Source organism: Corallococcus exercitus, assembly GCF_042231735.1.
Lineage (GTDB): Bacteria > Myxococcota > Myxococcia > Myxococcales > Myxococcaceae > Corallococcus > Corallococcus exercitus_B.
The window spans coordinates 3,076,709-3,134,379 of sequence record NZ_CP102577.1; the positions used below are offsets into that span (position 1 = coordinate 3,076,709).

A 57,671-nucleotide genomic window follows, 5' to 3' on the forward strand; every position below is an offset into this window, starting at 1 on the left:
GATGTCGATGCCGTGGGCGGACAGCAGCTGGAGCGCGCGCATCTTGTTGCGCGACTGCGCGATGGCCTGGGCGTGGTTCACCAGGGGCACGCGCGCCAGACCGAACTGGTTCACCACCGCGAGCCCGTACGTGCTGATGGACTGGGCGATGCGCGGGATGACGACGTCGGTGGGCGTGAGCTTCTTGCGGTCGTAGAGCAGGGTCGCCTGGCTGCCCCCGTCCAGATGCATCTGCACCCGGAGCGGGTTGAGCACGCGGACCCGGTGCCCTCTCGCGCGTCCTGCCTCGACGATCCGCCGCGTGGACGAGATGGAAGCGGAACGCGAGAGGACGGTGATTTTCATGGCGGAGGCGACCGGCGCGGCGAGGACCCTATAATCCCCGCCTCCGCCCGCGTAAAGCCGCCTCCGCCTGCCTGCCGGCTTAGAGCCGGCGGATGGCGCGCACTTCGACGCTGACGGGGTCTTCCGGACGCGACGACTCCAGCTTCGCGCAGGCGCTGCCCGTGAACGTCACGCCGGCCGCGCCCAGCGACCAGGTGTCGGGGCCCGCGAGCGTACGCTCGCCATCGATGTAGACGACGATGAGCTTGTCGTTCAGGTCCTCGCCATTCGAGGAGGGCAGCTGGCTGGGGTCGAGCTTGATGAAGCAGGGGTCAATGGCCGCGAGCTCCTCGCTGATGGCCTTCAGCGCGGACGCCAGCTCCTCCCGGTTGGCCGCCTGGTAGAAGGCGCGGTTGCAGAAGCCGGTGCTCTGGTTGCAGGTGTCGCCCGCGCCGCAGTCCAGATCCACCTTGCAGTCCCGCGCGAAGCCCCCCGCGAGCGCCATCTCGTTGAGCACCGCGGGGCCGTCACCCGAGGACGTCTCCGCGCCGAAGCCGATGACGATGGTCTTGATGCCGTTGTTCTTGAGCGCCACCACCTCCTGCACGGAGGCGTTCTTGTCGAGGCAACCCCGCTTGTAATAAGCGCCCCCCGGCGTCGACGTGCACTGCGTCGCCGACGCGAGCGTGCAGCGGCACTCCGGCATGCCGCCGTTGTACTCGTTGAACTCGTTGCAGTTGGGCAGACCGTCGGTGAGCAGGATGACGATCTGATCGCGGTCCTGGGAGTTGGGCGTCAGGAGCGTGCCCGCGAACTTCAGGCTTCCGCTTGTCGGCGTACCGCCCCTGGGCCGGTTCGCTCCTCCATTGGGGATGGCCTGCAGCTTCGCATTGACCTGGAGCGCGTACTCCTGGAGGGCGTCGTCCGTATCCAGGTCGATCGGGATGACCGCGCGGACGCTCTCACCCGTCGTGGCGGCCGCACACGACTGGGCCACGGTCGGCGACTCCGTGGTGATGGGCGCCGGATAGGTCGTCAGGCCGAAGCGGACCAGCTTGCCGCTCTCCGAGAGGAAGGGGCCCATGGCGCCCTGGAGCTCCGACCAGCGCGTGGGGCACTTCGACGTGTCGCAGGGATACTGCTCCGCGCAGGTCAAGGTACGGCCCAGTTCGTCCTTGGTGTCGCACGCACGCTGACCGTTGACGATCAGGTCCTTGTTCACCGGCTCCGTCATCGAGCCGGAGGTGTCCACCAACAGCATGACGTCCGGCTTGCTCTTGCGAGCGGTGATCACCGACTCCACGGTCGTCTGGGCGATCGCGAGCGGATCCACCGGCTCGAAGTCATAGGTCTGACAGCCGGCCATCACGGCAACACCGAGGATGCCGGCCAGCAGTGCGCTCAGGGGGGTCGACTTGGCGCGCATAGGCTTGAGGATTTCCTTCCAGGGGGGAACAACGGACTGCGAATGCCGCAGCGTAACGCGTGGACGCCCACCGAGGCTACAGCGACTCGCGGCAGGCAGGTTCCATTCAGGTAATGCTGCCAAGTTGCAACGTCAGGCGATCCCTGGGGGTGGGTTCGTTTGCCCTGTCGGACATCCCCCTCCTGCTGGAGGGTGGGGACCGGCCCGGCAGCCCGCTCACAGCGTGAGGACGCGGGCGCCGTCGGTCAGCCGCCAGATGGAGGCCAGGCCCATGACGTCGTCCAGCGTGCCGTGAAGTTCCTGGGGCGAGAAGCCACAGATGCGGACCGTGGTGTCGCAGGCCACGAGCTTCGCGCCCAGGGCGCGGGCCTCCTCCAGCATGCGGGCCGGAGTGGGGACGTTGAGCCCTTCGGCCCGGGCCGCCTCGGTGCGCTCGCGCTCGCTGTGCGCCAGGCCGAAGCCGCCCCGGACCAGCTGGCGCAGGGCCTCGAAGGCGAAGACGAAGTAGACGTCGTCCCCCATCGCGGCGGCGGTGATGCCCATGGAGGCCGCCTGATAGGCGGGCTCATACGTGGCGTGTTGGAGGAAGAAGAAGACGCGTCCGGCCATGGTGGTCCGACCTTAGCGTTATCGAGTCCGGACCGGCAGCCGTCGTATAACAGGGCTCCCCTTCCCCACCGGGAGCCCCGCATGCCGAGCCAGCCGTCCCGCCCCCGCGGTGTTCGTCCCTCGCCGGTCCCGTCCCGTCACGCCACGCCACGGTGGATGGTCCTGGCCGGTCTCGCCGTGCTCGCGGGCGCGGGGCCCGTGTCCGAAGCGGCTCCGGTCCACGCGGCCACCGCGGCGGTCCAGGCTTCCGCTCCCACGGCCCCGAGCGCCGTCGCTCCCGGGCCGCTGCGCACGGAGGCGCTGGGGTTGCTCGCGCAACCGACCGTGGCGCCGGAGGCGGCGTGGCGCAGGCTGGGGCCGGAGGTCGTGCCCGTGCTCGCGGCGCTGGCGGAGGACATGAGCGTCCCGGACGCGCAGCGGATGCGGGCCGTGACGGCGCTGGCGCGCGTGGAGTCCCCGCAGGCGGGACCGACGCTCCAGGCGATGCTGGAGGACCCGCACCGCCGTTCGGATGTCCGCTCGCAGGCCGCCGCCGCGCTGGGCCAGCGCCTGGGGTTCGAGGCCGTGAAGGCGCTGCAGGCCCGGCTGGAGGACCGCGACCTGCGGATCCGCGAGGCCGTGGCCCAGGCGCTTGGCCGGCTGGGCGGTCAGCAGGTGCGCGAGGTGCTGGAAGAGCGGCTTCCCCTGGAGGATGTCCCCCAGGTGCGTGAAGCGCTCCAGCAGGGGCTCACGCTGGCGGAGCCCTGAGCCGGGTGCCGGGCATGGCGGGGGCAGCCGCCCTGGTGGACTGCTCGGGGCTCGCGTCGGGCGGGGCCTTCCGTTAGATGGGAGGCCATGCGCCCCACCGTCCTTCTCTTCGACATCGATGGCACCCTCGTCACCACCGGCGGCGCCGGTCGCCGCGCCATGGGACTGGCCTTCGAGCAGCTCCACCGGCGGCGTGACGCGTGCGACGGCTTCAGCATGTCCGGCATGACGGACCGGGCGATCGTCCGAAAGGCCCTGGGCATCATCGGCCAGCCCGACACCGAGGACGCCATCAGCGCGGTCATCGACGCGTACGTCGCCCACCTGGGCCTGGAAGTCCCCAAGGTCGATGCGCGCGAGTACCGGCTGCACCCGGGCATGCGGGAAGCCGTGCTGGAGGCGCGCTCGCGGACGGGCTTCGCGGTGGGCCTGGGCACCGGCAACGTGCGCGCGGGCGCCAAGGTGAAGCTGGACCGCGTGAACATCCACGACCAGTTCGCCTTCGGCGGCTTCGGCTGCGACTTCGAGGACCGCGTGGCCCTCATCCGGCACGGCGCGCAGGCCGGGGCGGCGCGGCTGGGAGCGCCCCTGGAGGCGTGCCGGGTGGTGATCATCGGGGACACGCCCAAGGACGTCGCGGCCGCCAAGGGCATTGGCGCGGAGACGATTGGCGTGGGCACGGGCAACTTCACGCCCCAGGCGCTGCTCGACGCCGGCGCCGAGTGGGCCTTCGCGGACTTCTCCGCCCCTGGCGCCATGGAGGCCCTGCTCGTCGGACGGTGAAGGTGTGGTATCTCCGCCGCCCCTCCGAGGAGTCGTCCACGCATGTCGTCCACGCTCGAATCCTATGAGCTGATCCGCTTCGCCGAAGCCTTCGAGGCCCGACTCGCCACGGCGGAGGAGATGGTCGTCGGCAGGCCGGGGCTGGAGGCCGAGAAGCAGTGGCTGGCCTCCGCGCTGGAGCGCCTGCGCGAGGCCCGGGAGCCCGCGGGCGGCCTGCTGGAACAGGTGAAGGACCTGCCCGAGCTCGACGAGGCCCGCGAGGAGTTCTCGTTCGATCAGCAGGGCCGCTGGGTCGATGCGCTGGAGAAGCTGCACGCCGGCATCACCTTCACCGCCAGCAGCCGCGCGCCCGTCATCGAGGCCCTCTTCCCGCACCTCAAGTTCCCGCAGCTGCGCCGGGCGCCCGTGGAGCTGGTCAACGAGTACGCCACGTCGTACGAGCGGCGGCTCAAGAGCGCCTACGTCACCCGCATCTTCTCCCGCGATGACTTCGCCATGGTCCGCCCCGTCGTGGATCAGGTCGCCGCGACGTTCGCCGCGTGGACCGCGAGCCTGTCCCCCACCCCGCTGCCCCCGGATCAGGAGGCCGCCCTGCGCGAGGCGCTGGTGGCGCTGGGACGACGCCTGGACGTGGCGCTGCGGCAGGGGCGCCTGCTCGCGGAGGCCGCGCTGGTTCCCGTGCCCGGGGTCTTCGAGGCCGCGGGCCTCACCCTCAAGCCCCGGAAGCGCGCGGGCAAGTCGCTCGCGCTCTCCGCCGAGGAAGGCGCTTCGGACCTCTTCGGTGAGGAGGGCGACTCCGGCCAGGAGGACTCGTTCGACGGTGCCGAGGCTGCGGAGCCTTCCGGGGACGACTCGATGGAGGCGGCTCCCGACGACGTGGCGGGCCCGGAGTCCCTGGAGGAGGCCGCTGGCGTGGAGCCCTCTCCGGCTCGCAAGGGCCGGGATGATGCCGACCAGGAGGCTGGTGGCGTCGAGGCTTCGGAGCGCGGCTCCGAGGAGGTCCTCGCTGCTCCGGAACCTGTCGCCTCGGAGCCCCCTGTCGCGGCGCGTCCCCGGCGGGGCCGGCCTCCGAAGAACGCGGCCCCGGCTGCCGAGCCCGCGCAGGTGGACGCGGCACCGGACGCTTCGGCTTCCGGTGCTCCGGAGGCCGTGCGTCCCAAGCGTCGCAAGAAGACCGACCCGTCCGAGGCTGGCACGCCTTGAGACCCGACGCGCGGTGAGTCCCCCGCCGTGAAGAGGAACCCGGACATGGCGGACGTCGCCCTTCCCATCGATCCCCTCCTGCCCGACATCGTCTCCACGCTCCGGAGCTCGCGGTCGCTCGTGCTGGAGGCGCCCCCTGGCGCGGGCAAGACGACCCGCGTTCCCCGCGCGCTGCTGGAGGCGGGGCTGGGCGCGGGCAAGGAGATCGTCGTCCTCCAGCCCCGGCGGCTGCCCACCCGGCTCGCCGCGCAGCGCGTGTCCGAGGAGATTGGCGAGCGCGTGGGCGAGACCGTCGGCTACCAGGTCCGCTTCGAGGACGTCCGCGGTCCCAAGACGCGCATGTCCTTCGTCACCGAGGGCGTGCTCGGACGCCGCCTGCTCACCGACCCCACCCTGCGCGACGTGGGCATCGTCGTGCTCGACGAGTTCCATGAGCGGCACCTGTCCGCGGACATCTCGCTCGCGCTCCTGCGGCGGCTGCAGGAGACGGCCCGCCCCGACCTCAAGCTCGTGGTGATGTCCGCGACGCTGGAGGCCGAGCCCGTCCGCGCGTACCTGGGCGGCGCCCCCTCCCTGCGCTCCGAGGGCCGCCGCTTCGACGTCAGCGTCGAGTACCTGTCCACCCCGGATGAGCGGCACCTGGATCAGCAGGTGCTCTCCGCGCTCAAGCGCCTGTTCACCCAGGGCGTCGACGGCGACGTGCTCGTGTTCCTTCCCGGTGCCGGGGAGATCCGCCGCGCGCGCGACACCTGCGCGGAGTTCGCCGAGCGCCACGACGCGGACGTGCTCCCGCTCCACGGCGACCTCTCTCCCGCCGAGCAGGACCGCGCCGTGCGCCGCAGCTCGCGCCGGAAGATCATCCTGTCCACCAACGTGGCGGAGACGTCCGTCACCATCGACGGCGTCGCGGTCGTCATCGACAGCGGGCTGGCCCGCGTGGCGTCCCACTCGCCGTGGTCCGGACTGCCGCAGCTCAAGCTGGGCAAGGTGAGCCGTGCCTCCGCCGTCCAGCGCGCCGGCCGCGCGGGCCGCACCCGGGCCGGGCACTGCGTGCGCCTCTACACCCAGCACGACTTCGACGGGCGGCCTGATCAGGAAGCCCCGGAAATCCGCCGCACCGACCTGGCCGAGACGGTGCTCTCCCTGCGCGCGTCGGGCGTGAAGGACCTGACCGCGTTCCCGTTCTTCGAGCCGCCCCCCGCTCCCGCCCTGGAGGCCGCGGAGACGCTGCTGCGCCGGCTGGGCGCGGTGGACGCGAAGGGCCAGGTGACGGACGTGGGCCAGCGGCTCCTGCGCTTCCCCGTCCACCCGAGACAGGCCCGCGTCATCGTCGAGGGCGAGCGCCGGGGCGTGGGCGCGGATGCCGCCGTGCTCGCGGCCCTCATGGGCGAGCGGGACATCCGCCGCGAGGCCCGCGCCAACCTGGGCGGAGGGGGCCGTGCGTCCGCGCTCGTCAGCGGCCCGTCCGACCTGCTGGAGCTCCTGGAGCGCTTCCGCGAGGCCGGCCGTTCCGGCTTCGCGTCCGGCCGCATGCAGTCCCTGTCGCTGGACTCGGGCGCGGTGCAGTCCGTGGAGCGCGTGCAGAAGCAGCTGCGCCGCACGGTGCGCGAACAGGGCTCACGTCCCGGCCGCCCCGAGGACGTGGAGCAGGCCCTGATGCTCAGCGTGCTCGCGGGCTACCCGGACCGCGTGGCCCGCAGGCGGCGGCCCCGCTCCCCCGAGCTGCTCATGTTCGGCGGCGGTACCACCAGCCTGTCCGAGTTCAGCGTCGTCCAGGACGCGGAGCTGATGGTCGCCGTGGACGCCGAGGAGCGCCCCGGGCGCGGCGCCGTCGTGCGGCTCGCCAGCGCCGTGGAGGCCGAGTGGCTGCTGGACCTCTACCCGGACGCGCTGGAGGAGGTGGACACCCTCCAGTGGAACCCGGACTCGCGCCGCGTGGAGCGCCTCACCCGGCTGGCCTACGGCAACCTCATGCTGGAGGAGACGCGCACGCCCGCGCCACCGTCCGAGGAGGCCGCGCGCGTGCTGGCCGAGGCGGCGCTGGCCGCGGGCCCGGAGCGCTTCGCGGAGCCCGAGGCGCTGGAGCAGTGGCGCACGCGCGTGGAGCTGCTCGGCAAGGCGTTCCCGGAGGCGGGCTTCCCCACCGTGGACGCGGCCTTCATGCGCGACGCGCTGGCGTCCCTGTGCGTGGGCGCGCGCAGCTTCTCCGACCTGGAGGGCGTGTCGTTGCTGGATGCGCTCTACGCGCGCCTCACCTCCGAGCAGCAGCGCCTGCTGGCGAACCACGCCCCGGAGCGCGTCACCCTGCCCGGCGGGCGCGGCGTGAAGGTGCACTACGAGCCCAACAAGCCACCCTGGGTGGAGTCACGGCTGCAGGACTTCTTCGGGATGGCGCAGGGGCCCAGCGTGGGCGCGGGCCGCGTGCCGCTGGTGCTGCACCTGCTGGCCCCCAACATGCGCGCCGTGCAGGTGACGACCGACCTGGCGGGCTTCTGGGAGCGGCACTACCCGGCGATCCGCAAGGAGCTGTGCCGCAAGTACCCGCGGCACTCGTGGCCCGAGGATCCGCGCCACGCCGAGCCGCCCGCGCCCCGTCCTCCGAGGCGCTGAAAAGACGGCGGCGGGACTACAGCCGCTTGTGCATCTCCAGGTGGTCGATGCCGGCCTCGTCGAAGACGGCGCCGACGGGCTGGTAGCCGTGCTTCTTGTAGAAGTCGAGCGCGTAGAGCTGGGCGTGCAGCATGATGCCCGTCACGTTGCGGCGGCGCGCCTCCTCCTCCAGCGTCGTGAGGAGCAGCGAGCCCACGCGGGCCTTGCGGTGCGACTGGAGCACCGCCATGCGGCCAATCTGGCCCCACGTCCCGCTCTGCCCGGCGGGCGGCTCCGGCAGCTTCACCAGGCGGCCCGTGCCGATGGCGTGGCCCCCCTGGTAGGCGAGCACGTGGTAGGCGTGGGCGTCCTCGGCGTCGCGCTCGATGCCCTCGGGCACGTGCTGTTCCTCGATGAACACCACCTCGCGGATGGCGAGGGCCTGCATGAGCTCCGCCTCGTCCTTGATGTGGGCGATGGTGACGGGTGCAGGGGAGGTCTCGGGGGGCGTCGGCATGGCTGCGGGCAAGGTACACAAAAGGCCGCGCCGCCAACAGGCGGAAAAAACCACCCACCTTCCGGTCCGGCGCGCCTCCACGCGGCCGGTCCGTCCCCTGCCCCCTGGCCTCGGATGGGCCTGTCGCGAAAGCCCCGCCGCATCGGGTCATCTGGTTGCAATTGCCCTCCCACGTCGGGCGGTATCGGAGACCTCCACGCAGCGCGTGGGCGAGGCCGCTCGGAGGAGGATCGCCCCGGGGAGGGCATGGTAGGGTTCGGGCGATGCGTACCCGTGCCCTTTTCGCTCTGTCCGTGGGCCTGCTGTCGACGCCCGCGCTCGCCCAGAAGGAGTTCTTTTTTGGAACGGGAGAGCCGCCCGTGTTCCGCGAAGCGGACATGGACAAGCGGTTCCTCCGCTCCCGCGTCAATCAGGCCCTGGTCCAGGGGACGAGCGACGCGAACTGCGCCCAGCTCGTGGGGGCGCTGCTCACCATCGTGGGCGAGTCCGCGCCGTATCTGCACAAGCGCGACGAGAACTTCTACCTGGACCCGGTGTTGATCCAGGCGCTGGGCACGCAGCTGTCCACGCCGCGCTTCCCGGCCAACATGTTCCTGGTGTCGATGATGCGCCGGGTGCTCATCGACAAGCGGCTGCCTCCGGAGTGGATGCAGACGGCGGTGGCGCTCGCGCCGTACTACCCGCCGCTCGACCTGAGCAAGCTGCGCTTCATCGCGGATGGCGTGAAGCCCGTGGACAGCTTCTTCTTCACGCTACCCGCGATCCTGGAGCGCTACGACGTGGAGGTCCTCAAGGCCAACGCCATGGCGGCAAGCGTGGCGGACGCGAAGTTCCGCGACGACTACCTCGACAAGGAGGTGGCGTTCGCGGGGCTGGAGTTCATCGACGCGAAGCTGGAGAAGCCCAAGAAGCGCAGCAAGAAGGGGCCTCCGCCCGAGCCGCCCGCGCTGGTGGCCCGGCTCGTCTACTACCTGCCGGATCCGGGCAACGACGGCCTGCTGTCGGGGCTGACCTACGGCAAGCCCAAGGTGCGGCCCGCGGTGAACATCACGGCGCGGCTGAAGGAGGACCAGTACACGGCGCTGACGCAGCTGCCGAAGGGCTCGCGCGTGCTCCTGCGCGGCCGCTTCTGGGAGTACCGCAAGCAGCTCAAGGACCTGGAGGTGCGCGACGCGTACCTGTTCCAGGACCGGGACTGGGCGCAGAACCCCGCGCTCGCGGATCCGAACGCCGTGGCGGCCTGTCCGCTCGCGTTCAACGACCTGACGGGCACCGCGCCCGTGCAGCCGGGCGGCTTCGGCGGCAAGCGCTAGAAGCGCGCCGTCCCGCGTCCCGCACGCCCCATCCGGGGGGCGGCACCCTCGCCGTGCCGCCTCCTTCGCGCCCTCCTCCCGGGAGCGCGCCCCGCCTGACTGGCACGGCCGCTGCTCATGCCCGCGCATCCCTTTCGCGCGAGGCATGCCATGAAGGTCGAAGGTCAGGACGCTCCTTCCGGACCCGAGAAGGTCCCACCGGAGAAGGACGCGTTCCAGCAGGTCCTCCAGCGGACCTCGGGACGGTCAAACACCCCACCCCGTCCCGGTGTCCGCCGCGAGCCTGTGGCGCCGGGGCTCCCCCCCAAGCCCGGGCCCCTGCGTCCTCCCGGTGGCCCCGGGCTGGGGCTGGCGACGCGCGCCACACCAGCGCTTCCCGGTGTCCGAGCGTCGGGGGCCGTCCTCTCGACGACGCGCAGTGCGCTGGGAAGTCCGGAGACGCTCCGGCAGGCCCGGCAGGGCATGCACGTGGAGGCGCAGCGGCTGGGGACGGTGCGCCAGGAGGCGCTCACGGAGGGCGGGACGCAGGCTTCGCACCGCGCGTCGGAGTTGCTGGCCCGCGAGGTGGAGCGCTCGTTCCGCGCCGAGCCCCGTCCGGCGCCGCCTCCCCTCCCCGCTCCCACGCGTGATGACCGTTCCCCGGAGGGCCCGTCGCGAGCCTCCGCCGTCGAAGGTCCTCGCGCGGCGAGCGGATCCGCGGAAGGCGCCGGACCGGCCAGTCCCCCCGTCGCGCAGGTCGAGTCCACCCTGGCGCTCATCGAGAAGATCGAGGTCTTCGTGAAGTCACAGCGGCCGGCGCTGGGCCTGAGCCTGCGCGGGCCGCTGGAGGCCACCGTGGAGGTGGAGCGCACGGGGCCTCGTGAGGTGGCGCTGCGCATCCAGGGCCGGCACGGGCCCGTCCCCACCGAGGACGTGGCGCGGCTGCGCGATGCGCTGGAGGCCCGGGGCCTGCGGCTCAGCGTCCTCCAGGCGGGGTGAAGGTCCGGCGATGCCCCCTGCCCGTCCGCCGCCACGAACGACGAAGGCCCTCACGCCAGGGGGCGCGAGGGCCTTCACCACGACGGGCACGCCCGGACGCGGCCCGCGATTACTTCCCGGGCGCGGTGTTCAGCTCCGCGCGCTTGCCCTTCTTGTCCTTGTACTCCTCGGCCTCGGGCAGCGCGGCCTTCTTCTCCGCGATGTTGGGCCACTTGGCGGAGAAGTCCGTGTTGAGCTTCTTGTACTCCGACCACTCCGAGGGCAGCTCGGTCTCGGGGAAGATCGCCTTGGTCGGGCAGACGGGCTCGCAAGCGCCGCAGTCGATGCACTCGTCCGGGTGGATCACGAGGAAGTTCGCCCCCTCGTAGAAGCAGTTGACCGGGCACACCTCGACACAGTCGGTGTACTTGCACTTGATGCAAGGCTCGGCGACGACGTAGGCCATGTAGATCTCTCCTCTGTGCGGTATTCCGCGCGTCCGTGGCCGCGCACAGTAGATGGTTGCGGCCAGGGTTGGCACCCAGAATCTAGGGCCTGCCCCGGCCTCGTTCCCCGGTCAGCCCAGCAAGCCCTGCGCCCGCAGCAGCTCCGCGACGAGGATGGCGCCCTTGGCGGCCCCCATCTTGGTGTTGTGGGAGACGAGGACGTACTTGAAGCCGTTCTCCAGGACACCGTCCTCGCGGATGCGGCCCACCGTGGTGGCCATGCCGCCGTGGGTGTCCCGGTCCATGCGGGGCTGGGGGCGGAACGGGTCGTCCAGCACTTCAATCCACCGGGGCGGAGCGGACGGCAGGTCCTTCGCCACCTGGGCGCCCTGCCATTCACGCATCGTCTGGGTGACCTCCGCCACGCTGGCCTTCTTCCCGAGCGACACGAAGACGGACTCGGTGTGGCCCTCCAGGACGGCGACCCGGGTGCAGGTGCAGGAGACGCGCACGTCGTGCGGGGTGAGCGCCGCGCCCGCGGGGTTGAGCGCCCCGAGGATCTTCTTCGTCTCCACCTCGACCTTGTGCTCCTCCTTGGGGATGTAGGGCACGACGTTGTCGAGGATGTCCAGGCCGATGACGCCCGGGGAGCGCCCGGCGCCGGACATGGCCTGGAGGCTGGTCATCAGCACGGCCTTCACGCCGAAGCGCTCGGCCAGGGGGGCCAGCGTCACGGCCAGGCCGGTGGTGGTGCAGTTGGGGATGGGGACGATGAAGCCCTTCCACCCGCGCTGCCGGCGCTGCTCGTTGATGAGCGGGGCGTGGGCGGCGTTGACGGGGGGGATGAGCAGGGGCACGTCCGCGTCGTAGCGGAAGGCGCTCGCGGCGGAGAACACCGGGATGTCCCGGGCCAGGCGCGGCTCCAGCTCCCGCGCGACGTCCGCCTCCACGGCGGAGAAGGCGATGTCGTAGTCCTTCGCCTGGACGGCGTCGCCGCTGACCACGGTCATGCGGGCAATGGCCTCCGGCAGCGGCTCCGGGACGAACCAGGCCAGCATGCCGTTGGAGGCGCGCAGGGCGTCCGCGTACGTTTTTCCGGCGGAGCGGGGCGAGGCGGCGAGCCCGGTGAGCTCGATGAACGGGTGGTCCTTCAGGGCAGCGATGAACTGCTGACCCGCGAGTCCGGTGGCGCCAATGAGCACGGCGCGAAGCTTGGCCATCGTGGGGAGTCTCCGGTGGGGGCGACAGGGCGCTCCTTACACCGTTTCACGACGCGCTGCATCCGCCGCTCAACGGTGGGCGTGGGAGGAGGCGCGCGCGTGGCGTTCCGTGGGGTAGCCCCCCGTCACCCATGCGTGAAGTCCGCCGGCGAGGCATACGGCATTGCGCCCCCTCAGGCGCAACACGCGGCACACGCGGCGGATGTCCGCGCAGTCCTGGGTGGTGCCGCACAGGACGATGAGCTCGTCGTCCGGCAGCATCCCCAGGTCCCGGGCAATCTCCGACGCCGTCATGCGCAGCGCGCCGGGGATGTGGATCTCGAACCGCTCCCAGTCCATCGCGTCACGGCAATCCAGGACGAGGACGTCCTCGTCCCCCAGACGCATGAACAACTCATCGCAAATGATGGTGGGCTCCACCGGGACCTCCCCGAGGCGACAGGCTCCATCGAACATGAACCGGAGGGGTTTTTCCCCTCTTCCCGCTCGCCTGCCCGCCTGCTTCAGGGAGGTCCCCGGGGCTCAGAGCCCCAGCTGCTTGGCGATGATCTCGTTCATCACCTCACTGGTGCCGCCGCCGATGGGGCCCAGCCGCGCGTCGCGCCAGTGACGCTGGATGTCGTACTCCATCATGTAGCCGGCGCCGCCGTGGAGCTGGAGGCACTCGTCGGCCACGCGGCAGCACGTCTCCGTCGCGACCTTCTTGGCCATGGAGGTCTGCGCGACGGCGTACTCCCCGGCCACGTGCAGGCGCAGCGCGTGGTAGGTGAGCTGGCGCGCGCACTCGCGGGCCGTGTAGAGGTCCGCCAGCTTGTGGCGCACCACCTGGAAGCCGGCCAGCGTCTGCCCGAAGGCGCGGCGCTGCTTCACGTGCTCGAGCGCCGTCTCCAGCATGTCGTCCATGGCGCCCACCGCGCCCAGCGCGAGCGACAGGCGCTCCCACTGGAAGTTGCCCATGATCTGCGAGAAGCCCTGGTTCTCCACGCCCAGCAGGTTCTCCGCCGGGACGCGGCAGTCCTCGAAGAAGAGCTCCGCCGTGTCGGACGCGCGCCAGCCCACCTTCTGGAGCTTGCGGCCCACGCTGAAGCCGGGCGTGCCCCGCTCCACCACCAGCATGGACAGGCCCTTGTGGCCGCGCGACGGGTCGGTCTTCACCGCCAGCACCACGAAGTCCGCCCGCACCCCGTTGGTGATGTACGTCTTGGAGCCGTTGACGACGTAGTGGTCGCCGTCGCGGCGGGCGGTGGTGCGCAGCCCCGCCACGTCCGAGCCGGCGTCCGGTTCGGTGATGCCCAGGGCGCCCACCTTCTCCCCCCGGATGGCGGGGGCCAGCCAGCGCTGCTTCTGGGCCTCCGTGCCGAACAGGTGCACGGGCCCGGTGGCGATGGTGAACTGCCCTCCCAGCCCCGCGGCCACGCCGCCGGAGCCACAGCGGCCCAGCTCCTCCAGGAGCACCGCCTCGTACAGCTCCCCGGCGGCCGTCCCCCCGTAGGCCTCCGGGTACTTCAGGCCCAGGAACCCCAGCTCGCCAAAGCGGGTGAACAGCTCCCGGGGGAACTCCTCGCGGGCCTCCCACTCGGCCGCGAAGGGGCGCAGCTCCTTGTCCACCACCGCCCGGACGGTACGGCGGAAGGCTTCGTGCTCCTCCTGGAAGACCCCATGGCCCTGCAGCATCGTGTGCTCCCTCGCTCGGTGGTGTCCGACACCCGCGCCGCATGGTATCGGGACGAGAAGCGGGCCTGGATGTTGTTGCTTCCTTGACCGGCTCCCAAGGGCCTGCGTATAAACCCGGCCCCAATCGCTTCCGGCGCCATAGCCAAGTGGTAAGGCAAAGGTCTGCAAAACCTTCATTCCCCGGTTCGAATCCGGGTGGCGCCTCAAAGAAAAGGCCCGATGCGGAGCTTCCGCATCGGGCCTTCTGTTTTTCCCGGGGTGATTGCCCGGGGAGGGCCTAGCAGCCCATCTCCACCGCGCCGATGTCCGGGGCCGCGCCGCAGAAGGGCTGGCCCTGGTCCTGGCCCTTGTCCTGGGCGGAAGCGGACGGGGCGAAGGCCTCCGACACCGTCACGTCCCCGCCGTTGGAGGTGGTGTCTCCGACGGCGGCCTTGAAGGCGTCCAGGGCCACGAGCTGGCCGTTGTTCTTGAACTGCGTGCCGGCCGGGTAGAGGTTGGAGCCCATCTGGAGGCCGGGAGCTTGGCCGCCCACGTCCACGCTGATGGGGGCGTCCACGAGGTTGTTCTGCACGCGCAGCGACTCCGTGGGGCCGCCCGTGCCGTGGCCCAGGATGATGCCGGCCTTGGCGCGGGTGACGGTGTTGTTCACCACCACGGTGCCCTTGGAGTTCTCCAGGCGGATGGCGGTGCCTTCGCCGCCGCCCGCGTCGGTCATGTCGTGCACGCGGTTGCGGCGCACGACGACGGCCTGGGGCACGGGGCCCTCGTGGTTGCCGCCCACGGAGATGCCCTTCGCGGCGTCATAGACTTCGTTGTCCTCCACCAGCACGTTGTTGGCGGAGTAGTGGATGACGAGCGCCTCGCCCTTCGCCGTGTCGTTCGCCTGGAACTTGTGCATCCGGTTGTTGCGGATGACGACGTCGTGGCACGTCTTGATGTCCACGGCGTTCTCCCGGTTGCCGAACAGGTGGTTGTTCTCCACCAGCAGGCCCTTGGCGGGCGGCAGGGTGCTGAAGCCCTCGGGCCCCAGGCACTGCACGGAGTCACCGGAGTTGCTGTGGATGTCGTTGTTGCGCACCGTCACGTCGTAGGACGCGGGCTGCATCACGATGCCGTGCGAGTCCTTGTTGCCGGTGGTCCGCACGAAGTCGTGGATGTTGTTGTTCTCGATGGTGAGGCCGCGGGCGTTGTTGAACATGGTGATGCCCGCGCCGCCGGTGCCGTTGTGCAGCTCCGAGTTGGCCAGCACCGCGCCCTGCACATCGCCCTCGAAGGTGACGCCGAAGATGGGCTGCCCCTCCACGTCGATGTCGAACCCGTCGATGACCCAGTTCGCGCGGCGCACCTGCACCGCGGCGCCCGAGCCGCTGCCCGGAGTGAGCTTGGGGCGGCCCTCGCCCTGGAGGGTGATCTTCGCTTCGGCCGTGCCGGCCTTGGCGTTCTCGCCCAGCACCAGGCGCTCGGCGTAGGTGCCCGCGAGCACGCGGATGCGGTCGCCGGGGCCCGCCTTGCCCACCGCCATGGCGAGGGTGCGCAGCGGCGCGGCCTCCGTGCCCTGCGCGCCGTCATCTCCGTTCGGCGACACGACCCACTCGTTGACGGGCGTGGTGGTGGGGGCTTCCGTCATGGCCTTGGCGCTGACGGCGGGCTGGGGACCGGGCTCCGCGATGGGCGCGTGGTCCGCGTGCGCCGGCATCTGCGCGGCGGGCGTGTTCTCCACCGGCTGCACGCCGATGGGCGGCGCCTGGCCCGGGGTGGTGGGGGTCTTCTCGACCTTGGGGGTGGCGCCCGTCTTCGCCGCGGGGGGCTGGGTACCGCCGCCGCTCGAGGAACCGCCGGTGCCTCCGCCAGAGCCACCGCCGCCGCCACAAGCGGTCAGCCCAAGCGCCAGGGAACAGGCAGCCAGGGAGGCCACCAGCGTGTTTCGCGTCTTCAATCCGTTGCCTCCGAGAATTCGCATGAGCAGGGGCAACGCATGGGGTCCGGCGTTCTATTCACTGCCGGTCATCCAGGCGGGGACGCGCCGCACCGGGAGGGAGAACCGTGACGCTCGGCCCCATGGCGGCTACGGTGCCGCCGCCGTGTCCAAAGCCGTCCTGCTCCTGACCGCCCTGCTGCTCGCCTCCTGCGCCACGCCGGCGCCCTCCCCTGTCCCGAGTACCCGGGGGCTGGGCGAGCCGGAGGTCTCCGTTCCCGCCAGCACCGCCGCCGTGGACGCGGGCGTGAAGCCCCCCGCGTCCAGTGGCCTGGAGGATCCGCTCACCTCGGGCCTGCCCGGGCCGCAGGACCTGAAGCGCCTGGACTTCCGCAACGGCGAGCCGCGCCTCCCCATCAAGCTCATGGAGGGGCGCGACGGGGTGACGTTCTCGCCGCGCGGGCGGATGCGCCTTCGCTTCGGGGGCCCGGGCGACAAGATGCTGGACGCGCCCGCGGGCTCGCGCTGGACGGTGCGGGTGACGCAAGGGGAACCCGCGCAGTGGAGCGCGCGCGTGCAGCTGGGCGAGTTCCGCTTCGCGGACAAGGCGGGGCTCGCGGAGGCGCAGGAGACGTGGCGCTCGCGCGGGGTCGCGGTGCGCACGCACACGCTGGGCTCCGTGTACGGCATCGCGGGGAAGGTCATCGACAACCGGCGCTACCTCCTCTTGGGCGACGAGGCGCTGACGCCCGCCGCCGCGGCGAAGCAGCAGGCGGAGCTGCTGCGCCGCTACGGCCTGCGCACCACCCTCTTCGAGGAGGTCCGCAAGCCGGCCACCGCCATCCTGGAGCTGAAGGACGAGAACGACGCCGTGGTGGGCCTGGCGCAGGACCGGCTGGACGCGGAGACGCCGGACGGCAGCGGCTTCGACGTGCGGCAGGTGGAGTACGGCGTGGGCTACGACTTCCACGCCTTCGAGGACCGCAGCTTCCGGGGCTCGCTCCAGTTCGCGGTGGACCGGAGCGGCAAGCTCGCGGTGGTGAACGTGGTGGGCCTGGAGGACCTGCTCAAGGGACTGGTGCCATCCGAAATCTTCGCGCGCGCGCACCCGGAGGCGCTCAAGGCCCAGGCCGTCACCGCCCGGGGCGAGGTGCTGGCGAAGGTGGGCATCAAGCACCTGGCGGATCCGTACCTGCTCTGCTCGGAGCAGCACTGCGCGGTGTACCGGGGCCGTACCGGGGAGGCGGCCAGCACCACCGCCGCGGTGGAGGCCACCCGGGGCCAGGCCCTCTTCAGCCAGGACGGGCGGCTGGTGGACTCCGTCTACAGCGCCGTGTGCGGCGGCCACACCGAGGACAACGACGTGGTGTGGGGCGGCCCGCCGGACCCCAGCCTGCGCGGCCGGCCGGACCTGCTGGAGTCCGCGCCGGGCGTGCCCGGGCCGTCGAGCCTCAAGGCGTGGCTGGCGACGGCGGACGTGCCCGCCGCGTGCAAGCTGTCCAGCTTCGCGCAGCCGACGAAGTTCCGGTGGGAGAAGCGCTTCACGCAAGCCCAGGTGGACGCGCTCACGGAGAAGCTGGGCGTGGGGGCGGTCCAGGGACTCGCCCTGTCCGAGCGCGGGGTGTCCGGGCGGGCCCGGCTGCTCACCGTGTCCGGCACGCAGGGGGCCACCCAGGTCCGGGGCGAGCTGAACATCCGGCGGCTCTTCGGGATGCTCAACAGCAGCATGGCCACGGTGGAGGCCGAGCGGGACGCCGAGGGCCGGCTCACCGGATGGCTGTTCCGGGGCGGCGGCTGGGGCCACGGCGTGGGCATGTGTCAGACAGGCGCCATCGGCCGGGCGGAGGCGGGACAGAGCTATCCGGAGATCCTGCGCTACTACTTCAACGGGGCGGAGGTGGCCCCCATCTACTGAAGTCCAGGGAACAATTCGCGCGCACCGGCTGCCTGGCTCGTGAATCTCTTGGATGTCCCGCGTGTTACGGGGCGCACGTTCGGGACTGAAGAAGCGGTCCGGAGGTTTATCATCAGGCCGTGGGCACGGGTTCCTCGACAGACTGGCGTCAGCGGCGCGCCCGGAAAGAGCGCGCCCCCCTGCGCTATCTGGTGGCGGGCATCCTGGCGCTCCTGGCCCAGGCGGCCTTCGTGGGCTTCGTGCTCCTGGTGTCCGCCGTGCAGGCGAACCTCCCGCCGGAGAAGCGCCCCGCGCGGCCCACGTCCGTGGCGGTGAGGCCGCTCACGTCGGACCAGTGGGCGAAGAACCGGGGGCCGGTGGCGCAGCAGCAGACGAAGCCCCGCCCCACCGAAAAGCGCGAGCCCAGGGAAGAGAAGAAGCCGGACGAGACGAAGCCCCAGGGCCAGGTGGTGGACGTGGCGCCGGGGAATGATCAGCAGTCCCCGGACGCGAAGTACCTGGCCGAGCACAACAACACGGTGGAGAAGGAGACGCGCGCGCGCGACCAGACGGCCTTCTACCGCAACGCCATGCCCCAGCGGACCGCGCCCCAGAAGCAGGAGGGCGCGCAGCAGGAGCAGGTGCAGCCGCCGCGCGTGTCGGGCAACAACGGCCAGGGCGCGGACGACCGGCCCCAGTCGCAGGGCGGCAAGAAGCCCGTCTTCGAGATGCCGGAGACGCGCCGCAAGCAGGAGATCGCCATGAAGACGGATCCGCGCGAGCGAGGCCCGGGCATGGCGGTGAACAACCAGTCGGAGAGCGAAGCCACCCAGGGCAACGCGAAGCGCCTGCGCATCCAGCCCGGCGAGGGCGAGGACAGCGAGCAGGAGGGCTCCACCGGCCGCACCGGCTCCCCGGGCCTGGCCACGCTGATGCCCTCGCAGGCGGCGATGGACCGGGTGGTGGGCGCGGCTCCCAACGACATGCTCCAGGACCAGGAGGAGGGCGACGGCACCTTCCTCAACACGCGCGAGTGGAAGTACGCCAGCTTCTTCAACCGCGTGAAGCAGAGCGTGGGCATGCACTGGAACCCCAACGAGCAGCTGCGCATGCGCGACCCGACGGGGAACATCTACTCCGGGCGCGACCGCCAGACGCTGCTCACCATCACCCTGGACGAGCGCGGCGCGGTGAAGGACATCCAGGTGGAGAAGAGCAGCGGCCTGGACTTCCTGGACATGGAGGCCGTGGCCTCCTTCAAGCGCGCGCAGCCCTTCCCCAACCCGCCCTCCGGCCTGCTGAGCCAGGACGCGACGGTGCGCTTCCAGTTCGGCTTCTTCCTGGAGATGGGCGGCGGCCCGCGGATGCGGTTGTTCCGACAGTAGGACCCACGGAGCCCTCGCGACGGACGGCCCGGGGCACTACCCTGCCCCGCCGTGGAAGCCTCCCTCGTCGACCGCAGCGCCGCGCTCCAGGAGCGCAACCGGAAGGTCCGCTTCGTCCTCCTGGCCATCCTCGGGGCCAACTGGGTGGTGGCCGTCGCCAAGCTCGTCTTCGGGCTCATGGCCCACTCGGCTTCGGTGACGGCGGACGGGCTGCACTCGTTCATCGACGGCAGCTCCAACGTGCTGGGGCTCGTCGCCATGGGCGTCGCGTCGCAGCCGGCGGACGCGGACCACCCCTACGGCCACGGCAAGTTCGAGGCGCTCGCGTCGCTGGGCATCGGCGCGATGATTGGCGTGGGCATGCTGGAGCTGGGGCGCATGGCGTTCGACTCGCTCCTGCACGACAAGCACCCCACGGTGTCGCTGACGATGGCGGCGGTGATGGTCTTCACGCTCGTCATCAACCTCATCGTCACCCGCGTGGAGCGGCACTACGGGCAGAAGTACAAGAGCTCGCTGCTGCTCGCGGACGCGCAGCACACGCTGTCGGACGTGTTCGTGAGCATCGCGGTGCTCGTCTCCATTGGCCTCGTGGCGCTGGGCTTTCCGCGCGCGGACGGCCTCGTGGCGCTGGCCGTGATGCTGTTCGTGGCGCGGGTGGCCTACGGCATCGTGCGGCAGGCGGTGGGCATCCTCTCCGACACCGCGCGCCTGGACCCGGCGCAGGTGTCCCAGCACACGCTCGCGGTGGCCGGCGTGCGCTCGTGCCGCGACGTGCGCAGCCGGGGCATGGAGGAGAGCGTCTACGTGGACCTGAAGATCGAGGTCGACCCGCAGCTCACCACCGCGCAGGCCCACGAGGTCGCGGACCGGGTGGAGGAGACGCTGCACGACGCCTACCCCCAGGTGGTGGACGTGGTGGTGCACGTGGAGCCCGCGAAGGGCCGTTGAAGGCCCGATAGAAACACGAGGGCCGCCTTCCGATGCGCTGGAAGACGGCCCCGGTGATGCGTTCAGCGGACTTCGAGCGCTACGCGACCTTCTGCTCGGGCGTGTCGTAGTCCTCGATGGGCGGGCACGAGCACACGAGCTTGCGGTCACCCAGCACGTTGTTCAGGCGTCCCACGGACGGCCAGAACTTGTTGTCGCGCACCCACGGCGTGGGGAACACGGCCTGCTCGCGGGTGTACGGGCGGTTCCACTCCGGCGCGGTGAGGGTGCGCGCGGTGTGCGGCGCGTTCTTCAGGACGTTGTTGTCCTTGGGCGCGCGGCCCTCCTCCACGTCGCGGATCTCCTGGCGGATGGCGATCATCGCGTCGCAGAAGCGGTCCAGCTCCGCCTTGGACTCGGACTCCGTGGGCTCGATCATCAGCGTGCCCGCCACCGGGAACGACACGGTGGGCGCGTGGAAGCCGTAGTCCATGAGGCGCTTGGCCACGTCCTCCACCTCCACGCCCGCGGTCTTCTTGAGCGGGCGCAGGTCCACGATGCACTCGTGGGCCACCCGGCCGCGCTTGCCCCGGTACAGCACCGGGTAGTGCGGCTGCAGCCGCTCCGCGACGTAGTTGGCGTTGAGGATGGCCAGCTTCGTGGCCTGCGTCAGGCCCTCGCCGCCCATCATCTGCACGTACATCCAGGAGATGAGCAGGATGCTGGCGCTACCCCACGGCGCCGCGGAGATGGCGCCGATGGCGTCCGAGCCGCCCGTCTGGATGACGGGGTGTCCGGGGAGGAACTTCACCAGGTGGGACGCCACGCAGATGGGGCCCATGCCCGGGCCGCCACCGCCGTGCGGGATGCAGAACGTCTTGTGCAGGTTGATGTGGCAGACGTCCGCGCCCACCAGGCCCGGCGCGGTGAGGCCCACCTGCGCGTTGAGGTTGGCGCCGTCCATGTACACCTGGCCGCCACGCTCGTGGATGGTGGAGCAGATCTCGCGGATCTCCTCCTCGAACACGCCGTGCGTGGAGGGGTACGTCACCATCAGCGCGGCGAGCTTGTCCTTGTGCTCGTCCGCCTTGGCGCGCAGGTCGCCCAGGTCGATGTTGCCGTTCTCGTCGCACCTGGTGACGACGACGCGGTAGCCGGCCATCACCGCGGAGGCCGGGTTGGTGCCGTGCGCGGAGGACGGGATGAGGCACACGTCGCGGTGCCCCTGCCCGCGCGCCTGGTGGTAGGCGCGGATGACGAGCAGGCCCGCGTACTCACCCTGGCTGCCCGCGTTGGGCTGCAGCGAGCACCCGGCGAAGCCCGTCACCTGCGACAGCGCGTTCTCCAGCTGCTCGAAGACGACCTTGTAGCCGGCCGCCTGCGACGTGGGCGCGAACGGGTGCAGCTTGCTGAACTGGGGCCACGTCACCGGGATCATCTCCGCGGTGGCGTTGAGCTTCATGGTGCAGCTGCCCAGCGGAATCATGGAGTGCGTGAGGGACAGGTCCTTCGCCTCCAGCCGGCGCACGTACCGCAGCATCTCCGTCTCGGAGTGGTAGCGGTTGAAGACCGGGTGCGTGAGGTACGCGCTCTGGCGGCGCAGCTCGGGGGCGAGCGGGCTCTCCAGGCCCTCGGCGACCTCGTCCAGGTTCACCGGGGACGCGGACTTGTTCGCGCCCTGGATGAAGGCCGCGAGGATGTCCTCCACGTCCTTGGCGCGCGTCGTCTCGTCCAGCGACAGGCCGAGCGTCTTCTCGTCGATGCGACGGAAGTTCATCTTCGACGCTTCGGCGGCGGCCAGCACGCCGCGCACCTGCGGCGGCGTCAGCTCCACGCGCAGCGTGTCGAAGAACTGATCATACCGCGGCTTGAAGCCCAGCTTCGCGAGGCCCCGCGACAGCACCACCGTGAGCCCGTGCACGCGCTCCGCGATGGCCTTGAGCCCCTCCGGCCCGTGGTAGACGGCGTACATGCCGGCCATCACGGCCAGCAGCACCTGCGCGGTGCAGATGTTGCTCGTGGCCTTCTCACGGCGGATGTGCTGCTCGCGCGTCTGCAGCGCCATGCGCAGCGCGGGCCGGCCCTGCGCATCCTCGGACACGCCGATGAGGCGGCCCGGCATCACGCGGGTGTAGGCGTGCTTCGTGGCGAAGAAGGCGGCGTGCGGGCCGCCGTAGCCCAGCGGCACGCCGAAGCGCTGCGCGCTGCCCACCACCGCGTCCGCGCCGAACTCGCCCGGGGGCGTGAGCAGCGTCAGGGCCAGCAGGTCCGCCGCGACGACGAACAGGCCGCCCGCCGCGTGCACCTTCTCACCGAAGGCGCGGTAGTCGTGCACCACGCCGTCCGTCGCCGGGTACTGCACCAGCGCGCCGAAGAACTTCTTCTGGGCCAGGTCCACCGTGCGGTGGTCGCCCACGACGACCTCCACGCCCAGGGGGATGGCGCGCGTGCGCACCACGTCCACCGTCTGCGGGTGGCAGGCGTCGGAGACGAAGAACGCGCCGCCCGTGCCGTCGCCCTTGGCGTGCATGGCCAGCGCCATGGCCTCCGCCGCGGCGGTGCCCTCGTCGAGCAGGGAGGCGTTGGCCACCTCCATGCCGGTGAGGTCCGTCACCATCGTCTGGAAGTTGAGCAGCGCCTCCAGCCGGCCCTGGGCGATCTCCGCCTGGTAGGGCGTGTACTGGGTGTACCAGCCCGGGTTCTGGAAGATGTTGCGCAGGATGACGTTGGGGACGTGGGTGTCGCTGTAGCCCATGCCGATGAAGGACCGGAACACCTGGTTCTTCGCCGCGATGGCCTCCAGCTGCGCCAGCACCTCGTTCTCGCCACGGCCGGCGGGCAGGCGCAGGGGCTCCTGGGAGCGGATGGCGGGGGGCACGGCGCTCTCGATGAAGGCATCGAGCGAGGTGACGCCCAGCGTGGACAGCATCTGCTTCACTTCAGGGGTCTCCGGGCCGATGTGCCGGCCGGCGAAGGACTCCTGGTACTTCCAGTTGAGGGACATGGTCGGAAGGGCTCGCGTGAGGTGCGTCAAGAAGGTCGGCGTCCGAGCGGGCTCGGTGCCTCATGGAGCGTCTCTAACAACCGGGACGCCGGACTTCTTGCGCGCGCGTGACTACTTGGTGAGCGGCTCGTAGGCGGCGGCGTCCAGGAGCTTGCCCACCTGCTCGGCGTCCGAGGGCTCGACCTCGACAATCCAGCCCTTCCCGTACGGGTCGGAGTTGATGAGGGACGGGTTGCCGGTGAGCTCGTCGTTCACCTTCACCACGGTGCCGGAGATGGGGGCGAACAGGTCCGACACGGCCTTGGTGGACTCGATGACGCCGAAGTTCTTGCCCTCGACGAGCTGGACGCCCAGCTTGGGCAGCTCCACGTAGACCACGTCACCCAGCGACTCCTGGGCGTGGTGCGTGACGCCCACCACCACGGTCTTGCCCGTGGTGCGGGCCCACTCGTGCTCCTTCGTGTACTTCAGGTCCTGCGGGATGTTGTCAGACATGGAGGCGGCTCCTCGCAACGGGTGCGAACGGGAGGGAATCAGGACTTCTTGAGGAAGGGGGTCTTCACGACGACCGCGGGCACGGCGCGGCCGCGGATCTCCACGTCGAAGGTGGAGCCTTCGGTGGCGAGGTTCGTGGGCACGTAGCCCATGCCGATGGGCTTCTTCACCGTGGGGCCCTGGGTGCCGCTGGTCACCTCACCCACGCGGACGCCGTCCTTGAGGATGGGGTAGCCGTGGCGCGGGATGCCGGCGCCGGTGAGCTCGAAGCCCACGAGCTTGCGGGGCACGCCGGCGGCCTTCTGAGCGACGAGCGCGTCCTTGCCGATGAAGCCGCCCGCCTTGTCCAGCTTGACGATCCAGCCCAGGCCCGCCTCCAGGGCGGTGTGCGCGTCGTCGATGTCGTTGCCGTAGAGCGCGTACTTCATCTCCGTGCGCAGCGAGTCGCGGGCGCCCAGGCCGCAGGGCTTCACCCCGTCCGGCTGCCCGGCCTCCAGGAGCGCGTCCCAGAGCTTCACCGCGTCGTCGGTGGCGCAGTACAGCTCGAAGCCGTCCTCGCCGGTGTAGCCCGTGCGGGAGATGATGGACTTCACGCCGGCCACCTCCCCTTCCGTGAAGCGGTAGGTGCCCACCTTGGACAGGTCCGCCTGGGTCAGGCGCTGCACCAGCCCCACGGCCTTGGGGCCCTGGACGGCGATCTGCGCGTACTCGTCCCCGCGGTCCACGGGGGTGACGCCCTCCGCGCGCGCCTTCATCCAGGCGAAGTCCTTCTCGCGGTTGCTGGAGTTGACGCAGATGAGGATGCGCTCGGGGCTGAAGCGGTAGGCGACGACGTCGTCCACGAAGCCGCCCAGGTCGTTGAGCAGGCCCGCGTAGACGGCCTGGCCGTCCTGGCAGCGGGCCAGGTCGTTGGAGATGAGCCGGTTCACGGTCTCCAGCGCGCCGGGGCCGGCGAACTCGATCTCCCCCATGTGGGAGACGTCGAACAGGCCGACGGCGGTGCGCACGGCCTCGTGCTCGGCGATGACGGACGAGTACTGCACCGGCATGTCCCAGCCGACGAAGTCGACCATCCGGGCCCCCAGCTTGCGGTGGGCCTCGTTCAGGGGCGTACGCCGGGTCATTGACTTCTCCATGGGCAGAAAAGGGGGGTGGTGAAACGGCGCGGACTATAGCGACGCACCTTCTCCGATCAAGGCCGACGCGGAAGGGACTAAACTCCTCCTGACATGAAGATCCGCAACTGCCTCAATCCCTCCCGGCCAAGCTTCTCCTTCGAGTTTTTTCCTCCCAAGACGGACGCGGGCGTGGCCTCGCTCCTGCGCACGGTGGAGGAGCTTGCGCCGTTGGAGCCGGGGTTCGTGTCGGTGACGTACGGGGCGGGCGGGAGCACGCGCGACCGGACGGTGGAGCTGGTCACACACATCAAGCAGCAGACCGGCATCGAGGCGATGGCCCACCTGACGTGCGTGGGACACACCCGCGACGAGCTTCGTGACGTGCTGCGCCGGCTCGACGCGGCAGGCATCGAGAACGTGCTCCTCTTGCGCGGGGACCCGCCGCAGGGCCAGACGACGTTCGAGCCGGTGCCCGGGGGCTTCCGCTACGCGGAGGAGCTGGTCCGATTCGTCCGAGAAGAGGATTTCAACTTCTGCATCGGGGGTGCGTGCTATCCGGAGGGCCACGTGGAGACGGCGTCTCGCGAGGACGACCTCAAACACCTGAAGGCCAAGGTGGATGCGGGGATGGACTTCGTGGTGACGCAGCTCTTCTTCGACAACGCCTTCTACTTCGACTTCGTGGAGCGGGCGCGGCGGGTGGGCATCAACGTCCCCATCGTCCCCGGCATCATGCCCATCACCAACTACGAGCAGGTCCAGCGCTTCACGCGCATGTGCGGCGCCACGGTGCCCATGCGTCTGGCGCTCCAGATGGAGCGCGTGAAGGACCAGCCGGACGCCGTCGTGCAGCTGGGGGTGGCGCACGCCACGGTGCAGTGCATGGAGCTGTTGTCGCGCGGCGTGCCGGGCATCCACTTCTACACGCTGAACAAGTCCCCCGCGACGCGGATGATCGTGGGCGCGCTGAAGGTGCGGTCATGAGCGGCCCGGGTCCGCGGCTGGCGCCGGACGACCCGCGCCTCAAGATCTTCCAGATCGTGCGCTTCCCGGCGTTCTTCCTGCTCATCGTCGGCGTGCTGCACGTCACCTTCAGCCTGCTGGGCGGGGTGCTGGCGGCGCTGAAGGTGGCGTCGCCCTTCTCGACGCCGGGACAGGCGCCGGTGGTGCTGGAGTTCACGATGGGGTTCTCGCTGGCCATCCTGGGCGGGATCCTCTGCGGACTCCTGGCCATCTGGGGCGCGTGGAACGCGATGAACCTCAAGGGCTACGGCCTGGCGACGGTGGGCGCCATCTGCGCGATGTACACGCTGACGCCCGGCTGTTTCATCGGCGTGCCGGTGGCGGTGTGGATGCTCTTCACGCTGCGCCGCGACGGCGTGCGCGAGGCCTTCGCACCATGAACCCGCGCGCCGTCCGCACGGTGCGCTTCCTGCTCACGGGCCTGGGCAACGTGGGCGTGCCGCTCCTGGAGATCCTCCAGTCGCGAGCGTCGCTGCTGATGGAGCGCTACCGGCTGGAGCTCCTGCCGGTGGGGCTGGCGGACTCGGGCGGCGCGGCGGTGTCGCCGCATGGGCTGGACGTGGCGTCGGTGCTGGCGGTGAAGCGGGCGCGGCACTCGGTGGCGTCGCTGCCGGTGGTGGGGCGTCCGGGGATGAGCGGGCGCGACCTGGTGCGCGAGGTGAAGGCGGACCTCCTGCTGGAAGCCACGCCCACGAGCTTCCAGGACGGGCAGCCCGGGCTGGACATCACGCGGGACGCGCTGTCGCGGGGCATGGCGGCGGTGCTCGCGAGCAAGGGGCCGCTGGTGCTGGGGTTCCAGGAGCTGGCGTCCTTGAGCGACCTGGAGTCGCCGGGCCGCCCTCCCCTGCGCTTCAGCGCCGCGGTGGGCGGGGCGATGCCGCTGGTGAACGTGGGCCGCCGGGACCTGGCGCTGGGGAGGCTCGGCCGGTTCGAGGGCGTGCTCAACAGCACCAGCCACCTGCTGCTGTGCCGAATGGCCGAGGGCAAGACGTACGACGCCGCGCTGGCGGAGGCGCAGGCCATTGGCATCGCGGAGACGGACCCGACCCTCGACGTGGACGGCTGGGACACGACGGGCAAGCTGATCATCCTGGCCAACGCGGTGATGCGCGTGCCCACCACGCTGAAGGACGTGTCGGTGACGGGCATGCGCGGCGTGACGCGCGCGGAGCTGGAGGCGGCGAAGGCCCAGGGCGGCCAGGTGCTGCTGCTGGCGCGCGGGGAGCCCGTGGGCGGCGAGCGCTGGGAGTGGAGCGTGCGCCCCACCGCCATGGACGCGTCCCATCCCCTGGCCCGGCTGGGCGCGACGGAGCTGGGCGCGGTGTTCCGCAGCGACCTGCACGGCGTCCACACCCTCATCACCGGTGAGCAGGGTTCCCGTGGGACGGGGGCCGCGATGTTGAGGGATGTGCTGGAGATCTTCCCGGACTGACTTCAGCTCAGTGACTTCATGAGCCGCTCCAGCAGCGGCTCCACGAGGTCCTGCCCGCGCAGCTGGGAACGCCAGCGGTGCGGAATCCCGTTCAGACCGAAGAGGAGGCCCGCGATGCCGCCCGCCACGCAGGCCGTGGTGTCCGTGTCGTGGCCCAGCCGGATGGCGGACTTGACGACCTCTTCGTAGCTCTTCCCGTTCGCCACGCAGGCGCGAGCGGAGCGCAGGCAATCCACGACGTAGCCTCCGCCCGTGCCAGGGGCCGGGTCATCCGGGCGGATGTGGGCTTCCAGTTCCTCCCGCTGCGGGAAGCCTTCCACGTACAGGTCGCGGAAGGTGGCCACGGCGTCGGCCCACGGGTCCGCCGCGCCCTCCAGGATGCGGCGGGCCCAGAGGCAATACAGCGCGCAGCACACCTGGGCGCGCACGTGGCCGTGTGTCACGCGCGACTGCGCCATGGCGTCGGAGACGAGCGCCGCGTCCTTGCCCTGGTGCCACAGGGCCAATGGCAACACACGCATCAGTGAGCCATTGCCGTTGTCCATCGTGCCGTTGGGGCCCGCGAGCATCGCGGGCGTGCCATCGCGCAGCCGGCGCAGGGCCGTGCTGGTCTGGATGCCCACGTCGAACACGTCGCCGTCCACGGCGAGGTAACCCCAGTCCTGCCAGTTCACCAGCCGCCGGCCCAGGTCCTCGCAGTCGAGCCGCTTCTGATGTGTCAGCGAATCCATCAGGCACAGCGCATGGGCGCCGTCGTCCGACCACGTGCCCGGGGGAACGCGATCATGCGCGCGGTCGTAACCCGGAGGTGGGTCGTATTCGATGGCCTCCGGGGCTGGGATTGCCTCAGGCCGGTGGAACTCGTAGGGCACCCCGAGCGCGTCTCCGACGAGCAACCCATACAGTCCTCCCGCGATGCGCTCCTCGCGACTCACCATGTCCCAACCTCCCAGGTCCGTGCTCCTTCGAGATAGTGTGCCAAGGACACCATCCCTGTAAAGGCTGACGGCTCGCGCGGTGTTCACGGTTCATGCGAAGCTCTTGCGCCCTTCCTTCCAGGAACGGGACACCCCATCCTCACGAGAGGCGCTCCGGATGCGTCGACTCACCCTGCTGACTGCCCTCTGCCTGTCTGTCCTTTCCGCCTGCTCTCCCGTGGAGCCTGAGGCACCGGATGAACCCGAGACGCCTGCGGATGCCTCGCAGACCCAGGCCCTGGAGTTGACCCAGGTCTTCAACACCCACGTGACGTGGACTGGCGCGACCAAGTGCAGCACCTGCCAGCGGCCTTCCTATGCCTGCTCGGACAACACGGGGAACTGGAACGGTGGGGTCCAGAGCTTCAGGGATCCCCTCCCTCCCGGCTGGGTGGCGATGGAAGTGCACGTGGGCATTGGCGCCCGCGGCTATGACGGTGGCATCTCCACGGTCCGGTTGAACAACCTGGTGCTGGGGTCCTTCGGGCTCCCCGACCTGAGCTGGTTCGGGTGTGGCGCCTGCACGCCGCAGCAGGTCCGCTACGCCACGACCGAGCAGACGGGGCTGCCCGGCTACCAATACGGCGCCATCAATACCCTCACGCTGCGCACGGAAGAGACCAACTGCTTCGCCTTCGCCGACATCAGCATCAAGGCGGGGCGGCCCGTGCTCACGGTCAAGCCCACCGAGGTGTCGTTCGGCTCGGTGGCGGTGGGCGCGTCCGCCACGCAGAAGGTGACCTTGACGAACGAGGGCATCGCCCCGCTCGTCATCACCGCCATGAATGTCCCAAGTCCCTTCGGGCTGAACTCCATCACCCTGCCCTTCACGCTCAAGGCCCGCTCCAGCCTGGACGTGACCGTGACGTTCGCGCCGAAGGACGAGCGGGCCGCCTCTGGGAACCTGACCATCGTGAGCAGTGATCCCGACAAGCCGTCGCGGTTGATCAAGCTCGAGGGGACCGGCGGTGCCGCGAAACTCCAGCTCAGCCCGACCTCGCTCGACTTCGGTGCCGTGCGGGCTGGCACGAGCAAGAGCCTCCCCCTCCAGCTGAAGAACGTGGGGACCGTGCCGCTCACGCTCTCCGCCGTCCTGACCCAGGCCCCCTTCTCCGTCAGCGGCTTTGCCTCGGGGGACGTCGTGCTGCAGCCCTCGGGCGTCCTCCCGCTCACGGTGACCTTCACGGCGACGGCCGGGGAAGCCAACCAGCCGCTGTACATCCAGTCCCAGGGGACCACCACCACGCCGATCGCGGAGGTCGCGCTGCACGGCACGGGCACCCAGCCCGCCATCTCCGTGGCCGCGACCGCGATGGACTTCGGCGTGCACACCGCGGGCATCGAGCCGGTTCGCCAGACGCTGACGGTGGGCAACACGGGCCAGGATGATCTGATCCTCACCGCCTTCGACGTGGAGGCGCCCTTCACCGTGGAGGCCGGCCTGCCGCTGACCATCAAGCCCTGGGAACAGAAGGACCTGCCGGTGGCCTTCGCTCCCGGAGCGGGCCGCGCCACGAAGGACCTCACCCTGCGCAGCAACGACCCGAACCGTCCCGCGTTCAAGGTGTCCCTCTCCGGCACCGGCGTGAAGGTCCCCGCGCTCCAGGTCACCGGGCCGGATGGCGGCACGGCGCTGGATTTCGGCTCGCGGGAGGTCAGCTCCGTGAGCGCACCCCAGACCCTGACGCTCAAGAACGAGGGCGCGGGGACGCTCGTGGTGGAGTCCATCCAGGCACCCACCGGCTTCGCCGTGACGCCCGCGGGCCGGCTCAGCCTGACGCCCGGCGCCGCGACCCAGCTCCAGGTGACCTTCGAGCCCTCGCATACCGCCCAGTTCACGGAGGAGCTGACGGTGAGCGCGGATGGTCCTGGTGGCTCCACCCAGGTCGTGCCGCTCAGTGGGCAGGGCGTCGAGGGAAAGCTGACCGCCAATCCCTCCGCGCTGTCCTTCTCCCGGACGGAAGTGGGCAAGAGCAGCAAGGCGGTGCAGGTCACGCTCGTCAACACGGGGACGGAGGCGATCACCCTCAGCACCATCGCGGTGGCGGGACCGTTCTCGGCGGTGCTTCCGAAGCTGCCCAAGGAGCTCACGCCGCGCGACGCCTTCACGATGGAGGTCACCTTCAGTCCGCTCGAGGACGGCCCCGCGTCCGGCGCGCTCCGGGTGTTCTCCAACGCGCCGTCGTCCCCCACGGTGGTGAAGCTGGAGGGTGAGGGGCTCCAGGCCATCGCCCGGATGGCGAGCGACGTGATGGAGTTCGGCGGCCAGCGGGTGGGCGGCGTGAGCGCGCCACGGGAGCTCACGCTGTTCAACACGGGAAGCGAGTCGCTGGATGTGACGGCGGTGAACGTGAGCGGTCCGTTCCTGATCTCCGGACTCAACGTGGGCACCAGCGTGCCGCCGCTCGGGAGCCGCACGTTCCAGGTCAGCTACAAGCCCACCGAGACCACGGCGGAGAACGGCGTGCTGGAGGTCCAGAGCAACGCGCCGCGCACCGCCCAGGTGACGCTGCGGGGAACGGGGACCATGGCTTCAATCGAGGCCTCCGTGACGACGCTGGCCTTCGGTTCCCAGTTCCTGGGCGCGGCCGAGCAGCGCGTCGTGGAGCTGCGCAACACCGGCACGAGCCCCATCACGCTCACGGGGTTGGATCCGGTGGACGGGTTCTCCGTGTCGGGATTGCCGCTGCCCCATCAGCTGGAGGCCGGCACCAGTCACGCGTTCTCCGTGGTGTTCGCGCCGCCGCGGCCGGGCGAGTACGCCGGGTCGCTCGCCGTGCGGCACGACGCGTCCGCCACCCCGCTGATGGTCGCGGTGCAGGGGACCGGCGTGGCGCAGGCGCTGACGGTGACGCCCGGAGCCATCGCCTTCGGCAACCAGCGGGTGAACGCCACCAGCCAGTCCCTGCCCCTGGAGCTCGTCAACACGGGCAACGTGCCCGTCACCGTGCAGGTGACCTCCTCCGACGCCGCCTTCCAGGTGGACACGCGCGCGGTGGCCGAGGCCATTCCGGCGGGAGGCCGGGCCTCGGTGTCGGTGACGTTCCACCCGACGCGCACGGGCACGGTGCGCGGAGAGGTCCGCGTGGTGCCGAGCGGAGGCGGACTCGCCCCGACCATCGTTCCCGTGGAGGGGATTGGCGAGGCCGTCACGGTGGAGGGCAGCGGCTGCTCCGTGGGTGGGGCTGGTGGTGCCGGGGTGCTGGCGATGTGGCTCCTCGCCATGGGGATGATCCGGCGCGGGCGGCGGCACCGCTGAGCCTGCGCACCTCCGCGGTGGCCGCCTCTCCCCGAGGCGGTCCAAACCTGTCCGACAGTCGGACAGGTTTCCGCGGCGGGAGCCCGTCAGGGCCGGGGGCCGCCGGGGGTGTCGAAACCGGTCCGATTGTCGGACAGGTTTCCGCGGCGGGAGCCCGTCAGGGCCGGGGGGCCGCCGGGGTTGCCACAACCTGTCCGACAGTCGGACAGGTTTCAGTGGCGGAAGTCCATCAGGGCCCGGAGCCCGCCGGGGTTGCCACAACCTGTCCGACAGTCGGACCGGTTCGTGCGACGGGCGGCCGGCGGCGAGCCCCGGCAGGGTTCTCATGTTCCAGCCATCCGAGGAGGGCTGCTGCCCGAACGCTCAGGGAGGAGGCGGCGCGGGAATGGGACGAGCCGGAGCGGGCTCGCCCAGGATCAACAGCAGCTCCGCGCGGCGGTTCTCGCCCCGGCCCGCCTGTGTGCCATTGGAGCTCGCGGGCCGGCGTGCACCGAGGCCCCGGGCTTCCAGGCGGTGGGCCGGGACGCCCTTCCGCAAGAGGTAGTCGCGCACGGCTTCCGCGCGGGCCAGGGACAGGCGCTGGTTGGAGGCGGAAGAGCCCTCCGCGTCCGTGTGCCCTTCGATGACGACGCGCTCGACTTCCGGATGCTCCAGGAGCACCCGCGCCACCTGATCCAGCACGCGCGAGCGGCCCGGCAGCGTCGTCGCGCCGACCTCGAAGAAGACCTGGCCATGGAGGACCAGGCGCTCGCGGGTCAGGGTGACGAGCGGGTCGCCGGACTCAGGGCAACCGCCGTACTCCCGCGTCCCCTTCTCATGGACGCAGGCATCCAGCGCGTCCACGACGCCGTCTCCGTCCGTGTCGGTCTCGATGCCTGACGAGTTCCCGGACGGCTCTGGCGTGGGCTCGGGAGGCGTGGGTTCAGGAGGCGTGGGCTCGGGCTCGAGCTGGGGTTCGGCGGGAGCACGTGGCAGCCCTTGGACGATCTCATAGACGATGTCCTCCGGGGGCGGAGGCGGTGCCTTGTCGAAGAGCAGGGCCAGTCCCGCAAGCACCCGGAAGCGAGGGGAACCCGGCTCCGAGCCAACCCCCGCCCCGCCCATGGCGAAGAATTCCCAGGGCCGAGCGGGTGCGTAGCGAAGGCCGCCGAGCAGCTCGCCGCTGGTGCGCTGCTGCCGCCAGGAGTACGCACCGTTCGCGGACACCTCCGCGCGGAAGGCGTAACCCACGGTGAGCCCCACACCGGCCCGCAGCTCGTTGCCCACGCCGTTGAGGCTGTCCACGCCGGAGTCCGTCGACACGGCGCGACGCAGGAGCACGCCCACTTCCAGCGCCGGAGCCACGGGCCCCCAGCGCTTGCCCATCATGATCCGTCCCTGCCCGCGGACACCCTGGTCACGAGCCAGCGCTCCCGAGCCGCCCACGGGCAACCGCACGTCCAGGTCGAGCGCCAGGTGAAAGGCCTCGGGAGCGGAGGTCCCCAGCAATCCCAGCCGGGCCGCGAGTCGCGGTGCCCCCAACCCGCTGCGTGACGGAGGGGAGATGGACAGCACGGTGCTCACATCCGCACCGCTCTGGTGGATGACGCCAGGAAGCTGGGCCTGAAGCTCCAGCCAGGGCAGCACACCGACGGCCAGCGACACCAGTCCGGTGGTCCGGGACAGGACGAGCGGGTACTCGTCCGACCCGTTCAGGATGGTCAGGGGAGCCCGCTGGTAGTGCGCCATCAGCGAGACGCGCACCGCCCCGGGCGCCAGCAGCTCGCCGCTTCCGAGCGCCAACGGCCCCAGCCCCGGATTCGGATCCAGGCGCTCCAGGGAGAACGTCGGCAGGGGCGTGGCGTCCTGGGCGCGCGCGGGGGATACGAGCAGCATCAGTCCCAGCGCGGCCCCGCCACGGACGCATCGGTGCAAGGCCGGACCCATGCGCGCATCATCCGTCATGTTCCGCCCGGGGCGAAGGGGAATGGCGGCGCGCGGCATTCGTGCATCGTCACCGGAATGGATGCGACTCCGATTCCATTCCAGAATCCCAGACTAGACTGCGCCGGCAGCGCCCCCCACGGAAACACGCTCAGACAAGGGTAGCCACAAGGCATCCTGACACAAGGCAAGAAGGCCAAAAGGACAAGAAGCAGAGTAGTCCGGCACGCATCCCTGATAACCTGCTGCCCATGCAAAACCTACAGGCACATTGGGACAAAAAATGAATGAACAAGCACCTTAAGCTCGACGTGCAAGTCGCTGAAGATGACCCAATTCGAAAATCATTGCTCAACCAACGGGTACAGCACTTAGAATCTGATGGTCTGAGTGTTCCCGAAGATGAGCTTCTTACATATTCCTTGTTCTACGAGTGGGACAACTCTCCAGGATGGCGGAGCTACGCCGATCTGAACAGGAAGCTTCCAGAGCGACGCACCCGGTTTGGGGACTTCCTAACAACAGACGCAGAAGAATCCTACCGACTTCGGCGCAAACCAGTATCGGACATCATTGAGTCGCTGGGCATTGGAGCAGCTCTCTCTGTCTCAGCTAGATTACTAGGGGTAACCGAGGCAGATTTCCTGAAAGTCCCAGACACCTCACTGGGAAGAACATTGGACTTCGAAAGAAGCTATGTCGCATCCGATGGCGATCACTCCTACCGAGTAGAAGCCAAAGGAACGCACGATGGAAAGAGCGTCTCTTCAGCTCTCGACTCAATTAAAGCCAAGAAAATCTTTGACCGCAATTCAAAACAAGACGATGCTACCCTTGTTGGTGTTGTTTTCGATTTATCACTAGAGCGAAAACGCACATCCAAGGTAATTATCACTGACCCACCGGCAGAACCGATCCCCGAAAATCCAATTCTTATAAAACTATGGGCCCGACTTGGCTTTTACTCAGCGGCGCTGCGAACGATTTCCCGTGGCTCAATCACTGCAGGATTTGCACAGCGACTCCCCGTCACAAGAGCACTTGGGGATCAGTGGCGGAAGGTTGATGGAATACCTCTCGTCAACCCAAGCGGCTATCCACTTGCTGTCTCATGGAACAAAAGCGGCATAGTTACACTTGCTTCACGGGAGCGGATTTTTGGACGATTCTTTGGCCCTGCATCAAAATCAACACGCAGGCAAACATCCTCTGAAGATGTGTCCATCTTCATCGGCTTGACTGAAAACACAATAGAACTGCTCACCAAACAGCGCCTCGAAGAAATAATATACCACAAAGAACGAGAAAGAGTTGCGGAAGCGAGCTACCCAGCCTATTCGCCATTTGAGGCTCGACCGCCATTTCGCTTTCAACATCTGCGCGTTTTTTCTTCGGGTGTTGTTGTGGGATACCTTATCGGCAACGTTTGAGGCAATTGGGCCACCTCTCTATAGTCGCAGATTGACGCGGATTCCACGGGAGTGGCATCGGCAGCGCATGGCAACCGCTCGCTGATTGCGTTGGTAGAGGGGCACACTGAGGTCAAGTCCAACCCCGCTCCGATCTATAGTTCACGAACGCGAACGCGCAGGCTGCGCGCGAGTAGAGTGCACAGGTCCAGTGCCGCAGTTCACGGGGGGAGGAGTCTAAAGTGCCTGAATTCTACGTTGAGGGGCCGTTCATTGTGCCGTGCATTGCAAAGGGGCATGGGAAAGTCGTCGACACGAAACGCTTGAAGGAGTTCTGGGAAGACCTCGGCGAGGGCAGGTCGTCCAGTTACGGCTGTTACGTTTTCGGGATGCAAGTCGGACGAGGCCTCGTGCCAATCTATGTCGGCAAGGCCACCAAGAGTTTCAAGCAAGAGTGCTTCACGCTCGACAAGTTGTTCAAGACCAACGCATCGCTGCTTCACTGGAAGCGAGGCACCCCTGTTCTCTTTCTTGTGCCTTTGGAACGCAAGAGAGGCCGGGTTAACGCAGCCTTGATCGCTACTGCCGAGGAATTCCTCATTCAGAACGCCGTCGTCCGTAATCCTAACCTTGCGAATGTTCGTGGCACCGAGCAGGAATCATGGGGAATTGCCGGTGTTCTTCGTGGTGGAAAAGGAAAGCCATCCGCAAGCGCGCGGGACTTCAAACGGATGATGGGGCTGAGACAGCGTTCCTCCCAGCCAGGATGACTCCAGGATTGCAAAGTGACGACGTCGGTGGGGCTAGTGGGGTCCTCGATGCTGTTTCTCGCCTGCTGATCTGATGCGACGCGGGACACACCGCCGGAGCCGCAGGCCACGAAGGCAGACAGCCCCGTGCACATCCTGGCGCCGCATAACAACTGTGACGAAACGTGGATGCTGGTTGTTGCCGCGTCTACAGCGACCGCGTGCCCTGCAACAATGGCATTGAGATGTATGCCATCTGGACGCCGGGCGGCTGGTGCAGCCCGCGCGACGTCGCCAAAAGCAGCGAGGGCCCTGAGCTGGTCTGCCCGCAGTGACGCATCACGGACCTCCCTGCCCTCAGCACGGGCAGGGAGGCCCAACAATCACATCACATCACGCCGCGCTGTGCCGCCTCCAGCGTGTTCTTCATCAGCATCGCAATGGTCATCGGCCCCACGCCGCCAGGGACCGGCGTGATGAATGACGCGCGCTCCGCCGCCGCGGCGAACTCCACGTCTCCCACCAGCTTGCCATCCGCCTTGCGGTTCATGCCCACGTCAATCACCACCGCGCCGGGCTTGATCCACGCGCCCTTCACCAGCTCCGGCACGCCCACCGCCACCACCAGGATGTCCGCCTGGGCCACCTCCGCCGGCAGGTCGCTCTTGCGGTGGCACACCGTCACCGTCGCGTCCTTCTGCAGCAGCATCAGCGCCTGGGGCTTGCCCACGATGTTGCTTCGCCCCACCACCACCGCGCGCTTGCCCGCCGGATTGCACCCGACCTCTTCCAAGAGCCGCATCACGCCGTAGGGCGTGCACGCCCGCGTCGCCGGCCGGCCCAGCAGCAGGTTTCCCGCGTTCATCGGGTGGAAGCCGTCCGCGTCCTTCTCCGGCTTCACCGCGGAGATGATGGCGTCCGCGTCCAGGTGCTTGGGCAACGGCAGCTGCACCAGGATGCCGTGCACCGCCGGGTCCTCGTTCAGCCGGTGCACCAGCGCCAGGAGCTCCTCCTGGGTGATGTTCTCATCCGGGTGGTGCTCCCAGGAGTTGAAGCCCACCTCCTCGGCGGCCTTCTTCTTCCCCGTCACGTAAATCTTGGAAGCCGGGTCCTCACCCACGCGCACCACGGCGAGTCCCGGGGTGATGCCGCGCTCCGCCTTCAGGCGCGCCACCTCCTCCTTGATCTCCGCCCGCACGCGCGCCGCCACTGCCTTGCCGTCGATCAACTGAGCCGTCATGAGACCCACCTTATGCAAGACTGGCCCTGCACAAGGGAGCGAAGCGAAGGCATGGGCGCGGGAAAAGTTCTCGGGGCGATGTTGGGTCTCATGGCCGGCCTCCTCATCGGCGGGCCCTGGGCCATCGTGCTCGGTCTCATCGTGGGCACGGGCCTGGGCCACTACTTCGACGAACAGCACGCCGCGCCCCCGGACTTCCCTGAAATCTTCAGCGACTTCCCCGCCTCCTTCGAACCCCCGCCCCCGTCCTCCGCCCTCACCCAGTCCCCGGGCGAGTTCCCCATCGTCGAGGACCCGGACGAGGACCCGCTCGACCGCGACATCACCGCCCTCTTCGTGGACGTGGCCCGCGCCGACGGCGACATGCGCCGCGAGGAGGTCCGCGAGGTCCGCCGCTACTTCGAGCAGGTCCTCCACGCCGACTCCCACACCGTCCAGGCCGTGCGCCGCTACCTCAAGGACTTCCTCGCCCGCCCCGCCACCCTGGACGCCCCCGCCGCGCTCGCCTCCTGCCTGGACTCCCTGCCTTCAGGCGAGCGGCTCCGCCTGCTGGACGCGCTCTATGAGATGGCGCTCGCGGACGGCCCCCTCCAGCGCTCCGAACGCGAGGCCCTGAAGCGCATGGCCGAGGGCCTGGACGTCCCGGACGCCAAGGCCCAGGCCCTCGCCGAACAGCACCTGGGCGACGCCTCCGCCCACTACGAGACGTTGGGCCTCCCGCCGGACGCCACCGACGCGGAGGTGAAGAGCGCCTACCGGAAGCTCGCCGCCCAGCACCACCCGGACAAGGCCAGCCACCTGGGCCCTCGGGCCGCCGAGCGGGCCGCCCGTCAGTTCCAGGCCGTCCGCGACGCCTACGAGGAAATCCGCCGGCTGCGCGGCCTGTAGCCCGGGTTAGAAGACAGGAATCCCATGAGCCAGCGTCCCCCGAAGAAGAAGGAAGCGGAGTTCCAGAACAACCCGTTCAAGTCCGCCATCAAGACGCTCCAGGACCAGCAGAAGCAGGAGAAGGAGGCCGCCGCCGCCGCGGAGGTCGCCAAGAAGAAGGCCGCCGTGCAGAAGCCGGCCAAGGCCCCCAAGGCCCGCCCGGAAGACGACGACGTGGGCCTCTTCTTCTCCGCCATGGACGGCGTGCAGCAGATCACCAATCGCGGGGAAGCCCCCAAGACGAACCCGCGCCTGCCGGAACTCATCGACGACAACGCGGAGGCGCTCGCGCAGCTCTCCGACCTGGTCGCGGTGGACGGGCCCCTGTCCTTCACCGGCTCGAACGAGTCCTTCGAGGGCGCCTCCCCCGGCACCGACCCCAACCTGCTGCGTTCGCTGCGCCGGGGCGACTTCTCCGTGCAGGACCGGCTGGACCTTCACGGCAAGACGCAGAAGGAGGCCCAGGCCGCCGTGGAGCGCTTCCTGTCCGACAGCCGCCGGGCCAGGCGCCGCTGCGTGCTCATCGTCCACGGACGCGGTTTGAATTCCAAGGACCAGATTCCGGTGCTCAAGGACGCGGTGCGCGACCTCTTGTCGCAGAAGCGGCTGGAGCGGATGGTGCTGGCGTTCTCCACCGCACGCCCGCAGGACGGTGGAGCCGGCGCGGTCTACGTCCTGCTGCGCCGATAGCTTTACGCGTGGCCGTGGCTGTGCATACATGCCGCCATGGTTCGCGACCTCATTGACCTCCACATCCACGTGGGTGGCGCGGTGGCCCCGCACATCCTGTGGTCCATTGCCCACCAGCAGGGCTTCAAGCTCCCCGTCAAGAACTACTTCGACTTCGTCGAGCTCATCACCTCCCGTCCGGGCAAGGTGGGCAGCCTCGACGACTACCTGAAGATCCTCCACACCTGGACGGAGAAGATCCAATCCTCTCCCAGCGCCATCGAGCGCTCCGTCTACGAGGTGATTGGCAAGGAGTACCGGGGCAGCCGCGTCACGCAGATTGAACTGCGCTTCAACCCCATGAAGCGCAACCTCTCCAGCGAGCTGGACCTGGACCACATCATCCACGCGGCGCTGCGGGGCATGGACCGCGCGACGCTGGAGTACGGCGTGAAGGTGGGCCTCATCTTCTGCCTGGCCCGCGAGTTCGACCACAAGCTCAACAGCATCATCGTGGAGAAGGCCATTAAGTACCGCTCGCGCGGCGTGTACGGCATCGACCTGGCCGGCACGGAGCGCGACGCGATGGAGCACAAGGCCTCGCTGTCGGAGTACGAGGACCTCTACGCCCGCGCGCGCAAGGCTGGCCTCAAGTGCACCGTGCACACCGGGGAGACGGCCGGCACGGGCGCCAACGGCCTGATGGCGGCGGTGGAGAAGCTCAAGCCCCACCGCATCGGTCACGGCATCCGCGCCGCGTATGACGAATCCGCGATGAAGATCCTGCGCGAGAACAACATCACGCTGGAGCTGTGCCCGACCTCCAACATCCACACCAAGGCGGTGGCGGACCTGCAGGAGCTCAAGCACATCATGCAGACGTTCTGGGACCGCAAGGTGAAGTTCACCATCAACACGGACGGCCCCTACCTGCTGGAGACGGACATGCGGCGGGAGATTGAAATCGTCGAGTCCAACGGCCTGCTCAGCACGGAGCAGGTGGACCAGGCGCTCGCGTGGGCGCGCGAGGCGTCCTTCATCCCGGCCTGACACGCATGTACGGCCTGACTCGCGCACTGCTCTTCACCCTGCCCCCGGAGCCCGCGCACCGGCTGGGCATGTCCGGGCTCGCGGCCCTGGGGAAGTGGCCCGCCCGCTGCCGCGCCATGCGCGAGCACACGCTGCGCCGCGCCCCCATGGACCTGTCCGTGGAGCTGGCGGGGCTGAAGTTCGCCCACCCGGTGGCGCTCGCCGCCGGGCTGGACAAGGACGCGGAGGCCGTGGACGGGCTGTTCGCCTGCGGATTCTCCGCGGTGGAGATTGGCACCGTCACGCCGAAGCCCCAGCCGGGCAACCCGAAGCCGCGCCTGTTCCGGCTGCCGGAGCACCGCGCGGTCATCAACCGCATGGGCTTCAACAACCACGGCGCGGCCACCGCGGCGGAGCGCCTCAAGGGCCGCGCGTGGAAGCCCGGCCCGCTGGGCGTGAACATCGGCAAGAACAAGGACACGCCGCTGGAGCGCGCGGTGGATGACTACGTGGCGTGCGTGGACGCGCTCGCGGCTCTCGGCGATTACGTCGTCGTCAACGCGTCCTCGCCCAACACGCCGGGCCTGCGGAAGCTCCAGGAGCCGGAGCAGCTCTCCGCGCTGCTGCTCGCGGTGCGCGAGCGGATGGAGGCCGTGGCCCCGGGCACGCCGCTGTTCCTGAAGATTGCCCCGGACCTCACGCCCGAGGCCGTGGATGAGGTGGTCGACGTGGCGATGGAGCGCGGGCTGTCCGGGCTCATCGCCACCAACACCACCCTCACCCGCCCCTTCGAGCACGTGCACGCGAAGGAGGCCGGCGGCCTGTCCGGCGCCCCCGTGCGGGAGCTGGCCAACGCCGTCATCCGCCGTGCCTGGCAGCGCAGCCGGGGCACCCTGCCCCTCATCGGCGTGGGCGGAGTGTTCACCGCCCAGGACGTCTACGAGAAGCTGCGCGCGGGCGCCACCGTGGTGCAGGTCTACACGGGCTTCATCTACGAGGGCCCGGGCATGGTGGACCGCATCCTCCCGGAGCTGGGCGCGCTGCTGGCCCGGGACGGCTTCGCGTCCGTGCGCGACGTGATTGGCGTGGATGCGCATACGGGCACGCCCGCCGTTCCCGTGTAGCGCCCCGCTTCCGTCATCTTTCGAGCAACGACCCTGTCCCGCAGGGCAGCTTCTCGCGTGTCCACCCCGCAGCACCTTCCTCGCATCTGGGGGCAGGGAGGCGGACATGCGGACGAGGTCGTGGTGGTGGGCGGTGGCGGCTGCGGGGAGCTTGATGGGGTGTGGTGCCGGACCGGAGGCCTGGGACTCCGGGAAGCCGCCGGAGGTCGCGGAGGTCCAGGCGCGGATGGAAGCCGCGTGGGGCACTCGGGAGGTGAAGCAGGTGCTCCCCGATGGCCGGACTCCGGGGACGCAGCTGGACAAGGAGCCCCGTCCCGACCTGCTGACGGACGTGGCGGGCACGCTCTACTTCGTGGTGCAGGAGGAGGACCAGCGCATCGCGCTGTGGAAGAGCGACGGGACGCCCACGGGCACCGTCGTGGTCAAGGCGTTCAAGCCGACGAACGCGCTCCTGGGGGGCCTGCGGATCACCGGCATGACGCCGCTGGGGTCGCGGCTGTTCTTCCACCTGTACGAGCCGGAGCTGGGCTGGGAGCTCTGGGTGAGCGATGGCACCCCCGAGGGCACCCGGCCCGTCGCGGACCTGGCGGCCGGGCCCGCGGACTCGAATCTGTTCAACTTCACGGTGCTCAACGGCGCGCTCTCCTTCTTCCGGCACGCGCCCTACGGCCAGGGTTTCACGCAGCTGTGGCGCTCGGATGGCACCGCGGCCGGCACGGTCATGCTGAAGGACTTTGGCCGCTTCACCGGCGCCTTCGGCGAGGTGCTCCCCTCCTCCGGCCTCCGCGTGTTCTTCACCGAGGACTTCGAGGAGACCGTGCGGTTGTGGCGCACGGACGGCACGGCGGCCGGGACGGTCCAGCTGAAGGACTTCGGCATCCCGGGGCTGTACACGGGCACGGTCATGTGGACCCGGCAGGTGGGGGACTCGATGCTGTTCGTCCTCCGTGACGCGGTGGGCGGCACGCGCCTGTGGCGGACCGACGGCACCGTCGCGGGCACCCGGATGTTGAAGCGGCTGGATGCGTCCGTGGACGTGACCATGGGCGTTCCCCAGGTCGTGGACGGCACGGTGGTGTTCACCCTCACCGACGCCGGCCCCAGCCTGGAGGTCTGGAAGACGGACGGCACGGAGGCGGGCACGCAGCGGCTGGACGCGTTCGGCCGGGATGGCCGGCTGCTCGGCGTCGTGGGGTCCTACGCCACGGTGCTCACGCTCACCGACGACAACCGCTACCTGAAGCTGTGGCGGCTGCCATTGGCCGGGGGGCCCAAGGAGGGCGTCACCGTCCTCTCCAATCCCTACGCGGATGATCCGAAGGCCGTGCCGGGCCTGCGCAACGCGGTGACGGTGGGCAACCGCATCTACTTCGCCCAGACGCTGGGCGCCCGCGTCCAGACGCCTCGGGACGTGGAGCTGTGGGTGACGGATGGCACGGCGGGCGGCACGCGGCGGCTGTCCTCCGGCCTCACCCAGCCGGATGTATTCCATTCGCCCCTCATCGCGCTGGACTCCGGCGGCCTGCTGTTCTCCGCGAAGGGCAATGTCTGGGTCACGGACGGGACGGTCCAGGGCACCCGCGCGGTGGACTCCCTGACCGCGAACAAGACGCCGGCGGAGGCGGCTGCCTTCACGCGCGTGGGCGAGCAGATCTTCTTCCGCGCCCTGCCCGGCGCGCCCGGCTTCTCGCTGTGGGCCATTCCCACCACGAGCCCTTGAGCCGGTAGCACCGCGCGCCTTGCCCGCCGGGGCCTGGACCGAGTCTTCCTGGTGACACAGGAAACCCGGGACAGGCCCCGAGCGATGATGAAGGAACGTCTCCGCCTTCGAGGTGCGCCGTGAAGATCTCCCGTCCGCCGTCGTCCCCGCCCACGTCGCCGACCACCCAGAAGCGGCCTTCGGTGCCGGAGCCGGTTCCCCCGAAGCCGCCCTCGGAGGCATCCCCTTCCGACATCTTCGACAAGCCCGTCATCAAGATGGGGCCAGGCGGCCAACGTCGCGATGCGTCGGGCAGCAGCATCAAGGTCGGCTCGGGAAGCTCCCGAGGCAGCCACGGCCTCGAGGAACGGGACAAGCTCAAGGAGCAAAAGGCCCCCGGAAGCTTCCATCCGCGGAAGGTTCCCAACCTGCCCGGGCCCGTACCGCCGAGGCACTCCGAAGGCTGCGGCGGCGAGGACACAAACGCCTCCGGCAGCAGCGTCCGCGCGGGCGGCCGGGGCAGCTCCAGCGGGACGCAGGGCGACCACCCCGGCACGCCCCCTCGGACGCACTGACCTTCCGCGAAACCGGGCGCTTGCCTGACTTTGGACGCTAACGCGCCGCATCCCAGACGCCACTTCGGCTTTCCGGGACTCCCCGGAAACTTGGAGTGGGCTGGGGCCGATGATGGTTTCAGGAACTCGCCGTCCGAGGTGCTTCGTGAAGCTCCACCGCCCGCTGTCGAGCCCCCCGCAGCCCGAGCAGCCCACCCGGTCTCCGAGGATCCACTGCGCCTCCGGACAGAGCATCCTCGGCGGAGGCCGGGGCAGCAGCACCAAGGCCCAGGGCTACAGGGATCCGCCGGACCTCCAGGGCCGGCCGGGCGACTCGCTCGATGACCGCTTCCAGCGCGGCCCGGCCGGGCGCGGCGGTGAAGCACGGCCCTGTGCCTCCGGCTCCAGCGTGAGGGGCGGGGGCGGCGGACACTCCGGCAACGTCTCGTGCAGCTTCGTGCCCCCGGGCGGTGCGGCGTCTGGCGAGAGCAAGACGAAGCCGTCCCCCTTCGAGAAGCTGGCCGAGAAGCTCCGCGACCTGTTCAAGCAGCTTTTCGGTGACGGACCGGTGGCCCACTCGCCGGGCCGCGTGGCGACGGGCGACAGCAGCAGGACGACGGGCTCCGGGCACTCCGGCAGCTCCCAGGGCCGCATCGGGGTGGACGAGGAGCCCCAGGACGGCGCCGCCACGGCCCGGTCCCTGCGCTGACCGGCGGACCGCTTCTGCGTTCCGGGCGTGAGTGACGGTAGGCTTGCCCCGGAATGAACGACGTCCAGCGATTCGGGCCGTACCGCGTCCTGCGGGACATTGGCGAAGGCGGGATGGGGCGCGTCTCGCTCGCGGAGCGCGAGGGCTGGGAAGAGCCGGTCGTCCTCAAGCGCATCCACTCCGAGCACGCCGCCGACGCCCGCTTCCGCCGCCGCCTGCTGCGGGAGGCGGAGGTCGCCGCCGGGCTGCACCACCTCAACGTCGTGCGGGTGCTGGAGACGGGCGTCATCGACGACCAGGTGTACCTGTCCATGGAGTACGTCGCCGGCTCCAGCCTTGCGCACGTCCACGCGGCGAGCCGGCCGGAGCTGCTGCCCCTGGGCCCCATCCTGGATGCCATCGCGCAGGCGTGTGACGGGCTCGCGTACGTGCACCGCTTCGTCAACCCGGAGTCGGGCAAGTGGATGGAGCTCATCCACCGCGACGTGTCGCTGGACAACCTGCTCCTGTCCTTCACCGGCACGGTGAAGATCGCGGACTTCGGCATCGTGAAGACCTCCGAGGGCACGCAGACCACGTCCGGAGTGGTGATGGGGAAGCTGGCGTACATGTCCCCGGAGCAGATCCGCGACGAGGTCCTGGACGCGCGGGCGGACCTGTACTCGCTGGGTGTCTGTCTTTACGAGCTGCTGGCCGGGAGGCGGCCGTTTCCCATCCGGCGGGGCCGCGCGGTGATGGAGTCGGTGCTGTATGACGCCCCACCGCCCCTCATGCCGCTGCGTCCGGAGGTTCCGGCGTCGCTGGTGTCGCTGGTGGAGGCGCTGCTTTCCAAGGACCGACGCGGGAGGCCCACGGAGGCCGCTTCCGTGGCGAAGGAGCTGCGCGCGGAACTGGCCAAGCTGGGGGAGTCACCGCTCTTTCCGTCCCGGCTGATGGAGCCACCCACCGGCGTCCCCGCCAAGCCACGCAGGCTGCGCCCGGCCCTGCCCGACCAGCCCGCCCCCGCGCCCACGGAGGTGATGAAGCCGGAGGCGCTGCCCACCCTGCCCCTGGAGCCCGCGCCGCCGCTCCGCTCGGAGGCGCCGACCCAGGCCCTGGGGCCCCGGCGCCCCGTGTCCCGGCCGCCGGAGTCCGCGCTACCGCTGAAGCGGTTCCGGCCCTCCGAAGAGCCGCTGCCGTCCGCGCAGGGCCCGTGGAGCCAATGGGTGGTGAAGCTGATCCGCGACCTTGTCAGCAACCGCCGCAGACGCTGAAGACGCTCTGGTATTGATATTCCGTGTGCGTGTAGTTGCCGGCCGCGTCGAAGCACACGCGGTAGCTGGACTGCTGGTTGAACTTCCCCGGGTTGTAGTACTGGACCGCCACCTCGCCCTCGGGGCACAGCGGAGGCCTGTACTCAGGCCCACCCGCGACCGACGGGGCATCGCCCGCGTTCCGCAGCGGCTCACAACGCCAGTAGCTTCCACAGGTGGACCTGGGGGCACACGTCGTCACGCCCGTGTTGGTCCACGTGGACCAGTTCGCACACGAGCCCAGCGCCGCCTCCGACGTGGTCAGCGCAGCCTCCTCGGCCGCGGCCTCCTCGGGCGTCATGGCCCCACCGCACGCCGTCAATGCCAGACCCGTGCACATCGCGGCCACCGCGCGCAGCAAAGACATCCCAGGCTTCATGGACGACTCCTTGGTCCGAGGGGGCACCGGAATGGCGCCCGGCCTTCCGACAAGGCCGCATGTTAGGCAATCCGGATTTCCCAGACCACTCCACGCCCTCCATGATTTTCCATCAATAACGGTCAAATCCAATGATTGTGAGACTCAACGACTTGCAATCCATTGCTTCACCGCCGCCAGCTCGCGCCGCGTCATGGAGCCGCCCTGCGTGAAGCCAGCCTCGGCCTGCTTCGCCAGCGTCAGCGCCCGGGCGTGCTCCGCCGGTTGACTCCAGAGCGCCTGCGCGAGCGCGAAGTGCGTCATCGCCGCGTCCACCGGGTTCCAGCCCAGCGGCGCCAGCACCCGCTCGGACGTCTCCAGGAGCTCGCGTGCGCTGTCGCCCTGCCCCAGCTGGAAGTACGCGAGTCCCAGCGCCGTGCGGCTGTGGATGGTCCGCGCATGCTCCGCGCCCAGCGCGCGTGACTTGGACTCCAGCGCCGCGCGCAGCAGCGGCACCGCGTCCTTCGGCCGGCCCTGCGCGACCATCAGCCGCCCCACGTCCTCCTCCAGCGTGTCCACCGCGAACTCCTCCGGCGGCAGCACCTTGCGCTGGAGCGCCAGGCCCTCCTGGAAGTGCGCGAGCGCGTCCGCGTCCCGCTCCAGCCGCTCCTCCGCCCCCGCCAGGGCCTTCAGCGAGTCGATGGCCTCGCGGCTCTCCGCGCCGAAGCCCTGACGCATGCCCTCCAGGGCCTGCCGATGCAGCGCGAGCGCCCGGTCCGGCGCACCCAGCGACTCCTGCACCAGCGCGAGGTCATGCAGCAGCAGCAATGTCTGTGAATTGAGCGGCCCCAGGGTCTGCTGCCGCAGCGTGTACGCGCGCTGCAGCCACTCCAGCGCCTTGGGCAGGTTGCCCGCCTCCTGCTCCGCGAAGCCCAGGTTGGTGAGCGTGCCCGCGAGCAGCGGATGCGTGGGCCCCAGCCGCTCCTCGTAGATGGCGAGCGCCTTCTGATACAGCGCCGTGGCCTCCGCCTGCTTGCCCTGGCGCAGCATCACCATGCCCAGGTTGTTGTAGACCTTCGCCGTGTCCACGTGCGTGGGCCCCAGGGTGCGCTCGCGCAGCGCCAGGGCCCGCGCGTAGTGCTCCGCCGCCGCGTCGAGCGCGTCCTCGTTCAGCGCGAGGATGCCCTCGTGGTTGGCGAGCCGGCCCTCCAGGTCCGGCGCGGAGCCCAGCCGTTCGATGAGCGCGTGCGCCTGGGCGCTCCACAGGTGGGCCTCGGGGAACCACTCGGGCTCCTCGCTCAGGCCGAGCACCAGCTCCGTCGCCACCTGGAGCGCGACCTCGTCATGCCGTCCCGCCGTCGCGGCGGCCATGGCCTCGTGCCAGGTGGACCGCGCCTCGCGGGACTGGCTCATGCGGTGGTGCGCCCAGCCCAGGACGTGGAGCGCCTCCGCCTCCACGGGCCGGTAGTGCGTCGCGTGCGCCGCCTCCACCGCCGCCTGGGCCACGGGCACAGCCTGCGCGTAGCGGCCCGTGTCGAGCAGCGCCTGCGCATGCGCCACGTCCTGGCGCACCGCCTCCACGCGGGTGCGCGCCGCCATGTCCTCCGGAGGCGGCACCGCCGCGGAGAGCGCCTCCACGTTCGCGCAGCCCGACACGCCACGCAGTGCGTCCACCGCCTCCGCGCTGCGCTGCACCAGCGCCACGTCCGCGTGCGCCAGCTCCGCGCCCAGCGCGTCCACCGCCCGCAGGCGCCGGTCCAGGCACGCCATGCGCAGCGCCAGGTGCGCCTCCGGCTGCTCCCCCGTCACGCGTGTGGCCTCGCAGGCCTGGCGGTGCATGCGGCTCCACTCCGCTGCGTATGCATCCAGCGCGCGCTCCACCCGGTCGAAGGCGCCGTCCGCGTCCTCCGCGCCGCTCTTCTCGAAGGCCTCCGCCACCGCCGCCTTCTGTGCGGGGCCCCACACGCGCTCGAACAACTTGGGCGCGCCGCTGCAGGGCGTGGGCCGCACCCACGCCACGCCCACGCCCAGGAAGAGCCCGGCCACCACCGCGAGCGACCGTCCCGCGAGCTTCTTGCGTCCGGCCTCCGGGTCGTTCTCCAGCGCCGCCAGCAGCGCCTCCATGGACGCGAAGCGCTGCTCCGGCGCCACCGACAGGCCCTGCGCGAGCACGCGGTGCACCCAGCCCGGGACGGCCGGATGCGCGGGCGGCTCCAGCTCCAACCGGGGCACCCCGGAGCCCTGCGGCGCCCGCTGCGAATCCAGCAGCGTCACCGCCATTCGCCGCAGCGTCCCCTCCTCGAAGGGGCGCTGGCCGGTGAGCGCCTCGTAGACGGACACGCAATAGCTGAACTGATCCGCGCGCGCGTCCGGCCCCCGTCCCGCGTACTGCTCCGGCGCCATGTACGCGGGCGTCCCCACCAGCGCGCCCGTCGCCGTGAGCCGTGTATCGAGCGGCCCCTCCAGGAGCGCCGTGGGCGGCACCGCGGGCCCGGCCTCCGTGCCCACGCCCGCGTCGGACGCGATGCCGAAGTCCGTCACCCAGACGCCGCCGTCCCGGCCCAGGAGCACGTTGTCCGGCTTGAAGTCGCGGTGGACGAGCCCCGCCGCGTGCGCCGCCGCGAGCCCCTGGCCCATCGCTCGGCACACCGCCAGCACCTGGCGCTGGGGATGCGGCCCCTCGCGCAGCCACTGCCGCAGCGTGCCGCCCTCCACCCGGGCCATGGCGATGAACACCCGGCCCTCGTGCGTGCCCACGTCGTGCACCGTGAGCACGTTCGGATGGGACAGCCGCGCCATCGCCTGGGCCTCGCGCACCAGCCGCAGTGCGCGGGCGTCCTCCTCCTCGTCAGGCAGACGCCGCTCGTGCAGCAGCTTGATGGCGACGGTGCGGCGCAGCTCCGGGTCGAACGCCTCGAAGACCTCGCCCATGCCGCCGCGTCCCAGCCGCGCCAACAGCACGTAGCGGCCCACGCGCGTCGCATGGAGCGGACGCTCCAGTCCGCTGGAGTCACCCGTCGGGTGCCCGGTGTTCGGCGACGGGGAGGCGGTGTCTTGAGAGGGCCGGGAGGTCTTCATCCCCTCCAGCCTACCGCTTCCCGGTTATTCCACTCTAACCCAGTTTGACGGAGCCTGCTTGCTATTCAACCTGCCGTCCGTGTCACACTGGCCGGATGAATCGCGTCCTACTTCTGGCCGCATTGCTGAGCCTTGTCGCGTGCAAGGGCAACATCGGGCCAAGCACCAACGACGGAGGCCCCAACAACCCAGTGGATCCAGTCAATCCAGTGGATCCAGTCGATCCCGGTGGGCCCGTGGGCGCCGCGTGCGTGGTGCAGTCGGTGCTCACCAACCGCTGCGCCAGCTGTCACGGCGCGATGCCGACCCAGGGGGCGACGATGCCGCTGCGCACCCTGCACGACATGCGGGTGAGCTCGGCGATGGATGGGAAGCTCAGCAACGCCCAGCGCGCGCTCATCCGCATGCGCGACGACGCGTCTCCGATGCCGCCAGCCCCGCATGAGCGCGCGAGCGCGGCCGAGCGCACCGCGCTCGAGACCTGGATCAAGGAGGGGATGCCCCTCTGCAGTGGCACGAACGACCCGCCCGTGACCGTCGTGCCCGAGCCCAACCTGCTCGATCAGTCCGCGCTCTTCAGCTGCACCGAAGGCGTGCGCTCGGATGCGCCGACGCGCATCCGCCGCATGAACCGGCGCGAGTTCACCCGCAACGTCGGTGGCTCGGTCGAGCGCAGCTGGACCGGGTTCAGCTTCTACGACAACCCGCTCGATCCCAGCGCCATCGAGCAGTACAGCTCCTGGGCCACGGACGAGACGCTGGACGAGGCCACGGTGGAGCTCTTCCTGCCGGTGGTCGGCGCGGCCGCCTCGCCGTGGACGATGAACTACCCGGACGGCAACCGGATGGAGCGCGTCTACACCGACCGCCGCTTCAGCTGCATGTTCAACGACGCGAACCCGAGCGACACCTGCAAGCGCTTCCACCTGGGCCAGATGCTCGAGTTCGGCGTCTTCTTCCGCCCACCCACCGAGGATGAGCTCACCCGCCTCATCGCCTTCGCCACCGCGGTCATCGCGCAGGAGCCCAGCTACTCCGCGCAGAACCGCGCGGACTCCATCACGCGGATCTCCAACGCCGCGTGGATGATGACCGGCGCCATGTTCCGCGGCGAGCTGGGCGGCGCGCCGGCCGACGGTCGCGTGGAGCTGACCAGCCTCGAGCTGGGCTCGCAGCTGGCCTACGCGCTGGCGGGGCGCGCGCCCTCGGCCACGCCGAGCTTCGTGTATCCGTACTACTCCGCGCCCCTCGAGGGCCATCTGGCGGACGTGGCCCTCGCCGCGAAGGACGGCTCGCTCACGCAGGATGCGACGACCACCGCCCTGATCCAGAAGCACCTGGGCGGCGTCGACACCCACCAGAACGGGACACCGCGCTTCGACCTGGTGCAGGACTACAACGAGGAGCAGCGCTCCAAGCGCGGGCAGTACTGGCTGGGTGACGGCGTCGCGGGCTTCTTCCGCGAGTGGCTCGGCTACGGGCACGTGTCCGCGGTGTTCAAGGAGTCCCCGGCGGCGACCTCGCGCTTCGAGCTCGAGGGGCTCGGCTACATCAGCTCGGTCTCGTACGACAACCTGCTCACCAACTTCCATCCGCTGGAGCCGACCTTCATCCAGCAGTTCGACGATCTGATCGCGCGGGTGGTCGTCGAGGATCAGGACGTGCTGGCGAACCTGCTCACCACGCGCACCTTCTACGTGCCCTCCATGCAGAACGCGGCGTACGACTCGCACAAGGGCCTGTCGCACCCCTACAACGTCAGCGAGATCCTCCCGGCGACCGTCGCGGGCCGCTGGAAGACGCTGCCTGCCACGGAGCGCGCGGGCGTGCTGACCCACCCGGTGTGGCTGGCCGCGCACGGCGGCAACTTCGAGGACGATCCGTCCATCGTCCACCGCGGCAAGTGGGTGCGAGAGAACCTCCTGTGCGGCTTCGTCCCGCCGCTCAGCAGCGTGCAGGTGGCGGCCCAGGTCGGCGCCCACGCCGCCGACAAGAACGCGCGCCGCCGCCTGCAGGAGGCGACCGCCGGAGCGCAGTGCCAGGGCTGTCACCGTCTGATGGAGCCGCTCGGCCTGCCCTTCGAGATCTACAACCACGCGGGCTTCCTGCGCGCGAGGGATCATTCGACCAGCGGAGGCTGGACCACGCCGGATGGAAGCTCGACGCTCACGTCGATGCCGGACCCCGCGCTGGACGGCCCGGTGCGCGACGCGGTGGAGTTGAGCGAGCGCCTGGCGACCTCGCGGCACGTGAAACGCTGCTTCGTGCGACAGGCCTTCCGCTACTTCATGGGGCGCCCGGAGAACCCGAGCGACGCCTGCACGCTGACGCAGATGGAGCAGGCCTATGATCAGAACAAGGGCTCGTTCTCCAAGATGCTGACCACGCTGATGACGAGCGACACCTGGAAGACGCGGCGTGTGCCGCAGGCTGGAGAGTGACTGCCATGTTCTCGCGACGAACCGTCCTGAAGGGCATGGCCGCTGGCCTCTTCGCGCCCTACTTCCACGACGTCTACGCCCAGTCGTCCAAGTTGCCGGCGCGCCTGGTGCTGGTCCTCGAGTGCAATGGCGTCTACCCCCGCGCGCTCCTGAGCACGGGCACCCGCGCGGCGCTGGGTGGCCGCGCCAACACCTCCGACCGCATCTTCTGGGACGCGTACAAGGACACGCCGCTGGTGCGTGAGGGCGACGATCTCGCCAGCGCCATCAGCCTCGGGCCGCTGGCGGCGTCTTCCGGCAACGTCGACCTGGTGAACCGCTCCGCCGTGCTGCTGGGGCTCTCGAACCTCATCGCGGGCGGCGGGCACTCCAGCGGGACGGGCGGGCTGAGCTGCGCGGTGAACGGCGCGGGCGCGACCTTCGACGCGGTGATCGCCCCTCGCCTGCGCCGGGGTGCACCGTTCGACGTGCTGCGCCTGGGCACCAGCTCCGCGCGCGTGTCCATCGTGTACGAAACCTGCGCGCTCGGCCCCCGCAAGCCCGCGGGCATCATCGTCAACCCGTCGCTCGCGTTCGACAGCACCTTCGGCTCGCTGCTCGGCGGCTCGACGAATGGGCGCGATCGCAAGATGCTCTTCGACTTCGCGCTGGCCGACTCGCGCAAGGCGCTGGCGGAGTTCAAAGGCAACTCCAACGAACGGCTGAAGCTGGAGCGCTACGTCTCCTCGCTCGAGTCACTGCGCACGCGGGAGGATCAGCTCACGGGCATGGCGGACCGCGTGCGGCCCTACCTGCCCCTGGCGCCGAAGGACAACCCGCTGCTCACCGGAGCGGGCTCACCGCCCGACTCGCTGAAGTGGTTCGAGGCGCAGTTCCAGATCGCCACGGCGTCCCTGCTGGGCGGGCTGACGAACACGGTCGTGCTGGCGACGGGCACCTCGGGCTTCGACGTGTCCTACGGCCCGGACGTGAGCGACACCCCGCGACACAACCTGCAGCACGGCCTGGATGCGGGGCAGAACTGGGAGCGCGTCGCCGAGGTCACCCGCCGCCACGTGCAGCTGGTGGCGAACCTGGCGAGGACGCTGGCCGCCACGCCCGAGGTCGGCGCGAGCGGGTCGATGCTGGATCACACGGCGATCGTCTTCATGTCCGACAACGGCGAGCAGCACCACTCCACCTCGCGTGAGTGGCCGAAGCTCGTGGTGGGCGGCAACGCGCTGGGCCTGAAGACGGACGGGCGCACGGTCGTCTACCCGAAGTACGACGCGGCCCGGAACCGGCAGGTCTCCAACCTCTTCAACACGCTCGGCCACGCGTTCGGAGACGCGGACTTCAACACCTTCGGGCAGGAGGGCAGCACGCGCATCGCGCCGGGACCGCTGAGCGAGCTGTATGGCTGAGCCATGAGTACGGTATAGCGGCGCCCATGCCCACCCTCCTCCTCAGCGCGAAGGACCTGCGCAGCCTGTACACCGTCGAGCTCGGTCTGGAAGCCGTCGAGCGTGCCTTCCTGGCCCATGGCCGCGGTGACGCGCTCATGCCCCCCAAGGTGTACCTGTCCCTGCCGAAGTACGACGGCGACTTCCGCGCCATGCCCGCGTTCCTCGACGGCGCGGCCGGCGTGAAGTGGGTCAACGCCCATCCCCACAACCCGCGCAAGCACGGCCTGCCCACGGTGCGCGCCGTCTACGTCCTCAGCGATCCGGACACCGCGTCCCCGCTGGCCATCCTGGACGGCACGCTGCTGACCGCGTGGCGCACCGGCGCCGCGGGCGGCATCGCGTCCAAGTACCTGGCCCGGAAGCAGCCCCGCACGCTGGGCCTCGTCGGCTGCGGCGTGCAGGCGCGCGTCCTCATCGACGCGCACCGCGCCCTCTTCGGGGACCTGGAGCTGCTCATGGCGGACGTGTCCACCCAGGCCGCGGAAGCCCTCCAGAAGGAGAAGGGCGGCCGCGTGGTGAGCCTCCAGGAGGCCTCCGGCGCGGACATCGTCTGCTCCGCCACGCCTGCGCGCACCCCCGTGGTCCGCCGTGAGTGGGTCCAGGCCGGCGCCCACATCAACGCCATGGGCGCGGACGCCCCCGGCAAGCAGGAGCTGGATCCCCGCCTGCTCGTCGACGGGCGCGTCTTCATTGACGACGCGGAGCAGGCGCTCCACTCCGGCGAGGTCAACGTGCCGCTGCACGACGGGTTGCTCAAGACGGAGCAGCTCGCCGGCACGCTGGGAGAGGTCGTCGCCGGCCGCAAGCCCGGCCGCACCGGCACCGAGGTCACCATCTTCGACTCCACCGGCCTCGCCGTGCAGGACGTGGCCCTGGCCCGCGCGCTCTACGACGTCGCGCTCGCCAGGGGCGTGGGCCAGCGCTTCGACCTCGTCGAAGACGCCTGACGCACCCCGTCGGCACCCGGAAATGCAAAACAATCCGGGTGCCCGCTTCCTGGGAGGAAAGCACCGCTTTCCACACATCCCAGGAGGCCCGTTTTGTCCCAGAACCTGTCCATCCGCCGTGGTGACACGCTGAGCGCGCTCGCGCGCCAGCACGGAACGACGGTCGACGCGCTCGCCAAGGCCAACAACATCAAGGATCCGAACAAGATCCTCGCCGGCCAGAAGCTCGTCGTGCCCGGGGGCGCGTCCCGTCCCCAGGGCACCACGGCCCAGCAGACGCAGCAGCCCACCCGCCAGGAGCAGACCTCGCGGACCGCGGACGTCTTCACGCCCGCCCAGACGCCCACCACGAAGTCGGCCCAGACGTTCCAGGACCCCGTCCGCGCCGACAAGCGCTATCCGACCCGGGACGGCGTGCCCCTCTACAACCAGGGCGACTCCGACTGGGAGAGCCGCCGGCTGGGCGGCGCGGGCACGGTGGATGCCAAGAGCCGTAACAGCGTCCAGTCGCAGGGCTGCGCCATCTCCTCCACCGCCATGGCGCTGAGCGCGCTCAGCGGCCGCACCATCACGCCCCGGGAGATGGACGCGTACCTGGACAAGAGCGGCGGCTACTCCGGCAACGCCGTGAACTTCGAGAAGACGGGCGGCGTGACGGGCAACGACCCGAAAATCACCGCGCACCGCGAGCGCGGAACGATGTCGCCGGAGCTCATCGACAAGAACCTCGCCGCCGGCAAGCCGGTGGTGCTGGGCGTGAACTACCGCACCAAGAACACCGCGACCCCGGACCACTGGATCACCGTCACCGGCAAGAACGCGGACGGCACCTACCGCGCGAATGATCCGAACGGCGGCAAGCCCATCACCCTGCGCCGCGAGGGCAACTCGCTGGTGGCGACCAGCGGCAACCCCTACCGCTCCTACGGCCAGGGCGTGACCTTCACCGGCGGCAAGCCGGTGCGCGCCGCGCCCCAGTCCTCCACGTCGGGCGACACCTTCGCCAGCGGCGGCGTCACCGGCACGCCGAACCCCGTCACCGCGAAGGCCGGCGGAGAGGTGAACCTGGACGCGAAGCAGACCCGGTCCACCACCTCCACTACGAAGACCCAGCAGACCGGCCCGACCAACGCCGTCAACAACGACATCCTGAGCAAGGTGAAGACGACGGGCGCGTCGGCCGCGACGGCGAAGCAGGACAAGGCCCCGGCGGGCGTCGAAGGGTCGCGGAAGATGGCGGAGAACGACCGCGCGCGCCTGGAGAAGCACAAGGCCACCCTGCAGAAGGTGGCCAAGGAGACCGGCGTGCCGTCCGCGCTCCTCGCGGCCATCGCCAGCCGCGAGTCCCGGGGTGGCGGCGCGCTGAAGTCCGACGGCACCGCCAAATACGACCCCAATGGCTACGGGCTCATGCAGATCGACAAGAAGCAGAACCCGCAGCTGATCAAGGGCGGGCCGTACAGCGAGGAGCACATCCGCGAAGCCGCGAACCTGCTCAAGCGCAACCTGGACACGATGAAGAAGGTCCACCCGGACTGGTCCGAAGCGGATCAGCTCCGCGGTGCCGTCTCCGCCTACAACCGCGGCGTCGGTGAGAGGAACCGCCCGGGCGTCTACGGCAACTCACCCGACGAGATGGACCGGGGCAACAAGGCCCGGGGCATCCACGCCTCCACCGGCGGCGACTACTCCGCCGACGTGTGGGCTCGCGCGCAGTACCTGGCCGAGAAGGGCTTCTAGCCGTCCCCCACCCGGTGCGTCCTCCGCGCGGGGAGGACCCGTCAGGACGCCCGGGTGTGCAGCTGCAACCGTGAGACAAAAAAGAGAGCGCTCGCCGGCACCTTGGAGTTTTACCGGCGAGCGCCCCGGGCCGCGTGCCGACTGGCAGGGCCTCGTAAAGTCGCGGCGGATGTGAAGCGGCCCGAAGGCCTGGCCCCACGCCACCTTCATGTTTCCTGCCGTCCGCCCCGCGTCCCGTGACCTCCGGGCCCCGCGCTCGACGTCCGTCTTCCTCAAAAACCCCTGCGCATCCGCGGTGATTCCTGCACCGCCTGATCCGCCACCGCCAGGGTGAGCACGCTTGCCGTCTCCGGCAACATGCGAGGCGCCATTACCACACCCGGCCCACAAACATCCACGAAAATCGTACTATTCCCATCTATAACCTGCGCACACACAGGCCCTGCCGAGGGAAGTACCTCCCCCTTCCTACGAACGCACCCGCCCCCAATTGCTTGAGGACGGGCGTGAATTATCCGGATCGGTCTGACATTTCCCGGCCCTGGAGGGCGGGTTTCAGCCCGGGGGCAGCCCTGCCACCTGGCGGTACAGGGCGTCATGCCGGCCCACCATCTTCTCCAGGGACAGCTCCCGGGCGACGAAGCCCCGAGCGGCCTTGCCCATCTTCCGGGCCTCCTGGGGGTTGGCCAGCAGCCGGCGGAAGGCCTGGGCCAGCTGGGCGGGCCGCTCCGGCTCCACCACCAGGCCGCGCTCGCCGTCCGTGATGAGGTCCGGATTGCCGCCCACCCGCGTCACCACCATGGGCAGCCCGGCCGCCATGCCCTCCATCACCGCGTTGGACATGCCCTCCGCGGTGGAGCACAGGACGCCGAAGGTGGCCCGTCCGTAGAGGGCCGGGACGTCGCTCCGGTGCCCGAGGAAGCGCACCCCGTCCGCCACCCCCAGCTCGTGCGCCAGCTTCTCCAGCTCCGGCCGGCGCGGCCCGTCTCCCACGAGCCAGGCGTTCAGCCTCGTCCCCTCATGACGCAGCATGGCAAGCGCGAGGAGCAGGTCCTCCTGCCGCTTCACGGGGTGGTTCATGTTGGCGACGTGGATGACGGTGGGCGCGCCGCCGGTGTCCGGGACGGCGGCCTTGAGCCCCTCCGCCGCGCGCGCGTCGAAGCGCTGGAGGTCCAGGCCGTTGTGGATGACGGAGATGCGCGAGGCGGGCAGCCCCTCCTCGTGGATGAGCAGCTGGCGGATGGCCTCCGCGTTGGCGACGACGTGGTCCGCCAGGCGCGTCATCCGCGCGTGCAGCAGGCGGCGGGCCTTGCCCTGCCAGTGGGACAGGTCCAGCCGGCCGACGATGACCTTCGCGCCCGCGAGCTTCGCGGCCGGCACCGCGAGGATGCTGGAGTAGAAGTCGTGCACGTGCACCAGCTGCACGCGGTTGGCCTTGAGCCAGCGGGACATCCGGTGGATCTGGAACAGCGTGTTGGGCTTGAGCAGCGACCCTTCGAGGGAGAACACCTCCGGCGCGTGGCCCAGCTTCCAGACCGAGCCCATCAGCGGCCCTTCCTCCTCCAGCACCGACACCTGCAACCGGTAGCTGGAGGGCAGGCCTCGCAGCAGCTCCAGCACCTGGACCTCGGTGCCGCCAATGTGGAACGACCGGGTGAACTGCACCAGGCGGAGGGGCTCCTGCCCCATCCGCGCATCCTCACGCCGCATGCCCAGACCCCTCCCACGTGGCCACCGGTGCCTGGTCCAGCGCCGGCTGCCTCCCCACCGCCAGGGCGCGCTCCCGTGCCTGCGCGATGCGGTGCGCGCTCGCGGCCAGGCCGAAGAGCACGTAGCAGTGCGCGGACAGGATGTAGCCCGAGAACAAGTCACAGATGAGGTAGCCCGCCACCGCCGCGGACAGCGCTCTGGCCAGCCACCCCATTTCCGAGTCCGCCGACGCGGCCACCGCCCCGCCCACGGCCCCGCCCGAGAACACCAGGAAGCACAGGAGGCCAATCCACCCGAGCTCCCCGATGACGTCGAGGAAGATGTTGTGCGCCACGTAGGCGCGGCGCGCCTCCGGCGGCGCGTACTCGAACCAGGCGTAGCGGAAGCCGCCCGCGCCCACGCCCAGAAGCGGCTTGTCCAGGCTCATGCGGCTGGCCACCTGCCACGCGTAGACGCGGCCCATGGCGGACGCGTCCTCGTGGAACGACGTCACCGTCTCGTTGCGCTGCCAGAAGCTCTTGGGCGCGAACACCGCCAGGCCCGCGACGAACACGGTGCCCAGCACGATGGCCTGCATGCGGCGCTTCTCACGGATGGCCCACATGGCCATGGCCACCGACAGGCCGATGAAGCCGCCGCGCGAGTGCGACAGCACGATGGCCACCACCGCCAGCACCGCGGACACCGCGCACAGCACGCGGAACACCCACGGGGTGCTCTTGCGCGCGAGGAACGCCACCGCGAGCGGCACCACCAGCACCATGTTCATGGCCATGTGGTTGGGGTCCGCGTACACGCCGACCCAGCGCGAGCGGAAGCCCTCCACCATGTTCTCGCCGACGATGTACCAGTTGATGACGCCAATAGACGTCACGATGGCGGCCAGCACCATGGCGCCGCACATCACCGCCAGCCGCTTGGGCGTGGTGATGACGTTGACGAGCGTCAGGTAGATGGCCGTGAGCTTCAAGAGCTCCACGCCCTGGAAGCGCGTCACCTCCGGGTTCACGCTCCACGCCACCGAGCAGAACGCCAGCGACGAGAACGCCAGCAGCGCGATGCCCCGCGCCCCGTCGAAGAAGATGGGCTCCGCCTTGCCAATGCGGCGCATCACCATCAAGCCCGCGCCCAGCCCTGACGTCAGCAGCGCGAGCCGCAGCGGCTCCAGCGCGGGGATCCACTCACCCGGCACCGCGTACATCACCGCCGCGAACGCCGCGAGCATGTAGAAAGCCAGTACGTCGCGACGCTGCCCATCCGCGCCCGGTCCCATGTACCCCACCCCTTCGCTGTCGGTCGCTCGTCCCGTCACACGCGTGCCCCTGGCCCTCGTGGATTCCTGGCCGTCGGGTTCTTGCCAGGTGGCAAGAAGCAACGGCGAACAGCTA

46 protein-coding genes and 1 tRNA gene (1 of these 47 cut by a window edge) are annotated in these 57,671 nt (G+C 70.0%); 28 read left to right on the forward strand and 19 right to left on the reverse strand.

Annotated elements, in window-relative coordinates; genetic code table 11:
• The 3 genes from NR792_RS11730 to NR792_RS11740 all read right to left on the reverse strand — a co-directional run.
• Positions 1-345, reverse strand: partial view of a RimK family alpha-L-glutamate ligase gene (locus NR792_RS11730; protein WP_375760137.1) — the 5' end (the start) only. Its footprint begins 630 nt before the window's first position; only the first 345 of its 975 coding nucleotides appear in the window; it begins with the start codon at positions 343-345; its stop codon lies off the left edge, out of view.
• A 79-nt stretch (positions 346-424) separates the two neighbouring features.
• On the reverse strand, positions 425-1,750 hold the full coding sequence (cglB, locus tag NR792_RS11735) for an adventurous gliding motility lipoprotein CglB (protein WP_375760138.1): 1,326 nt from the start codon (positions 1,748-1,750) through the stop codon (positions 425-427).
• A 216-nt stretch (positions 1,751-1,966) separates the two neighbouring features.
• A complete protein-coding gene (locus tag NR792_RS11740) occupies positions 1,967-2,359 on the reverse strand; it encodes a DsrE family protein (protein ID WP_207057464.1) in 393 nt (130 codons plus the stop codon).
• Between the two features lie 156 nt (positions 2,360-2,515).
• Here NR792_RS11740 and NR792_RS11745 point away from each other — a divergent pair, with 156 nt between their 5' ends.
• The 4 genes from NR792_RS11745 to hrpB all read left to right on the forward strand — a co-directional run bounded on the left by NR792_RS11745 (position 2,516) and on the right by hrpB (position 7,702).
• Positions 2,516-3,106 carry a HEAT repeat domain-containing protein gene (locus NR792_RS11745; protein WP_375760139.1) on the forward strand — a complete coding sequence of 197 codons (591 nt, stop codon included), beginning with the start codon at positions 2,516-2,518 and terminating at the stop codon, positions 3,104-3,106.
• Between the two features lie 87 nt (positions 3,107-3,193).
• Positions 3,194-3,889: an HAD family hydrolase gene (locus tag NR792_RS11750; RefSeq protein WP_375760140.1), complete on the forward strand. Its 696-nt coding sequence runs from the start codon at positions 3,194-3,196 to the stop codon at positions 3,887-3,889.
• Between the two features lie 42 nt (positions 3,890-3,931).
• The gene (locus NR792_RS11755) at positions 3,932-5,092 is read left to right on the forward strand and encodes a hypothetical protein (protein WP_375760141.1); all 1,161 of its coding nucleotides are present in this window, start codon (positions 3,932-3,934) and stop codon (positions 5,090-5,092) included.
• A 45-nt stretch (positions 5,093-5,137) separates the two neighbouring features.
• Positions 5,138-7,702 (forward strand): ATP-dependent helicase HrpB, encoded by a 2,565-nt coding sequence (hrpB, locus tag NR792_RS11760; RefSeq protein ID WP_375760142.1) that lies wholly within the window; start codon positions 5,138-5,140, stop codon positions 7,700-7,702.
• Between the two features lie 16 nt (positions 7,703-7,718).
• Here hrpB and NR792_RS11765 read toward each other — a convergent pair whose 3' ends face one another.
• Positions 7,719-8,198, reverse strand: coding sequence for a GNAT family N-acetyltransferase (locus tag NR792_RS11765; RefSeq protein WP_375760143.1), 480 nt, complete (start codon positions 8,196-8,198; stop codon positions 7,719-7,721).
• A gap of 263 nt (positions 8,199-8,461) precedes the next feature.
• Between NR792_RS11765 and NR792_RS11770 the strand changes: the two genes are divergently transcribed.
• Both NR792_RS11770 and NR792_RS11775 read left to right on the forward strand, forming a co-directional pair.
• Entirely contained in the window at positions 8,462-9,511 is a 1,050-nt protein-coding gene (locus tag NR792_RS11770; RefSeq protein WP_375760144.1) for a hypothetical protein, read from the forward strand.
• 462 nt (positions 9,512-9,973) lie between these two features.
• On the forward strand, positions 9,974-10,489 hold the full coding sequence (locus NR792_RS11775) for a hypothetical protein (protein ID WP_375760145.1): 516 nt from the start codon (positions 9,974-9,976) through the stop codon (positions 10,487-10,489).
• 109 nt (positions 10,490-10,598) lie between these two features.
• On the opposite strand, the gene fdxA is transcribed toward NR792_RS11775, so the two are convergent.
• From fdxA to NR792_RS11795, 4 genes are all read right to left on the reverse strand, one after another.
• Positions 10,599-10,934, reverse strand: coding sequence for a ferredoxin FdxA (gene fdxA / locus NR792_RS11780; protein ID WP_120530736.1), 336 nt, complete (start codon positions 10,932-10,934; stop codon positions 10,599-10,601).
• A 111-nt stretch (positions 10,935-11,045) separates the two neighbouring features.
• On the reverse strand, positions 11,046-12,134 hold the full coding sequence (asd, locus tag NR792_RS11785) for an aspartate-semialdehyde dehydrogenase (RefSeq protein ID WP_375760146.1): 1,089 nt from the start codon (positions 12,132-12,134) through the stop codon (positions 11,046-11,048).
• Positions 12,135-12,203: 69 nt separating this feature from the next.
• Complete coding sequence (locus NR792_RS11790; protein WP_375760147.1) at positions 12,204-12,554, reverse strand: rhodanese-like domain-containing protein; 351 nt, start codon at positions 12,552-12,554, stop codon at positions 12,204-12,206.
• 102 nt (positions 12,555-12,656) lie between these two features.
• The gene (locus NR792_RS11795; protein WP_120525835.1) at positions 12,657-13,808 is read right to left on the reverse strand and encodes an acyl-CoA dehydrogenase family protein; all 1,152 of its coding nucleotides are present in this window, start codon (positions 13,806-13,808) and stop codon (positions 12,657-12,659) included.
• Between the two features lie 132 nt (positions 13,809-13,940).
• Between NR792_RS11795 and NR792_RS11800 the strand changes: the two genes are divergently transcribed.
• A tRNA-Cys gene (locus tag NR792_RS11800) sits at positions 13,941-14,012 on the forward strand.
• Between the two features lie 73 nt (positions 14,013-14,085).
• On the opposite strand, the gene NR792_RS11805 is transcribed toward NR792_RS11800, so the two are convergent.
• Positions 14,086-15,768, reverse strand: a complete 1,683-nt coding sequence (locus NR792_RS11805) for a right-handed parallel beta-helix repeat-containing protein (protein WP_375760148.1) — start codon at positions 15,766-15,768, stop codon at positions 14,086-14,088.
• Between NR792_RS11805 and NR792_RS11810 the strand changes: the two genes are divergently transcribed.
• The 3 genes from NR792_RS11810 to NR792_RS11820 all read left to right on the forward strand — a co-directional run bounded on the left by NR792_RS11810 (position 15,767) and on the right by NR792_RS11820 (position 19,953).
• A complete protein-coding gene (locus NR792_RS11810) occupies positions 15,767-17,638 on the forward strand; it encodes a SpoIID/LytB domain-containing protein (protein WP_375760149.1) in 1,872 nt (623 codons plus the stop codon). The two genes, NR792_RS11805 and NR792_RS11810, sit on opposite strands and share 2 nt — an antisense overlap.
• Before the next feature lie 119 nt (positions 17,639-17,757).
• Positions 17,758-19,002 carry an energy transducer TonB gene (locus NR792_RS11815; RefSeq protein ID WP_375760150.1) on the forward strand — a complete coding sequence of 415 codons (1,245 nt, stop codon included), beginning with the start codon at positions 17,758-17,760 and terminating at the stop codon, positions 19,000-19,002.
• Positions 19,003-19,053: 51 nt separating this feature from the next.
• Positions 19,054-19,953, forward strand: coding sequence for a cation diffusion facilitator family transporter (locus NR792_RS11820; protein ID WP_375760151.1), 900 nt, complete (start codon positions 19,054-19,056; stop codon positions 19,951-19,953).
• Between the two features lie 79 nt (positions 19,954-20,032).
• Here NR792_RS11820 and gcvP read toward each other — a convergent pair whose 3' ends face one another.
• From gcvP to gcvT, 3 genes are all read right to left on the reverse strand, one after another.
• Positions 20,033-22,936, reverse strand: a complete 2,904-nt coding sequence (gene gcvP / locus NR792_RS11825; protein ID WP_375760152.1) for an aminomethyl-transferring glycine dehydrogenase — start codon at positions 22,934-22,936, stop codon at positions 20,033-20,035.
• Between the two features lie 111 nt (positions 22,937-23,047).
• A complete protein-coding gene (gcvH, locus tag NR792_RS11830) occupies positions 23,048-23,431 on the reverse strand; it encodes a glycine cleavage system protein GcvH (RefSeq protein WP_375760153.1) in 384 nt (127 codons plus the stop codon).
• 38 nt (positions 23,432-23,469) lie between these two features.
• On the reverse strand, positions 23,470-24,555 hold the full coding sequence (gcvT, locus tag NR792_RS11835) for a glycine cleavage system aminomethyltransferase GcvT (RefSeq protein WP_375760154.1): 1,086 nt from the start codon (positions 24,553-24,555) through the stop codon (positions 23,470-23,472).
• A gap of 105 nt (positions 24,556-24,660) precedes the next feature.
• Between gcvT and metF the strand changes: the two genes are divergently transcribed.
• From metF to NR792_RS11850, 3 genes are read left to right on the forward strand one after another with little or no spacing between them, the layout of a single operon-like run.
• Complete coding sequence (gene metF / locus NR792_RS11840; protein WP_375760155.1) at positions 24,661-25,533, forward strand: methylenetetrahydrofolate reductase [NAD(P)H]; 873 nt, start codon at positions 24,661-24,663, stop codon at positions 25,531-25,533.
• Entirely contained in the window at positions 25,530-25,952 is a 423-nt protein-coding gene (locus tag NR792_RS11845; protein WP_375760156.1) for a hypothetical protein, read from the forward strand. The genes metF and NR792_RS11845 overlap by 4 nt, the downstream gene beginning before the upstream one ends.
• Positions 25,949-27,004, forward strand: a complete 1,056-nt coding sequence (locus NR792_RS11850) for a hypothetical protein (protein ID WP_375760157.1) — start codon at positions 25,949-25,951, stop codon at positions 27,002-27,004. Before NR792_RS11845 ends, NR792_RS11850 begins: the two co-directional genes overlap by 4 nt.
• Before the next feature lie 2 nt (positions 27,005-27,006).
• Here NR792_RS11850 and NR792_RS11855 read toward each other — a convergent pair whose 3' ends face one another.
• The gene (locus NR792_RS11855) at positions 27,007-27,942 is read right to left on the reverse strand and encodes an ADP-ribosylglycohydrolase family protein (RefSeq protein WP_375760158.1); all 936 of its coding nucleotides are present in this window, start codon (positions 27,940-27,942) and stop codon (positions 27,007-27,009) included.
• Between the two features lie 157 nt (positions 27,943-28,099).
• Here NR792_RS11855 and NR792_RS11860 point away from each other — a divergent pair, with 157 nt between their 5' ends.
• A complete protein-coding gene (locus tag NR792_RS11860) occupies positions 28,100-31,240 on the forward strand; it encodes a choice-of-anchor D domain-containing protein (protein ID WP_375760159.1) in 3,141 nt (1,046 codons plus the stop codon).
• A gap of 363 nt (positions 31,241-31,603) precedes the next feature.
• Here the strand turns inward: NR792_RS11860 and NR792_RS11865 are convergent, their stop codons facing one another.
• Positions 31,604-33,115: an OmpA family protein gene (locus tag NR792_RS11865; protein WP_375760160.1), complete on the reverse strand. Its 1,512-nt coding sequence runs from the start codon at positions 33,113-33,115 to the stop codon at positions 31,604-31,606.
• Between the two features lie 335 nt (positions 33,116-33,450).
• Between NR792_RS11865 and NR792_RS11870 the strand changes: the two genes are divergently transcribed.
• Together NR792_RS11870 and NR792_RS11875 are read left to right on the forward strand one after the other, a co-directional pair.
• Positions 33,451-34,593, forward strand: coding sequence for a hypothetical protein (locus NR792_RS11870; RefSeq protein WP_375760161.1), 1,143 nt, complete (start codon positions 33,451-33,453; stop codon positions 34,591-34,593).
• Positions 34,594-34,814: 221 nt separating this feature from the next.
• Positions 34,815-35,342: a hypothetical protein gene (locus NR792_RS11875; RefSeq protein ID WP_375760162.1), complete on the forward strand. Its 528-nt coding sequence runs from the start codon at positions 34,815-34,817 to the stop codon at positions 35,340-35,342.
• 367 nt (positions 35,343-35,709) lie between these two features.
• On the opposite strand, the gene folD is transcribed toward NR792_RS11875, so the two are convergent.
• Complete coding sequence (folD, locus tag NR792_RS11880; protein WP_375760163.1) at positions 35,710-36,561, reverse strand: bifunctional methylenetetrahydrofolate dehydrogenase/methenyltetrahydrofolate cyclohydrolase FolD; 852 nt, start codon at positions 36,559-36,561, stop codon at positions 35,710-35,712.
• 90 nt (positions 36,562-36,651) lie between these two features.
• On the opposite strand from folD, the gene NR792_RS11885 reads away from it, so the two are divergent.
• The 8 genes from NR792_RS11885 (at position 36,652) to NR792_RS11920 (ending at position 44,525) form a co-directional block, all read left to right on the forward strand.
• A complete protein-coding gene (locus NR792_RS11885) occupies positions 36,652-37,449 on the forward strand; it encodes a TerB family tellurite resistance protein (protein ID WP_375760164.1) in 798 nt (265 codons plus the stop codon).
• Between the two features lie 24 nt (positions 37,450-37,473).
• Positions 37,474-38,178 carry a Smr/MutS family protein gene (locus tag NR792_RS11890; RefSeq protein WP_375760165.1) on the forward strand — a complete coding sequence of 235 codons (705 nt, stop codon included), beginning with the start codon at positions 37,474-37,476 and terminating at the stop codon, positions 38,176-38,178.
• 36 nt (positions 38,179-38,214) lie between these two features.
• Positions 38,215-39,207 (forward strand): adenosine deaminase, encoded by a 993-nt coding sequence (gene add, locus NR792_RS11895; RefSeq protein ID WP_014397813.1) that lies wholly within the window; start codon positions 38,215-38,217, stop codon positions 39,205-39,207.
• 5 nt (positions 39,208-39,212) lie between these two features.
• Positions 39,213-40,310 carry a quinone-dependent dihydroorotate dehydrogenase gene (locus NR792_RS11900; protein ID WP_375760166.1) on the forward strand — a complete coding sequence of 366 codons (1,098 nt, stop codon included), beginning with the start codon at positions 39,213-39,215 and terminating at the stop codon, positions 40,308-40,310.
• A 106-nt stretch (positions 40,311-40,416) separates the two neighbouring features.
• Positions 40,417-42,030: a hypothetical protein gene (locus tag NR792_RS11905; protein ID WP_375760167.1), complete on the forward strand. Its 1,614-nt coding sequence runs from the start codon at positions 40,417-40,419 to the stop codon at positions 42,028-42,030.
• Positions 42,031-42,149: 119 nt separating this feature from the next.
• Positions 42,150-42,584, forward strand: coding sequence for a hypothetical protein (locus NR792_RS11910; RefSeq protein WP_375760168.1), 435 nt, complete (start codon positions 42,150-42,152; stop codon positions 42,582-42,584).
• A gap of 145 nt (positions 42,585-42,729) precedes the next feature.
• The gene (locus NR792_RS11915; RefSeq protein WP_375760169.1) at positions 42,730-43,272 is read left to right on the forward strand and encodes a hypothetical protein; all 543 of its coding nucleotides are present in this window, start codon (positions 42,730-42,732) and stop codon (positions 43,270-43,272) included.
• A gap of 53 nt (positions 43,273-43,325) precedes the next feature.
• The gene (locus NR792_RS11920; protein ID WP_375760170.1) at positions 43,326-44,525 is read left to right on the forward strand and encodes a serine/threonine protein kinase; all 1,200 of its coding nucleotides are present in this window, start codon (positions 43,326-43,328) and stop codon (positions 44,523-44,525) included.
• Here NR792_RS11920 and NR792_RS11925 read toward each other — a convergent pair.
• Positions 44,503-44,931, reverse strand: a complete 429-nt coding sequence (locus NR792_RS11925; protein WP_375760171.1) for a hypothetical protein — start codon at positions 44,929-44,931, stop codon at positions 44,503-44,505. The two genes, NR792_RS11920 and NR792_RS11925, sit on opposite strands and share 23 nt — an antisense overlap.
• Positions 44,932-45,087: 156 nt before the next feature.
• Entirely contained in the window at positions 45,088-48,000 is a 2,913-nt protein-coding gene (locus NR792_RS11930) for a tetratricopeptide repeat protein (protein WP_375760172.1), read from the reverse strand.
• A 95-nt stretch (positions 48,001-48,095) separates the two neighbouring features.
• On the opposite strand from NR792_RS11930, the gene NR792_RS11935 reads away from it, so the two are divergent.
• The 4 genes from NR792_RS11935 to NR792_RS11950 all read left to right on the forward strand — a co-directional run bounded on the left by NR792_RS11935 (position 48,096) and on the right by NR792_RS11950 (position 54,573).
• A complete protein-coding gene (locus NR792_RS11935; RefSeq protein WP_375760173.1) occupies positions 48,096-50,441 on the forward strand; it encodes a DUF1588 domain-containing protein in 2,346 nt (781 codons plus the stop codon).
• Between the two features lie 5 nt (positions 50,442-50,446).
• On the forward strand, positions 50,447-51,844 hold the full coding sequence (locus NR792_RS11940) for a DUF1552 domain-containing protein (RefSeq protein WP_375760174.1): 1,398 nt from the start codon (positions 50,447-50,449) through the stop codon (positions 51,842-51,844).
• A gap of 26 nt (positions 51,845-51,870) precedes the next feature.
• Positions 51,871-52,833, forward strand: a complete 963-nt coding sequence (locus NR792_RS11945) for an ornithine cyclodeaminase family protein (RefSeq protein WP_375760175.1) — start codon at positions 51,871-51,873, stop codon at positions 52,831-52,833.
• A 93-nt stretch (positions 52,834-52,926) separates the two neighbouring features.
• The gene (locus NR792_RS11950; RefSeq protein ID WP_375760176.1) at positions 52,927-54,573 is read left to right on the forward strand and encodes a LysM peptidoglycan-binding domain-containing protein; all 1,647 of its coding nucleotides are present in this window, start codon (positions 52,927-52,929) and stop codon (positions 54,571-54,573) included.
• 555 nt (positions 54,574-55,128) lie between these two features.
• Here the strand turns inward: NR792_RS11950 and NR792_RS11955 are convergent.
• Positions 55,129-56,283 (reverse strand): glycosyltransferase, encoded by a 1,155-nt coding sequence (locus NR792_RS11955; protein WP_375760177.1) that lies wholly within the window; start codon positions 56,281-56,283, stop codon positions 55,129-55,131.
• Entirely contained in the window at positions 56,273-57,556 is a 1,284-nt protein-coding gene (locus tag NR792_RS11960; RefSeq protein ID WP_375760178.1) for an O-antigen ligase family protein, read from the reverse strand. Before NR792_RS11960 ends, NR792_RS11955 begins: the two co-directional genes overlap by 11 nt.
• Between the last annotated feature and the right edge of the window lie 115 nt (positions 57,557-57,671).

Coding starts and splice junctions, on each gene's coding strand:
- gcvT (WP_375760154.1), bottom strand. CDS start 24,555: ATGACCCGGCGTACGCCCCTGAACGAGGCCCACCGCAAGCTGGGGGCC.
- NR792_RS11745 (WP_375760139.1), top strand. CDS start 2,516: ATGGTCCTGGCCGGTCTCGCCGTGCTCGCGGGCGCGGGGCCCGTGTCC.
- gcvP (WP_375760152.1), bottom strand. CDS start 22,936: ATGTCCCTCAACTGGAAGTACCAGGAGTCCTTCGCCGGCCGGCACATC.
- NR792_RS11945 (WP_375760175.1), top strand. CDS start 51,871: ATGCCCACCCTCCTCCTCAGCGCGAAGGACCTGCGCAGCCTGTACACC.
- NR792_RS11955 (WP_375760177.1), bottom strand. CDS start 56,283: ATGCGGCGTGAGGATGCGCGGATGGGGCAGGAGCCCCTCCGCCTGGTG.
- fdxA (WP_120530736.1), bottom strand. CDS start 10,934: ATGGCCTACGTCGTCGCCGAGCCTTGCATCAAGTGCAAGTACACCGAC.
- NR792_RS11905 (WP_375760167.1), top strand. CDS start 40,417: ATGCGGACGAGGTCGTGGTGGTGGGCGGTGGCGGCTGCGGGGAGCTTG.
- NR792_RS11795 (WP_120525835.1), bottom strand. CDS start 13,808: ATGCTGCAGGGCCATGGGGTCTTCCAGGAGGAGCACGAAGCCTTCCGC.
- NR792_RS11855 (WP_375760158.1), bottom strand. CDS start 27,942: ATGGTGAGTCGCGAGGAGCGCATCGCGGGAGGACTGTATGGGTTGCTC.
- NR792_RS11770 (WP_375760144.1), top strand. CDS start 8,462: ATGCGTACCCGTGCCCTTTTCGCTCTGTCCGTGGGCCTGCTGTCGACG.
- NR792_RS11865 (WP_375760160.1), bottom strand. CDS start 33,115: ATGCTGCTCGTATCCCCCGCGCGCGCCCAGGACGCCACGCCCCTGCCG.
- NR792_RS11940 (WP_375760174.1), top strand. CDS start 50,447: ATGTTCTCGCGACGAACCGTCCTGAAGGGCATGGCCGCTGGCCTCTTC.
- NR792_RS11885 (WP_375760164.1), top strand. CDS start 36,652: ATGGCCGGCCTCCTCATCGGCGGGCCCTGGGCCATCGTGCTCGGTCTC.
- NR792_RS11920 (WP_375760170.1), top strand. CDS start 43,326: ATGAACGACGTCCAGCGATTCGGGCCGTACCGCGTCCTGCGGGACATT.
- NR792_RS11960 (WP_375760178.1), bottom strand. CDS start 57,556: ATGGGACCGGGCGCGGATGGGCAGCGTCGCGACGTACTGGCTTTCTAC.
- NR792_RS11755 (WP_375760141.1), top strand. CDS start 3,932: ATGTCGTCCACGCTCGAATCCTATGAGCTGATCCGCTTCGCCGAAGCC.
- NR792_RS11930 (WP_375760172.1), bottom strand. CDS start 48,000: ATGAAGACCTCCCGGCCCTCTCAAGACACCGCCTCCCCGTCGCCGAAC.
- NR792_RS11850 (WP_375760157.1), top strand. CDS start 25,949: ATGAACCCGCGCGCCGTCCGCACGGTGCGCTTCCTGCTCACGGGCCTG.
- NR792_RS11740 (WP_207057464.1), bottom strand. CDS start 2,359: ATGGCCGGACGCGTCTTCTTCTTCCTCCAACACGCCACGTATGAGCCC.
- NR792_RS11925 (WP_375760171.1), bottom strand. CDS start 44,931: ATGTCTTTGCTGCGCGCGGTGGCCGCGATGTGCACGGGTCTGGCATTG.
- NR792_RS11935 (WP_375760173.1), top strand. CDS start 48,096: ATGAATCGCGTCCTACTTCTGGCCGCATTGCTGAGCCTTGTCGCGTGC.
- NR792_RS11860 (WP_375760159.1), top strand. CDS start 28,100: ATGCGTCGACTCACCCTGCTGACTGCCCTCTGCCTGTCTGTCCTTTCC.
- add (WP_014397813.1), top strand. CDS start 38,215: ATGGTTCGCGACCTCATTGACCTCCACATCCACGTGGGTGGCGCGGTG.
- NR792_RS11810 (WP_375760149.1), top strand. CDS start 15,767: ATGAGCAGGGGCAACGCATGGGGTCCGGCGTTCTATTCACTGCCGGTC.
- cglB (WP_375760138.1), bottom strand. CDS start 1,750: ATGCGCGCCAAGTCGACCCCCCTGAGCGCACTGCTGGCCGGCATCCTC.
- metF (WP_375760155.1), top strand. CDS start 24,661: ATGAAGATCCGCAACTGCCTCAATCCCTCCCGGCCAAGCTTCTCCTTC.
- NR792_RS11750 (WP_375760140.1), top strand. CDS start 3,194: ATGCGCCCCACCGTCCTTCTCTTCGACATCGATGGCACCCTCGTCACC.
- NR792_RS11890 (WP_375760165.1), top strand. CDS start 37,474: ATGAGCCAGCGTCCCCCGAAGAAGAAGGAAGCGGAGTTCCAGAACAAC.
- NR792_RS11900 (WP_375760166.1), top strand. CDS start 39,213: ATGTACGGCCTGACTCGCGCACTGCTCTTCACCCTGCCCCCGGAGCCC.
- NR792_RS11805 (WP_375760148.1), bottom strand. CDS start 15,768: ATGCGAATTCTCGGAGGCAACGGATTGAAGACGCGAAACACGCTGGTG.
- NR792_RS11775 (WP_375760145.1), top strand. CDS start 9,974: ATGCACGTGGAGGCGCAGCGGCTGGGGACGGTGCGCCAGGAGGCGCTC.
- NR792_RS11845 (WP_375760156.1), top strand. CDS start 25,530: ATGAGCGGCCCGGGTCCGCGGCTGGCGCCGGACGACCCGCGCCTCAAG.
- folD (WP_375760163.1), bottom strand. CDS start 36,561: ATGACGGCTCAGTTGATCGACGGCAAGGCAGTGGCGGCGCGCGTGCGG.
- asd (WP_375760146.1), bottom strand. CDS start 12,134: ATGGCCAAGCTTCGCGCCGTGCTCATTGGCGCCACCGGACTCGCGGGT.
- hrpB (WP_375760142.1), top strand. CDS start 5,138: ATGGCGGACGTCGCCCTTCCCATCGATCCCCTCCTGCCCGACATCGTC.
- gcvH (WP_375760153.1), bottom strand. CDS start 23,431: ATGTCTGACAACATCCCGCAGGACCTGAAGTACACGAAGGAGCACGAG.
- NR792_RS11765 (WP_375760143.1), bottom strand. CDS start 8,198: ATGCCGACGCCCCCCGAGACCTCCCCTGCACCCGTCACCATCGCCCAC.
- NR792_RS11870 (WP_375760161.1), top strand. CDS start 33,451: ATGAACAAGCACCTTAAGCTCGACGTGCAAGTCGCTGAAGATGACCCA.